This window comes from Priestia endophytica DSM 13796 (assembly GCF_900115845.1).
GTDB lineage: Bacteria > Bacillota > Bacilli > Bacillales > Bacillaceae_H > Bacillus_I > Bacillus_I endophytica.
The window spans coordinates 1-47193 of sequence record NZ_FOXX01000021.1 but is presented as its reverse complement, the minus strand read 5'-3'; the positions used below and the strand labels follow the sequence as shown (position 1 = coordinate 47193).

At 39.4% G+C, this 47193-nt stretch carries 58 protein-coding genes, 2 rRNA genes and 2 other annotated features; all 60 genes read right to left on the bottom strand.

Annotated elements, in window-relative coordinates; genetic code table 11:
- Positions 1–166: 166 nt before the first annotated feature.
- A complete protein-coding gene (gene rpsK / locus BM012_RS23495; RefSeq protein WP_019394046.1) occupies positions 167–556 on the bottom strand; it encodes a 30S ribosomal protein S11 in 390 nt (129 codons plus the stop codon).
- A gap of 22 nt (positions 557–578) precedes the next feature.
- Positions 579–944, bottom strand: coding sequence for a 30S ribosomal protein S13 (rpsM, locus tag BM012_RS23490; protein WP_019394047.1), 366 nt, complete (start codon positions 942–944; stop codon positions 579–581).
- Positions 945–968: 24 nt separating this feature from the next.
- Positions 969–1082: a 50S ribosomal protein L36 gene (gene rpmJ / locus BM012_RS23485; protein WP_003156543.1), complete on the bottom strand. Its 114-nt coding sequence runs from the start codon at positions 1080–1082 to the stop codon at positions 969–971.
- A gap of 36 nt (positions 1083–1118) precedes the next feature.
- Complete coding sequence (gene infA / locus BM012_RS23480) at positions 1119–1337, bottom strand: translation initiation factor IF-1 (protein ID WP_010191517.1); 219 nt, start codon at positions 1335–1337, stop codon at positions 1119–1121.
- A 228-nt stretch (positions 1338–1565) separates the two neighbouring features.
- Positions 1566–2312 (bottom strand): type I methionyl aminopeptidase, encoded by a 747-nt coding sequence (gene map / locus BM012_RS23475; RefSeq protein WP_061802645.1) that lies wholly within the window; start codon positions 2310–2312, stop codon positions 1566–1568.
- Complete coding sequence (locus tag BM012_RS23470; protein ID WP_061802644.1) at positions 2309–2962, bottom strand: adenylate kinase; 654 nt, start codon at positions 2960–2962, stop codon at positions 2309–2311. The genes map and BM012_RS23470 overlap by 4 nt, the downstream gene beginning before the upstream one ends.
- Before the next feature lie 49 nt (positions 2963–3011).
- The gene (gene secY / locus BM012_RS23465; protein ID WP_061802643.1) at positions 3012–4304 is read right to left on the bottom strand and encodes a preprotein translocase subunit SecY; all 1293 of its coding nucleotides are present in this window, start codon (positions 4302–4304) and stop codon (positions 3012–3014) included.
- Positions 4304–4744 (bottom strand): 50S ribosomal protein L15, encoded by a 441-nt coding sequence (gene rplO, locus BM012_RS23460; protein WP_019394051.1) that lies wholly within the window; start codon positions 4742–4744, stop codon positions 4304–4306. Before rplO ends, secY begins: the two co-directional genes overlap by 1 nt.
- A 29-nt stretch (positions 4745–4773) precedes the next feature.
- Positions 4774–4956, bottom strand: coding sequence for a 50S ribosomal protein L30 (gene rpmD, locus BM012_RS23455; protein ID WP_019394052.1), 183 nt, complete (start codon positions 4954–4956; stop codon positions 4774–4776).
- A gap of 13 nt (positions 4957–4969) precedes the next feature.
- Positions 4970–5470 carry a 30S ribosomal protein S5 gene (gene rpsE, locus BM012_RS23450; RefSeq protein ID WP_019394053.1) on the bottom strand — a complete coding sequence of 167 codons (501 nt, stop codon included), beginning with the start codon at positions 5468–5470 and terminating at the stop codon, positions 4970–4972.
- A 20-nt stretch (positions 5471–5490) separates the two neighbouring features.
- A complete protein-coding gene (gene rplR, locus BM012_RS23445; RefSeq protein WP_040056348.1) occupies positions 5491–5853 on the bottom strand; it encodes a 50S ribosomal protein L18 in 363 nt (120 codons plus the stop codon).
- 40 nt (positions 5854–5893) lie between these two features.
- Positions 5894–6430, bottom strand: a complete 537-nt coding sequence (gene rplF / locus BM012_RS23440) for a 50S ribosomal protein L6 (protein WP_061802642.1) — start codon at positions 6428–6430, stop codon at positions 5894–5896.
- Positions 6431–6461: 31 nt separating this feature from the next.
- On the bottom strand, positions 6462–6860 hold the full coding sequence (rpsH, locus tag BM012_RS23435) for a 30S ribosomal protein S8 (protein WP_019394056.1): 399 nt from the start codon (positions 6858–6860) through the stop codon (positions 6462–6464).
- A 29-nt stretch (positions 6861–6889) separates the two neighbouring features.
- On the bottom strand, positions 6890–7075 hold the full coding sequence (locus tag BM012_RS23430; protein ID WP_019394057.1) for a type Z 30S ribosomal protein S14: 186 nt from the start codon (positions 7073–7075) through the stop codon (positions 6890–6892).
- A 33-nt stretch (positions 7076–7108) separates the two neighbouring features.
- Positions 7109–7648 (bottom strand): 50S ribosomal protein L5, encoded by a 540-nt coding sequence (rplE, locus tag BM012_RS23425; RefSeq protein WP_019394058.1) that lies wholly within the window; start codon positions 7646–7648, stop codon positions 7109–7111.
- Between the two features lie 29 nt (positions 7649–7677).
- A complete protein-coding gene (rplX, locus tag BM012_RS23420) occupies positions 7678–7989 on the bottom strand; it encodes a 50S ribosomal protein L24 (RefSeq protein ID WP_019394059.1) in 312 nt (103 codons plus the stop codon).
- A 39-nt stretch (positions 7990–8028) separates the two neighbouring features.
- Positions 8029–8397 carry a 50S ribosomal protein L14 gene (rplN, locus tag BM012_RS23415; RefSeq protein ID WP_019394060.1) on the bottom strand — a complete coding sequence of 123 codons (369 nt, stop codon included), beginning with the start codon at positions 8395–8397 and terminating at the stop codon, positions 8029–8031.
- 42 nt (positions 8398–8439) lie between these two features.
- Positions 8440–8703, bottom strand: a complete 264-nt coding sequence (gene rpsQ, locus BM012_RS23410) for a 30S ribosomal protein S17 (protein WP_061802641.1) — start codon at positions 8701–8703, stop codon at positions 8440–8442.
- Between the two features lie 25 nt (positions 8704–8728).
- Positions 8729–8929 carry a 50S ribosomal protein L29 gene (gene rpmC / locus BM012_RS23405; RefSeq protein WP_019394062.1) on the bottom strand — a complete coding sequence of 67 codons (201 nt, stop codon included), beginning with the start codon at positions 8927–8929 and terminating at the stop codon, positions 8729–8731.
- Complete coding sequence (gene rplP / locus BM012_RS23400) at positions 8919–9353, bottom strand: 50S ribosomal protein L16 (protein WP_040056350.1); 435 nt, start codon at positions 9351–9353, stop codon at positions 8919–8921. The genes rpmC and rplP overlap by 11 nt, the downstream gene beginning before the upstream one ends.
- Before the next feature lie 2 nt (positions 9354–9355).
- Complete coding sequence (rpsC, locus tag BM012_RS23395; protein WP_019394064.1) at positions 9356–10012, bottom strand: 30S ribosomal protein S3; 657 nt, start codon at positions 10010–10012, stop codon at positions 9356–9358.
- Positions 10013–10015: 3 nt separating this feature from the next.
- Complete coding sequence (gene rplV, locus BM012_RS23390) at positions 10016–10357, bottom strand: 50S ribosomal protein L22 (RefSeq protein ID WP_019394065.1); 342 nt, start codon at positions 10355–10357, stop codon at positions 10016–10018.
- Positions 10358–10377: 20 nt separating this feature from the next.
- On the bottom strand, positions 10378–10656 hold the full coding sequence (gene rpsS, locus BM012_RS23385) for a 30S ribosomal protein S19 (RefSeq protein WP_019394066.1): 279 nt from the start codon (positions 10654–10656) through the stop codon (positions 10378–10380).
- Positions 10657–10713: 57 nt separating this feature from the next.
- Positions 10714–11544 (bottom strand): 50S ribosomal protein L2, encoded by an 831-nt coding sequence (rplB, locus tag BM012_RS23380; RefSeq protein ID WP_040056351.1) that lies wholly within the window; start codon positions 11542–11544, stop codon positions 10714–10716.
- Between the two features lie 27 nt (positions 11545–11571).
- Positions 11572–11859 carry a 50S ribosomal protein L23 gene (rplW, locus tag BM012_RS23375; protein WP_019394068.1) on the bottom strand — a complete coding sequence of 96 codons (288 nt, stop codon included), beginning with the start codon at positions 11857–11859 and terminating at the stop codon, positions 11572–11574.
- On the bottom strand, positions 11859–12482 hold the full coding sequence (gene rplD, locus BM012_RS23370; protein WP_061802640.1) for a 50S ribosomal protein L4: 624 nt from the start codon (positions 12480–12482) through the stop codon (positions 11859–11861). Before rplD ends, rplW begins: the two co-directional genes overlap by 1 nt.
- Positions 12483–12512: 30 nt before the next feature.
- Complete coding sequence (rplC, locus tag BM012_RS23365; RefSeq protein WP_019394070.1) at positions 12513–13142, bottom strand: 50S ribosomal protein L3; 630 nt, start codon at positions 13140–13142, stop codon at positions 12513–12515.
- Positions 13143–13177: 35 nt separating this feature from the next.
- On the bottom strand, positions 13178–13486 hold the full coding sequence (gene rpsJ, locus BM012_RS23360) for a 30S ribosomal protein S10 (protein ID WP_019394071.1): 309 nt from the start codon (positions 13484–13486) through the stop codon (positions 13178–13180).
- 356 nt (positions 13487–13842) lie between these two features.
- Positions 13843–15033, bottom strand: a complete 1191-nt coding sequence (tuf, locus tag BM012_RS23355) for an elongation factor Tu (RefSeq protein WP_040056353.1) — start codon at positions 15031–15033, stop codon at positions 13843–13845.
- Positions 15034–15153: 120 nt separating this feature from the next.
- A complete protein-coding gene (gene fusA / locus BM012_RS23350) occupies positions 15154–17232 on the bottom strand; it encodes an elongation factor G (RefSeq protein WP_061802639.1) in 2079 nt (692 codons plus the stop codon).
- A gap of 53 nt (positions 17233–17285) precedes the next feature.
- Positions 17286–17756: a 30S ribosomal protein S7 gene (gene rpsG / locus BM012_RS23345; protein ID WP_019394074.1), complete on the bottom strand. Its 471-nt coding sequence runs from the start codon at positions 17754–17756 to the stop codon at positions 17286–17288.
- A 39-nt stretch (positions 17757–17795) separates the two neighbouring features.
- Positions 17796–18209, bottom strand: coding sequence for a 30S ribosomal protein S12 (gene rpsL, locus BM012_RS23340; RefSeq protein ID WP_019394075.1), 414 nt, complete (start codon positions 18207–18209; stop codon positions 17796–17798).
- A 437-nt stretch (positions 18210–18646) separates the two neighbouring features.
- A complete protein-coding gene (gene rpoC, locus BM012_RS23335) occupies positions 18647–22240 on the bottom strand; it encodes a DNA-directed RNA polymerase subunit beta' (RefSeq protein ID WP_061802638.1) in 3594 nt (1197 codons plus the stop codon).
- A 44-nt stretch (positions 22241–22284) separates the two neighbouring features.
- Positions 22285–25851, bottom strand: a complete 3567-nt coding sequence (rpoB, locus tag BM012_RS23330) for a DNA-directed RNA polymerase subunit beta (RefSeq protein WP_061802637.1) — start codon at positions 25849–25851, stop codon at positions 22285–22287.
- Between the two features lie 249 nt (positions 25852–26100).
- Positions 26101–26703 (bottom strand): class I SAM-dependent methyltransferase, encoded by a 603-nt coding sequence (locus tag BM012_RS23325; RefSeq protein ID WP_061802636.1) that lies wholly within the window; start codon positions 26701–26703, stop codon positions 26101–26103.
- Positions 26704–26919: 216 nt separating this feature from the next.
- Positions 26920–27282, bottom strand: a complete 363-nt coding sequence (gene rplL, locus BM012_RS23320; protein ID WP_040056357.1) for a 50S ribosomal protein L7/L12 — start codon at positions 27280–27282, stop codon at positions 26920–26922.
- Between the two features lie 53 nt (positions 27283–27335).
- A complete protein-coding gene (gene rplJ / locus BM012_RS23315) occupies positions 27336–27836 on the bottom strand; it encodes a 50S ribosomal protein L10 (protein WP_019394080.1) in 501 nt (166 codons plus the stop codon).
- A 50-nt stretch (positions 27837–27886) separates the two neighbouring features.
- Positions 27887–28041: a sequence feature (ribosomal protein L10 leader region), on the bottom strand.
- 47 nt (positions 28042–28088) lie between these two features.
- Positions 28089–28787: a 50S ribosomal protein L1 gene (gene rplA, locus BM012_RS23310; protein ID WP_019394081.1), complete on the bottom strand. Its 699-nt coding sequence runs from the start codon at positions 28785–28787 to the stop codon at positions 28089–28091.
- Between the two features lie 114 nt (positions 28788–28901).
- The gene (rplK, locus tag BM012_RS23305) at positions 28902–29327 is read right to left on the bottom strand and encodes a 50S ribosomal protein L11 (protein ID WP_019394082.1); all 426 of its coding nucleotides are present in this window, start codon (positions 29325–29327) and stop codon (positions 28902–28904) included.
- 219 nt (positions 29328–29546) lie between these two features.
- Entirely contained in the window at positions 29547–30083 is a 537-nt protein-coding gene (gene nusG / locus BM012_RS23300) for a transcription termination/antitermination protein NusG (RefSeq protein ID WP_019394083.1), read from the bottom strand.
- Between the two features lie 133 nt (positions 30084–30216).
- Positions 30217–30396 carry a preprotein translocase subunit SecE gene (gene secE, locus BM012_RS23295; protein ID WP_019394084.1) on the bottom strand — a complete coding sequence of 60 codons (180 nt, stop codon included), beginning with the start codon at positions 30394–30396 and terminating at the stop codon, positions 30217–30219.
- Positions 30397–30434: 38 nt separating this feature from the next.
- The gene (gene rpmG, locus BM012_RS23290; RefSeq protein ID WP_019394085.1) at positions 30435–30584 is read right to left on the bottom strand and encodes a 50S ribosomal protein L33; all 150 of its coding nucleotides are present in this window, start codon (positions 30582–30584) and stop codon (positions 30435–30437) included.
- A 117-nt stretch (positions 30585–30701) separates the two neighbouring features.
- Positions 30702–31352 (bottom strand): RNA polymerase sporulation sigma factor SigH, encoded by a 651-nt coding sequence (gene sigH / locus BM012_RS23285; RefSeq protein WP_019394086.1) that lies wholly within the window; start codon positions 31350–31352, stop codon positions 30702–30704.
- 104 nt (positions 31353–31456) lie between these two features.
- Complete coding sequence (locus BM012_RS23280) at positions 31457–31969, bottom strand: NYN domain-containing protein (protein ID WP_019394087.1); 513 nt, start codon at positions 31967–31969, stop codon at positions 31457–31459.
- 2 nt (positions 31970–31971) lie between these two features.
- On the bottom strand, positions 31972–32721 hold the full coding sequence (rlmB, locus tag BM012_RS23275) for a 23S rRNA (guanosine(2251)-2'-O)-methyltransferase RlmB (protein ID WP_019394088.1): 750 nt from the start codon (positions 32719–32721) through the stop codon (positions 31972–31974).
- Positions 32714–33130: a Mini-ribonuclease 3 gene (locus BM012_RS23270; RefSeq protein WP_061802635.1), complete on the bottom strand. Its 417-nt coding sequence runs from the start codon at positions 33128–33130 to the stop codon at positions 32714–32716. Before BM012_RS23270 ends, rlmB begins: the two co-directional genes overlap by 8 nt.
- 2 nt (positions 33131–33132) lie before the next feature.
- A complete protein-coding gene (gene cysS / locus BM012_RS23265) occupies positions 33133–34536 on the bottom strand; it encodes a cysteine--tRNA ligase (RefSeq protein ID WP_061802634.1) in 1404 nt (467 codons plus the stop codon).
- A complete protein-coding gene (gene cysE, locus BM012_RS23260; RefSeq protein ID WP_061802633.1) occupies positions 34517–35185 on the bottom strand; it encodes a serine O-acetyltransferase in 669 nt (222 codons plus the stop codon). Before cysE ends, cysS begins: the two co-directional genes overlap by 20 nt.
- Before the next feature lie 54 nt (positions 35186–35239).
- Positions 35240–35463: a binding site (T-box leader), on the bottom strand.
- A gap of 66 nt (positions 35464–35529) precedes the next feature.
- Entirely contained in the window at positions 35530–36987 is a 1458-nt protein-coding gene (gene gltX, locus BM012_RS23255; protein ID WP_061802632.1) for a glutamate--tRNA ligase, read from the bottom strand.
- Between the two features lie 124 nt (positions 36988–37111).
- On the bottom strand, positions 37112–37591 hold the full coding sequence (ispF, locus tag BM012_RS23250) for a 2-C-methyl-D-erythritol 2,4-cyclodiphosphate synthase (RefSeq protein WP_061802631.1): 480 nt from the start codon (positions 37589–37591) through the stop codon (positions 37112–37114).
- Positions 37588–38292, bottom strand: coding sequence for a 2-C-methyl-D-erythritol 4-phosphate cytidylyltransferase (gene ispD / locus BM012_RS23245; protein WP_061802630.1), 705 nt, complete (start codon positions 38290–38292; stop codon positions 37588–37590). The genes ispF and ispD overlap by 4 nt, the downstream gene beginning before the upstream one ends.
- Positions 38293–38320: 28 nt before the next feature.
- A complete protein-coding gene (locus BM012_RS23240) occupies positions 38321–39412 on the bottom strand; it encodes a PIN/TRAM domain-containing protein (RefSeq protein WP_019394095.1) in 1092 nt (363 codons plus the stop codon).
- A 123-nt stretch (positions 39413–39535) separates the two neighbouring features.
- A complete protein-coding gene (gene disA / locus BM012_RS23235; protein WP_061802629.1) occupies positions 39536–40609 on the bottom strand; it encodes a DNA integrity scanning diadenylate cyclase DisA in 1074 nt (357 codons plus the stop codon).
- Positions 40610–40617: 8 nt separating this feature from the next.
- On the bottom strand, positions 40618–41997 hold the full coding sequence (gene radA / locus BM012_RS23230) for a DNA repair protein RadA (RefSeq protein WP_040056365.1): 1380 nt from the start codon (positions 41995–41997) through the stop codon (positions 40618–40620).
- Between the two features lie 86 nt (positions 41998–42083).
- Entirely contained in the window at positions 42084–44519 is a 2436-nt protein-coding gene (gene clpC / locus BM012_RS23225) for an ATP-dependent protease ATP-binding subunit ClpC (RefSeq protein WP_061802628.1), read from the bottom strand.
- Positions 44516–45604, bottom strand: coding sequence for a protein-arginine kinase McsB (locus BM012_RS23220; protein ID WP_061802627.1), 1089 nt, complete (start codon positions 45602–45604; stop codon positions 44516–44518). Before BM012_RS23220 ends, clpC begins: the two co-directional genes overlap by 4 nt.
- Positions 45605–45607: 3 nt before the next feature.
- A complete protein-coding gene (locus BM012_RS23215) occupies positions 45608–46147 on the bottom strand; it encodes a protein-arginine kinase activator protein McsA (RefSeq protein ID WP_061802626.1) in 540 nt (179 codons plus the stop codon).
- 76 nt (positions 46148–46223) lie between these two features.
- Positions 46224–46685 carry a CtsR family transcriptional regulator gene (locus tag BM012_RS23210; RefSeq protein WP_061802625.1) on the bottom strand — a complete coding sequence of 154 codons (462 nt, stop codon included), beginning with the start codon at positions 46683–46685 and terminating at the stop codon, positions 46224–46226.
- A gap of 201 nt (positions 46686–46886) precedes the next feature.
- Positions 46887–47002, bottom strand: a 5S ribosomal RNA gene (gene rrf, locus BM012_RS23205).
- A gap of 70 nt (positions 47003–47072) precedes the next feature.
- Positions 47073–47193 (bottom strand): 23S ribosomal RNA (locus BM012_RS23200); the annotation flags it as partial.

Sequence of the window (47193 nt, the reverse complement as noted above, 5' to 3'; positions counted from 1 at the left end):
CCCTCCTTCAAAACGTCGAAACCCCAGTTAGATCATTTAGATCCTAAATGATCTAACCGAAATTCCCTCTTAGACAGTTCCCGAATGTGCACAACATTTGACCGGAAAAAAATCTGTATCATATCCCATTATAGACGATAAAATGAAATATATACAGATGAATTAATTATACACGACGACGTTTTGGCGGACGGCATCCATTATGAGGTACTGGTGTAACATCTTTAATCGCTGTTACTTCAAGTCCTGCTGCTTGAAGAGCACGGATAGCTGCTTCACGACCAGCACCAGGGCCTTTAACTGTAACCTCTAATGTTTTTAAACCATTTTCCATACCTGTTTTAGCAGCTGTTTCAGCAGCCATTTGTGCAGCGAATGGAGTAGATTTACGAGATCCACGGAATCCAAGTGCACCAGCACTAGACCAAGAAATCGCATTACCTTGCATATCAGTGATCGTTACAATCGTATTGTTGAAAGTTGAACGAATGTGAGCGATACCTGACTCAATATTCTTTTTCACACGACGTTTACGAGTGTTTGTTTTACGAGCCATGTTGGATAACCTCCCTTACTTATTATTTCTTTTTGTTAGCTACTGTACGACGTGGACCTTTACGTGTACGAGCATTGTTTTTAGTATGTTGACCACGAACTGGTAAGCTACGACGGTGGCGAAGACCACGGTAAGAACCAATTTCGATTAGACGTTTGATATTTAGAGAAACTTCACGACGAAGATCTCCTTCTACTTTATATCCGTCAACAATTTCACGAATTTTATTTAATTCATCTTCTGTTAGATCGCGAACGCGAGTATCTTCAGAAACGCCAGCTTCAGCTAAGATTTTTTGAGCTGTTACTTTACCGATTCCGAAAACGTAAGTCATTGAGATAACTACGCGCTTATCACGAGGGATATCTACACCTGCAATACGTGCCATAAAAAAAGTGCACCTCCTTGAGAATTAGCCTTGTTTTTGTTTATGCTTTGGATTTTCACAAATAACCATTACTTTTCCTTTTCTGCGGATAACTTTACATTTTTCGCAGATTGGTTTGACTGATGGTCTTACTTTCATGTGTTATTACCTCCTTAGTAATACGGAGTGCATAGTTTATTTGAAACGATACGTGATTCTTCCACGAGTTAGATCATATGGTGATAGCTCAACAGTAACTTTATCACCAGGTAAAATACGAATGAAATGCATGCGAATTTTACCAGAAACATGAGCTAGCACTGTATGACCATTTTCTAATTCTACCTTGAACATTGCATTTGGTAAAGTCTCAATCACGGTACCTTCTACTTCAATTACATCGTCTTTCGCCATACAATTGCTCTCCTTTCTTTGCCCCAGCAACAAGGCAGTTATTCTAATGTAACAAAATTTACTAACCTGTTCTGAACATTCGGAGAAACGTAATCATCCAATACAAGGCAAACTACGTTTTCACGTACAGCTTTGCCATTTTTGTAACGAATCAGACAACATGGACTAACAATCTTGTTGACTATGACTACAACTGTCTAGGGTTAACGATAGAGACCTGTTCTATATTCAAAGCTTGGTCAGTATTTCATATCCATCCTCAACAATTGCGATAGTATGCTCAAAATGTGCACAGTACTTTTTGTCCTGTGTAACTACAGTCCAACCATCAGCCAATGTTTTCACATAACGGCTTCCAGCATTCACCATAGGTTCAATTGCAAGCACCATACCGGGTCTTAATCGAGGACCTTTGTTTGGGGGACCATAATGAGGGATCTGTGGATCTTCATGTAAGTCTTGCCCCACTCCATGCCCAACATATTCTCGAACAACAGATAAACCATGTTCTTCAACATATGTTTGAATAGCATGAGAAATATTTGATAAGCGATCACCAGGCATCGCTTTTTCTAATCCTTTGTAAAGAGACTCTTCAGTCACCTTTAACAACTTTTCTGCTTCCTCAGAAACAGAACCTACTGCATATGTCCAAGCTGAATCACCATGATACCCGTTATAATATGCACCGATATCAATGCTGATGATGTCTCCATCATTTAGCTTGCGGTCACCAGGAATACCGTGAACAAGTTCTTCGTTAACAGAAGCACATATGCTGCCTGTAAAACCATTATAACCTTTAAAAGAAGGTTCTGCATCATGCTGGCGAATAATCTTCTCTGCAATTCTATCCAATTCCTTAGTAGTAATACCAGGTTTGATATGTTTTTGCAGTTCCTGATGCGTTAACGCAACAATCCGTCCAGCTTCACGCATGATTTCAAGTTCACGTGGCGTTTTGCAAATAATCATTTGCTTGCGCCTCCGAGCAATGCACGAATGTCTTCAAAGACTTTAGTAATATCTTGGTCACCTTTAATGTTGCGCAAGTAGCCTTTTTGATTGTAAAAATCAAGAAGTGGCTGAGATTGCTTAACATTGACAGCGAGTCGGTTTGATACTGTTTCAGGATTGTCATCCTCACGTTGATAAAGATCTCCACCACATTTGTCGCAAGTACCCTCTTGACTTGGTGGATTGAACACTAGGTGGTAAGTTGCTCCACAATTTTTGCAAATACGACGACCTGTTAGACGTTCCATTAGAATATCCTGATCCACATCAATGTTAATTACATAGTCAAGTGGACGTTTTAATTCTTCTAGAATGTTTTCAAGAGCTTCAGCTTGCGCTACAGTTCTTGGAAACCCATCAAGTAAGAAGCCTTCTTTGCAATCGTCCTTAGCTAAACGCTCGCGTACAATACCGATTGTAACTTCATCAGGTACTAGCTCACCTTTATCCATGAACTGTTTTGCTTTTACTCCTAAGTCTGTTCCTTCTTTGATCGCTGCTCGGAACATATCTCCTGTTGAGATATGAGGGATGTTATAGTATTCGACCATTTGTTCAGCTTGTGTGCCTTTCCCAGCTCCAGGAAGACCCATTAATACTAAGTTCATTGACTTTCCCCCTCAGTCTCTTCTCTATATAAGAGTTTTACAACTCTTTTTATTTAATAAAGCCTTTGTAATGACGTTTAACGAGCTGACTTTCTAGTTGTTTCATTGTTTCAAGGGCAACCCCGACAATGATCAACAATCCAGTACCACCAATTTGAGCAGAAGAAGGTAAGTCAGCAAACTTAATAAACAGGGTTGGTAAAATCGCAATTATTGAAAGGAAAAGTGCACCAACTATTGTTAAGCGATACAACACCTTTGTAATAAATTCTTGCGTGTTCTTTCCTGGACGAATGCCTGGAATATAACCGCCTTGCTTTTGTAAGTTCTCTGCCACTTGTTCTGGGTTTACTTGAACAAAAGTGTAGAAGTAAGTAAATGCTACAATTAGGGCTACGTAAACGCTCATGCCAATAGGCTGTGTATAATCAAATGTTTTTTGAATCCATTCTGTTACATCATTTGAGCCGAAAAACGATGCAATCGTTGGTGGCGTAATGATAAATGAAACCGCAAAAATAACTGGAATAACACCCGCCGCGTTAACCTTTAACGGTAAATGCGTTGATTGTCCTCCCACTTGATTACGGCCAGCTAGACGTTTTGCATATTGAATCGGAATTTTACGAAGCGCTTGTTGGAAGAAGATAACTCCCACAATGATAGCCAATACGACTACTGCTAGTAATACCATTGTTGCAATACGCAAGAAAAGCTGATCGCCAACATCTTCAAATTGCTGCGCATAAATTTGGTTCAATGTATTTGGAATACCAGCTACCATACCTGCAAAAATGATAATAGAAACTCCATTACCAACGCCTTTTGCTGTGATCTGCTCACCAAGCCACATTAAAAAGGCTGTTCCTGCAGTCAAAATGATCGCAATAACAGCATATGTCATTGCTCCAGGGTTTTGAATGAGTTGGCCTTGAGCCATATTGTTAAAGCCGATGGACATCCCAACAGCTTGAACAAGACCTAAAACAATTGTTAAGTAACGAGTAAATTGAGCTAATTTACGACGTCCAACTTCACCTTGTTTTGACCACTCTGTAAACTTAGGAACAACATCCATCTGCAACAGCTGTACGATGATGGATGCTGTGATGTATGGCATAATACCCATTGCTAAAATAGAGAAATTTTGAAGTGCACCACCGCCAAATGTATTTAGTACTCCAAATACATTTAGCTGATCTTGCACTTTCAAAACATCAGTATTCACGTTCGGAACTGGAATGAAAGTTCCGAGTCGAAAAATTACAAGCATTAGCAAGGTGAAAAGAATTTTATTTCTAATTTCACCTACGCGCATCAAATTGGAGATTGTCTGAAACATTAAATCACCTCAGTTTTACCGCCTGCAGCTTCGATAGCCTCTTTTGCAGAAGCAGAAAATTTGTTAGCTTTAACAGTTAGCTTTTTGCTTACTTCGCCATTGCCAAGAATTTTCACGCCAGCTCTAACTTTGCTGATAACACCAGTTTCAAGAAGAAGTTCCGGAGTTACCTCTGTTCCATCTTCGAAACGATTTAATGTTTCAAGGTTAACAACCGTAAACTCTTTACGGTTAATGTTTGTGAAACCGCGTTTTGGTAAACGACGGTATAGTGGGTTCTGACCACCTTCAAAACCGATACGTACGCCACCGCCTGAACGAGCGCGTTGACCTTTGTGTCCACGTCCTGAAGTTTTTCCGTTACCACTAGCCATACCACGACCTACACGGTTACGTTCTTTACGAGAACCTTCTGCTGGTTTTAGCTCATGAAGTTTCATGGAGACACCTCCTTTTGATTACAATTCTATTATTGTTCTTTAACTGTAACAAGGTGAGCAACTTTGTTGATCATACCACGAATCGCTGCGTTGTCTTCGTGAACCACAGTTTGATGCATTTTACGAAGACCTAACGTTTTGACTGTTACACGTTGGTTTTCTGGGCGACCAATTACGCTGCGAGTGAGGGTAATCGCTAATTTGTTTGCCATTTTGTTTCCCTCCTTATCCTAACAGTTCTTCGACAGATTTGCCACGTAGCTTAGCTACTTCTTCAGCACGTTTTAGTTCACTTAAACCTTGGATTGTAGCACGAACCATGTTGATTGGTGTGTTAGATCCTAGAGATTTAGATAAGATATCACCTACACCTGCTAATTCAAGTACCGCACGGACTGGTCCACCTGCAATAACTCCAGTACCTTCAGATGCTGGTTTTAAGAAGATGCGACCTGCACCAAATTGGCCTAGAATTTCGTGAGGAATAGTTGTTCCTACTGTTGGAACAGTAATAAGGTTTTTCTTAGCATCTTCGATTGCTTTACGGATCGCATCTGGTACCTCTTGAGCTTTACCAGTACCGAAACCAACGTGACCATTTTTGTCACCAACAACTACTAATGCAGCAAAGCGGAAACGACGTCCACCTTTTACAACTTTCGCTACGCGGTTAACCGTAACCACACGCTCTTCAAGTTCTAATTTGCTTGGATCAATACGACGCATCATTTTCCCTCCTTTTACGGTTAAAATTGTAGTCCAGCTTCGCGAGCTGCGTCAGCTAGAGCTTTCACACGACCATGATATAGATATCCGCCACGATCAAAAACAACTTCTTTCACGCCTTTTTCAACTGCGCGTTTTGCAACTAGTTCACCGACTTTTGTAGCAGCGTCTACATTGCTACCAGCTTCAACAGATAAGTCTTTATCTAGAGTAGATGCGCTAGCAAGTGTTACTGCGTTTAAATCATCAATCACTTGTGCATAAATGTGTTGATTTGAACGATACACATTTAAACGTGGGCGAGTAGCTGTACCGAATAATTTTGAACGAACACGAGTATGTCTTTTCTTACGTACTTTATTCTTATCAGCTTTAGTGATCATCTTAGTCACTCCTTTCCTTTAACTAGAACGAACTGCATTATTACTTAGCAGTTTTACCTTCTTTACGACGTACATATTCGCCTTCGTAGCGAATTCCTTTACCTTTGTAAGGCTCAGGTGAACGAACCGCACGAATGTTAGCTGCTAAAGCACCAACGCGTTCTTTGCTAATACCTTTAACAATAACTTTAGTTTGAGATGGAACCTCAACTTCAAGTCCTTGCTCAGGCTCGATTTCAACTGGATGAGAGTAACCAACGTTAAGGATAAGTTTGTTACCAGACTTTTGAGCACGGTAACCTACCCCAACTAGTTCAAGACCTTTTTGGAAGCCGTTAGTAACACCCTCAACCATGTTACCTAAAAGGCTACGAGTTGTACCATGAAGGGCACGGTGTTCTTTGTGGTCACTTGGACGACTTACAGTAAGGATGTTGTCTTCCACGTTGATAGTGATGTCCGGGTTGAATGTATGAGTTAATTCACCTTTAGGACCTTTTACAGTTACAGTATTGTTGTTGTTTGTTACTGTAACACCAGACGGAATTTCTAAGACTTTTTTACCGACACGTGACATACGTTACACCTCCGATCGCTTTATAAATTAATTACCAAACGTATGCTAATACTTCTCCACCAGTTTGTTTTTGGCGAGCTTCTTTGTCGCTTAATACACCTTGTGAAGTAGAAACGATTGCAATACCTAGACCGTTTAGTACACGTGGTACTTCGTCAGCTTTTGCATAAACGCGAAGACCAGGTTTACTAATACGTTTAAGTCCTGTAATTACACGCTCGTTGTTTGAACCGTATTTTAAGAAGATACGGATGATACCTTGTTTGTTGTCCTCGATATATTCTACATCGCGAACGAAACCTTCACGTTTAAGAATTTCTGCAACTTGCTTCTTTAAGTTAGAAGCAGGTACTTCAAGTTTTTCATGACGAACCATGTTCGCGTTACGAATACGAGTTAGAAGATCTGCAATTGGATCAGTCATAACCATATTTTTTACCTCCTTCCCATGCTTGGGTTTTACCAGCTAGCTTTTTTAACACCAGGAATTTGACCTTTATAAGCAAGTTCACGGAAACAAATACGGCAAAGCTTAAATTTGCGGATTACAGAGTGTGGACGTCCGCAGCGCTCACAACGAGTGTACGCTTGAACTTCAAACTTCGGCTGACGCTTTTGTTTCGCAATCATTGATTTTTTAGCCACAATTTCGCCTCCTCTGCTTAACGTTGGCCAGAATTATTTCTGGAATGGCATTCCGAATTGAGTTAATAGCTCACGAGACTCTTCGTCTGTGTTTGCAGTTGTAACAATTACGATATCCATACCACGTACTTTGTTTACTTTATCATAATCAATCTCCGGGAAGATTAATTGTTCTTTAATACCTAGAGTGTAGTTTCCGCGACCATCAAATGATTTTTTAGAAACTCCACGGAAGTCACGTACACGAGGAAGAGATACAGAGATCAATTTATCAAAGAACTCATACATACGCTCTCCACGTAGTGTAACTTTTGCACCAATTGGCATACCTTCACGTAGACGGAAAGTAGCGATTGATTTCTTAGCACGAGTAACTAGTGGTTTTTGACCTGTAAGAGCTGTTAACTCTTCAACAGCGCTGTCTAATGCTTTAGCATTTTGTACAGCTTCACCAATTCCCATGTTTACTACGATCTTTTCAAGTTTAGGAACTTGCATTACAGATGTATAATTGAACTTCTCTACTAGAGAAGGAGTGATTTCTTTCTGAAATTTTTCTTTCAGGCGGTTCATCAATGAGTACCTCCTTTCACTGACTAATATTATTTATCTAAAGTTTCACCAGATTTTTTTGCTACACGTACCTTTTTGCCATCTTCAACTTTGTAACCAACACGTGTTGGTTCGCCAGTTTTAGGATCTAACAGCATTACGTTGGATACATGGATAGGTGCTTCCTGGCTGTTGATTCCACCTTGTGGATTTAATTGAGATGGTTTTGAATGTTTCTTAACGATATTCACACCTTCAACAATCACACGGTCTTTTTTAGGATAAGCAGTAAGAACTACGCCTTGTTTGCCTTTATCCTTACCAGAGATAACCACTACTTTGTCACCTTTTTTGACATGCATCTTTTCGCACCTCCTTAAGGACCATCATTTTATCATTTATTAAAGAACTTCTGGAGCAAGGGACACAATCTTCATGAAGCTGTTGTCACGTAGTTCACGTGCAACTGGTCCGAAGATACGAGTACCACGCGGGCTCTTATCGTCACGGATAATTACGCAAGCATTTTCGTCGAAACGGATGTATGAACCATCTTTACGACGAACACCACGTTTAGTACGAACTACTACAGCTTTAACGACATCACCTTTTTTAACAACGCCACCAGGTGTTGCTTGTTTCACCGTAACAACGATAACATCACCGATGTTAGCTGTTTTGCGACCAGATCCACCTAAAACTTTGATTGTTAAAACTTCACGAGCACCAGAGTTGTCAGCAACTTTTAAACGAGATTCTTGTTGAATCATCTAGTTTTACCTCCCTTCGGATCAATCCTCACTATCCGATCATTAGATAATTACAGCTTCTTCAACGACGTCAACTAGACGGAAACGTTTTGTAGCTGAAAGCGGACGAGTTTCCATAATACGCACGATATCGCCAGCTTTTGCTTGGTTATTTTCATCATGTGCTTTAAGTTTCTTAGAATACTTTACGCGTTTACCGTAAAGTGAATCAGTTTTGTAAGTTTCAACTAGAACTGTGATTGTTTTATCCATTTTGTCAGAAACAACACGTCCAGTGTAAACTTTACGTTGGTTACGTTCACTCATTCTGAAAGCCTCCCTTCAGACTTAATTATTTACTAGCAGCAATCTCTCTTGCACGGATTACAGTCTTCATACGAGCAATTGACTTACGTACTTCAGGAATACGTGCAGTATTTTCTAATTGTCCAGTCGCTAATTGAAAACGAAGGTTGAACAATTCTTCTTTTAAAGACTTAACTTTTTGTTCAATTTCAGCAGTGGTTAGATCACGGATTTCATTAACCTTCATTTGAGTCACCACCAATTTCTTCACGTTTTACAAACTTACATTTGATAGGTAGTTTGTGTGCAGCAAGACGAAGTGCTTCACGAGCAACCTCTTCACTTACACCTGCGATTTCAAACATAATCTTTCCAGGTTTTACAACTGCTACCCAGCCCTCTGGAGCACCTTTACCGGAACCCATGCGGACCTCTAGAGGTTTTGCAGTGTAAGGTTTAGAAGGGAAGATTTTAATCCATACTTTACCGCCACGCTTCATGTAACGAGTCATTGCGATACGAGCAGCTTCGATCTGACGGTTAGTAATCCAAGAATTTTCTAAAGCTTGTAAACCATATTCACCAAATGCAACTTCCGTACCACCTTTTGCACGACCTTTCATGCGACCACGATGTTCACGACGATATTTAACACGTTTTGGCAATAACATAATTATTTTCCTCCTTCCTTAGAGTTCTTCTTAGTAGGAAGGACCTCTCCACGATAAATCCATACTTTTACACCGATTTTACCGTAAGTTGTATCAGCTTCAGCTGTACCATAGTCAATATCAGCGCGAAGAGTATGAAGAGGAACTGTACCTTCACTGTAGTATTCAGCACGAGCAATGTCTGCTCCGCCTAAACGACCAGATGTCATTGTCTTGATCCCTTTAGCACCCGCACGCATAGTACGTTGGATAGCTTGCTTTTGAGCACGACGGAATGACACACGATTTTCAAGTTGACGAGCGATGTTTTCTGCTACAAGTTTAGCATCGATATCTGCTCTTTTCACTTCAAGGATGTTAATGTGTACACGTTTGCCTGTTAGTTGGTTAAGAGCTTTACGAAGTGCTTCAACTTCAGTACCACCCTTACCAATTACCATACCAGGTTTTGCAGTGTGGATCGTGATATTCAAACGGTTAGCAGCACGTTCGATTTCTACTTTAGAAACAGAAGCGTCACTTAAGCGTTTGCTGATGTATTCACGAACTTTTAAATCTTCATGTAATAAATTTGCGTAGTCTTTCTCAGCGTACCATTTTGACTCCCAGTCACGAATGACGCCGATACGCAAACCAATTGGATTCACTTTTTGACCCATCGATTATCCCTCCTTCTTTTCTGATACCACAACTGTGATGTGGCTAGTGCGTTTGTTGATTTGGCTTGCACGTCCCATAGCACGTGGGCGGAAACGTTTAAGTGTTGGACCTTCGTCTACGAACACTTCTGAAACAACTAAGTTGTTTGCATCCATTTCATAATTGTGTTCTGCATTTGCGATAGCAGAGTTTAATACTTTTTCCACAACTGGGGAAGCAGCTTTTGGCGTAAGTTTTAAAATCGCTACAGCTTCTCCTACTTGCTTTCCTCGAATTAAATCTACGACTAAGCGAACTTTACGAGGCGCAATACGAACTGTCTTTGCAACAGCTTTAGCTTGCATTTGAATGCCTCCTCTCTTAATTAGCGTCTTGTTTTCTTATCGTCATTACCATGGCCTTTATAAGTACGTGTTGGTGCAAATTCACCAAGCTTATGTCCTACCATGTCTTCAGTAACGTAAACAGGTACATGCTTACGACCGTCATATACAGCAATCGTATGACCCATGAATTGTGGGAAAATTGTTGAACGACGAGACCAAGTTTTAACAACTTGTTTCTTATCAGCTTCATTCAATTTTTCGATTTTGTTCATTAAATGATCATCCACAAAAGGTCCTTTTTTCAAACTGCGACCCATAAATGAACCTCCCTTCGTGATTGCCCTACGGTTCTTTTGAACCGTAGCTCAATCCCGTTATTTTTTACGACGACGAACGATGAATTTATCAGACTTGTTGTTCTTCTTACGAGTTTTGTAACCAAGAGTTGGTTTACCCCATGGTGACATTGGTGATTTACGTCCGATTGGTGCGCGACCTTCACCACCACCGTGTGGGTGATCGTTAGGGTTCATTACAGAACCACGAACAGTTGGGCGCTTACCTAACCAGCGAGAACGACCAGCTTTACCGATGTTGATAAGTTCATGTTGTTCGTTACCAACTTGACCGATTGTAGCACGGCAAGTAGCAAGAATCATGCGAACTTCACCAGAATTCAAACGAACAAGTACGTATTTACCTTCTTTACCAAGTACTTGAGCAGAAGTACCTGCAGAACGTACAAGCTGACCACCTTTACCAGGTTTAAGCTCGATGTTATGAATTACAGTACCTACTGGGATATTTTGAAGTGGTAATGCGTTACCTACTTTAATATCTGCTTCAGGTCCAGTCATAACTTCTGTACCTACTGTTAAGTTCTTAGGAGCAAGAATGTAACGTTTTTCACCATCTGCATAAACGATAAGTGCGATGTTAGCCGAACGGTTTGGATCATACTCGATAGTAGCAACGCGTCCTGGTATTCCATCTTTGTCACGTTTGAAGTCGATGATGCGGTATTGACGTTTGTGTCCACCACCTTGGTGACGAACTGTCAGTTTACCTTGGTTGTTACGTCCACCTTTTTTATTTAAAGGCGCAAGTAACGATTTCTCTGGCTTGTCAGTAGTGATCTCAGCGAAATCAGAACCTGACATGCCGCGACGACCATTTGTGGTTGGTTTAAACTTTTTAATCGCCATGTGAATTTCCCTCCTTCTTTATAAGACTTATGCTTCGAATAATTCGATTTCTTTGCTATCAGCTGTCAAAGTAACAACTGCTTTACGACGACGGTTAGTAAGACCTGTATAGCGACCTACGCGCTTAGACTTACCTTTATAGTTCATGATGTTCACTTTTTCAACTTTTACGTCGAAAATTTCTTCAACAGCATCTTTAACAGCTGTTTTGTTAGCACGAACATCTACTTCAAAAGTATATTTACGATCAGCCATTACGTCTGTTGAACGTTCAGTAATGACGGGGCGCTTAATAATATCACGAGAAGTTTTCATTATGCAAGCACCTCCTCTACTTTTTGAACCGCACCTTTAGTGAAGACAACTTTTTCTGCGCTAACTAGGTCTAGAACGTTTACGCTTGAAGCAGTAATAACGTTAACACCAGGGATGTTGCGAGCAGAAAGAGTAACGTTCTCGTTCACATCAGCTGTAACGATAAGCGTTTTGCTATCTACAGATAAGTTAGAAAGAACTGTTACCATGTCTTTAGTTTTTGGTGCTTGTAATGCTAAATCTTCTAATACTACAAAATCATTGCTTTGTACTTTAGAAGAAAGAGCAGATTTGATTGCTAGACGACGTACTTTTTTAGGTAACTTGTAGCTGTAGCTACGTGGAGTAGGACCAAATACAACCCCACCGCCTCTCCATTGTGGAGAACGGATTGATCCTTGACGAGCACGACCAGTACCTTTTTGACGCCATGGTTTACGGCCACCGCCTCTTACTTCAGAACGGTTTTTAACTTTATGAGTACCTTGACGAGTTGCAGAACGCTGCATTAAGATCGCGTCAAATAGTACACTTTCGTTTGGTTCGATTCCAAAAACGGCTTCGTTTAAGTCAATGTTACCTAAGTTTTCGCCGCCTTGGTTAAACAATGCTACTGTTGGCATTGGTTATTCCTCCTTTCCTAGAAGAGTGTTTTATTTTACTTTAACTCCGCTTTTCACTACTACTAGTGATTTTTTAGATCCAGGTACATTACCTTTTACTAAAAGAAGATTACGCTCTGTATCAACTTTCACGATTGATAAGTTTTGTACAGTAACGCGTTCGCCACCCATTTGTCCAGGTAATGCTTTACCTTTCATAACGCGGTTCGGATCAACTGGACCCATTGAACCTGGGCTACGGTGATAGTGGGAACCATGAGACATAGGTCCGCGAGATTGGTTATGACGCTTGATAGCACCTTGGAAACCTTTCCCTTTAGACGTACCTGTCACATCAATTACGTCACCTTCTGCAAAAATATCAACTTTGACTTCCTGACCAACTTCGTATTCCTCCACGTTCACGTCGCGAAGTTCACGAGTGTAGCGCTTAGGAGCAGTATTAGCTTTTTCGAAATGGCCTTTTTTAGGTTTGTTAGCTAGCTTTTCGCGTAGATCATCAAAACCTAATTGGATAGCTTCATATCCGTCAGTTTCTACAGTTCTCTTTTGAACTACTACGTTTGGAGCAGCTTCGATTACTGTTACTGGGATAAGCTCACCATTTTCAGCAAATACTTGTGTCATACCGATTTTCTTTCCTAAGATTCCTTTGGTCATTTGTCACACCTCCTGTAATTGTTGGGTTTTATTTATTAAAGTTTAATTTCAATATCCACACCTGATGGTAAGTCTAGACGCATTAGTGAATCAACTGTTTGTGGAGTTGGGTTCACGATATCGATTAGACGCTTGTGTGTACGCATCTCGAATTGCTCACGAGAATCTTTGTATTTGTGCACCGCACGTAAGATTGTGTAAACAGACTTCTCAGTTGGAAGTGGGATTGGACCTGATACATTAGCACCAGAACGCTTTGCAGTTTCAACAATCTTCTCAGCAGATTGATCTAAAATTCTGTGATCATAAGCTTTTAAACGAATACGAATCTTTTCTTTTGCCATTATTTTCCCTCCTTTTTCGCCTATTTTCATAAATAGACATTCTCCGTAGGAATTTCCTCACCACTCGCCGTGGCAAAGCGGCCGGGTGTGTCAGCAACCTCCTACATCATCGCATTGAAAGACCAACATTAGCTATTATATAGAAAAAACACCTGCATTGCAAGACTTTTTTTATATGTTTTCGGTCTCTTACACTTTTTCTATTATACATACGTTAGCCTATCAATTCAAGTAATGAAAGAAGAAATATAAAAGGAATTACCTGTAAAATTAGTTTTCTTCTATTTATATAGTAGAAACAAGGTATAAACATAAAAAAAAGACGAGCTCTAAAGCTCGTCTTTTTATATTATCGATTACTCGATGATTGTTGAAACAACGCCTGATCCAACAGTGCGTCCGCCTTCACGGATAGAGAAGCGAGTACCTTCTTCGATCGCGATTGTTGAGATAAGCTCAACAGTCATTTCAGTGTTGTCTCCAGGCATAACCATTTCTACGCCTTCTGGAAGAACAACGATACCAGTTACGTCAGTTGTACGGAAGTAGAACTGAGGACGGTAGTTAGAGAAGAATGGAGTATGACGTCCACCTTCGTCTTTAGAAAGAACATAAACTTCTGATTTGAACTTTTTGTGTGGAGTGATAGTACCTGGTTTAGCAAGTACTTGACCACGTTGGATATCTTCACGAGCAACCCCACGAAGAAGAGCACCAATGTTATCTCCAGCTTCAGCATAGTCAAGAAGCTTACGGAACATTTCTACACCTGTAACTGTAGTCTTTTTGTTTTCTTCTTGAAGACCGATGATTTCAACTTCGTCACCGACTTTAACTTGTCCACGCTCAACACGTCCAGTAGCAACTGTACCACGACCAGTGATTGAGAATACGTCCTCAACTGGCATCATGAATGGTTTGTCAGTGTCACGCTCTGGAGTTGGGATGTAGCTATCAACAGCATCCATAAGTTCGAAGATTTTAGCTTCGTAGTCAGCGTCTCCTTCAAGAGCTCTAAGAGCTGAACCTTTGATTACTGGTACATCGTCACCAGGGAAGTCGTATTCAGAAAGAAGGTCACGTACTTCCATTTCTACTAATTCAAGAAGCTCTTCGTCGTCTACCATGTCACATTTGTTTAAGAATACAACGATGTATGGTACACCTACGTTACGAGAAAGAAGGATATGCTCACGAGTTTGTGGCATTGGGCCATCAGCAGCAGATACTACTAGGATAGCTCCGTCCATTTGTGCAGCACCAGTGATCATGTTTTTAACATAGTCAGCATGTCCTGGGCAGTCAACGTGTGCATAGTGACGAGAATCAGTTTCATACTCAACGTGTGCAGTTGAGATTGTGATTCCACGTTCGCGCTCTTCTGGAGCACCGTCGATTTGATCGTATGCCATTGCAGTACCAGTACCAGATTTCTTATGAAGTACTGTAGAAATAGCAGCAGTTAGAGTTGTTTTACCATGGTCAACGTGACCAATTGTGCCGATATTAGCATGTGTTTTGGAACGGTCGAATTTTTCTTTACCCATTCTAAAATCCTCCTTAAGTATATAAGATCTATTTTTTCATATGGAATGCCGTGAAAGGGAGGATGCTCCACTTTCACAGCCTACATAAGTAGTTATACTTGAATAAAGCGTGAAAATCAATTATTCACCTTTATTTTTTTTGATGATTTCTTCAGCAAGTGATTTTGGAATCTCTTCGTAGTGATCGAAGTGCATTGTGTAAGTTCCGCGACCTTGAGTGTTTGAACGTAATGCAGTTGCATAACCAAACATCTCAGCAAGAGGTACGAATGCACGTACAACTTGAGCTGGTCCGCGAGCTTCCATACCTTCAACGCGTCCACGACGAGAAGTAACATCACCCATGATGTCTCCCATATATTCTTCAGGGATAACAACTTCAACCTTCATTAAAGGTTCAAGAATTACTGGACTACATTTTGAAGCAGCGTTTTTAAGTGCCATTGAAGCGGCAATTTTGAACGCCATTTCGTTTGAATCCACATCATGGTAAGAACCATCGTAAAGTTTTGCTTTAATGTCGATTAGAGGATATCCAGCAACAACACCGTTATCTAATGCGTCTTCAAGACCTGCTTGAACTGCTGGAATGTACTCACGAGGTACAACCCCACCGACAACTGCATTTTCAAATTCAAATCCAGCGCCTTCTTCGTTTGGTGAGAATTCGATCCAAACGTGACCATATTGACCACGACCACCAGACTGACGTACGAATTTTCCTTCTACTTGAGCAGAACTGCGGAAAGTTTCACGATAAGCTACTTGTGGAGCACCAACGTTAGCTTCTACTTTGAATTCACGTTTCATACGATCAACAAGAATATCAAGGTGAAGCTCACCCATACCAGAGATGATCGTTTGACCAGTCTCATTATCAGTACGAGTACGGAATGTTGGATCTTCCTCAGCAAGCTTAGCAAGAGCTGTACCCATTTTATCTTGGTCAGCTTTTGATTTAGGCTCGATAGCTACGTGGATAACTGGTTCTGGGAATTCCATAGACTCAAGAATAACAAGATTCTTTTCGTCACATAGAGTATCACCAGTTGACGTATCTTTAAGACCTACTGCACCAGCGATATCTCCAGCGTAAACTGTTGAGATTTCTTCACGGTGGTTTGCGTGCATTTGTAGGATACGACCTACACGCTCACGCTTATCTTTTGTTGAGTTCTTAACGTAAGAACCTGAGTTCAATGTTCCAGAGTATACGCGGAAGAAAGTTAGTTTTCCAACGTAAGGGTCTGTCATAACTTTGAACGCAAGCGCTGAGAATGGCGCCTCATCAGAAGATTCACGTGTTACTTCTTCTTCAGTACCAGGCACAGTACCTGTGATTGCTGGTACATCAGTTGGAGCTGGAAGGTAGTCGATTACTGCATCAAGCATTAATTGAACACCTTTGTTTTTGAAGGCAGAACCACAGATAACTGGGTAGAATTCAACGTCACAAGTTCCTTTACGGATTGCAGCTTTTAATTCATCAGTTGTTAGTTCTTCACCTTCTAGATACTTCATCATTAGCTCTTCGTCAAGATCTGCAACTGCTTCAACAAGGCTAGCACGATATTCATCAGCTTGCTCTTTGTATTCTTCAGGGATCTCACGGTCTTCAGTACGAGTACCTAGGTCATCTGCATAGAAATAAGCTTTCATTTCTACTAAGTCGATGATACCTTCGAATGCATCTTCAGCACCGATTGGAAGTTGGATAGGATGCGCATTTGCACCTAAACGATCTTTTAAAGTGCCTACAGAATATAGGAAGTCCGCACCTAGTTTATCCATTTTGTTAACGAATACTACACGTGGAACTCCATAAGTAGTAGCCTGACGCCAAACTGTTTCAGTTTGTGGCTCTACTCCAGATTGTGCATCAAGAACAGCTACCGCACCATCAAGTACACGAAGAGAACGTTCAACTTCAACAGTGAAGTCTACGTGTCCTGGAGTATCGATGATGTTTACACGGTTACCTTTCCATTGAGCTGTTGTCGCAGCAGAAGTGATCGTGATACCACGTTCTTGCTCCTGCTCCATCCAGTCCATTTGTGAAGCTCCTTCATGAGTTTCACCGATTTTGTGGATACGACCAGTGTAAAAAAGGATACGCTCGGTAGTTGTTGTTTTTCCGGCATCAATATGTGCCATGATACCAATATTACGAGTATTTTCTAAGGAGAACTCTCTTGCCATCTTGGTACTTCTCCTTCCTTTTTTTAAGAATGGTTTTTATAGTAGTAAAAATCTTACCAACGATAATGAGCAAATGCTTTGTTAGCTTCTGCCATTTTGTGTACATCTTCACGCTTCTTAACAGCAGCACCAGTGTTGTTAGCTGCATCTAAGATTTCGTTAGCTAAACGCTCTTCCATAGTTTTTTCACCACGAAGACGAGCATAGTTCACTAACCAGCGAAGACCTAAAGTTGTACGACGCTCTGGGCGAACCTCAACTGGTACTTGATAGTTAGAACCACCTACACGACGAGCTCTAACTTCTAGTACAGGCATGATGTTTTTAAGTGCTTCATCGAACACTTCCATAGCATCTTTACCTGAACGTTCTTTGATAAGGTCGAAAGAGTTATAAAGGATAGCTTCAGCTTTTCCTTTTTTACCGTCTAACATAACCTTATTGATTAAACGAGTTACAAGTTTAGAATTATAAATTGGATCTGGTAATACGTCACGTTTTGCAACAGGACCTTTACGAGGCATTATAGTTCCTCCTTTCACTGAGGTTTAGTTATAGTTAAATTATTTTTTAGGACGTTTAGTACCGTATTTAGAACGGCCTTGCATACGACCATCAACACCAGCTGTGTCAAGCGCACCACGAACGATGTGGTAACGTACCCCTGGTAAGTCTTTTACACGACCGCCACGGATTAACACTACGCTATGCTCTTGTAAGTTATGACCGATACCAGGAATGTAAGCAGTAACCTCGATACCGTTTGTTAAACGAACACGTGCATATTTACGAAGAGCCGAGTTCGGTTTCTTCGGTGTCATTGTACCTACACGAGTACAAACACCACGTTTTTGTGGTGAAGAAAGGTTAGTTTGAGCTTTTTTGAAGCTGTTGTAACCTTTGTTTAATGCTGGAGAATCTGATTTTTGAACTTTGTTAGTACGACCTTTACGTACTAATTGGTTAATTGTAGGCATTGTTTTTCCTCCTTTCATCTTTTTTCAAGCCCACTCATCCAGGTGGTTCATTTAAAAGTAAAAACAAAGTTCTTGAAATTTTCATTTCAAAAACGTTTCACTACATTATGGCAACAGATGCTGTTCCATCAATGGGGCCCACAAGTCTTCTTCACTTTTCACTGAGTTAACATAGAAAAGAGCGACATTGTTTCTAATTACTAACTTTAAAGAGATCTTTAAAGTAGCGATTACAATATCGTTGACTATACCATCTTTGGAAAGCAAGAGCTGTTTGCTTCGTTCCTACAATGATATCTGAGCCTAACATACTTCTATAAAATAAAAGTAGTAGGTTACTGATAGGAGCACCTTTTGTATAGTATCATTCTCCCGAGGGGATGTCAACAAAATCTCGTAAGTTTTTTGTGACATCCCTTTAGGAAAGAATGATTACATTAGTCTACAGTAATAAACTCAGCGTCTTGAGCTGGTTTTGGCGTTGTTTGACGATAACGTGTCATCCCTGTACCAGCTGGTACAAGCTTACCGATGATAACATTTTCTTTCAAGCCAAGAAGCTCATCACGTTTACCTTTGATTGCTGCGTCTGTAAGAACACGTGTTGTTTCTTGGAACGATGCAGCAGAAAGGAATGAGTCTGTTTCAAGAGATGCTTTTGTAATACCAAGCAACACAGGATGACCTGTTGCAGGGCGTTTGCCTTCAAGCAATACTTTTTCGTTGGCATCTGTAAATTGGTGAATATCAAGTAATGACCCAGGAAGAACAGATGTATCTCCAGAATCCATTACGCGCACTTTGCGAAGCATTTGGCGAACCATAACTTCAACGTGCTTATCTCCAATTTCTACCCCTTGCATACGGTATACTTTTTGTACTTCTTTTAATAGATATTCTTGAACAGCCATAAGATCTTTCACCTTTAGTAACTCTTTAGGGTCTACAGAACCTTCTGTTAGTTCTTGACCTTGAAGAACATATTGTCCGTCAGTTACTTTTAAGCGAGCATTATATGGTGCTGTATATGTTTTAGATTCAATGCTACCTTGAATTGTAATTTCCTGCTGGCGATCGCGGATTTCACGGATGTTTGTTACTGTACCGTCAATTTCAGAAATCATCGCTTGACCTTTAGGATTACGTGCTTCAAATAGCTCTTGGATACGAGGTAAACCTTGAGTGATATCGTCTCCGGCAACCCCACCTGTATGGAATGTACGCATTGTTAACTGTGTACCAGGCTCCCCGATAGACTGGGCAGCGATAATACCAACAGCTTCACCAACTTCAACTTGTGAACCTGTAGCTAAGTTGCGACCATAACATTTTTTACATACGCCGTGGCGTGTGTTACAAGTGAACGCAGAACGGATCCATACCTCTTCGATACCTGCTTCAACAATTGCTTTAGACATATCTTCTGTAATTAGATCGTTTTCGCGAGCCATTACTTCGCCTGTTTCAGGATGCTTAATTGTTTTTCTAGAATAACGACCAATTAAGCGCTCTTCAAGACTCTCGATTTCTTCTGTTCCTTCCTTAATAGAACGGATAAGAAGTCCACGATCTGTACCACAGTCGTCATCACGAACGATAACATCTTGAGCAACGTCAACAAGACGACGAGTAAGGTAACCTGAATCGGCTGTTTTAAGAGCTGTATCGGCAAGACCTTTACGAGCTCCGTGTGTCGAGATAAAGTATTCTAATACCGTTAATCCTTCACGGAAACTAGATTTGATTGGTAACTCGATGATACGTCCAGATGGGTTGGCCATCAATCCACGCATACCTGCAAGCTGCGTAAAGTTAGATGCGTTACCACGGGCTCCAGAGTCACTCATCATAAAGATTGAGTTACTTCGGTCAAGAGTTGCCATTAGTTTTCCTTGGATTACGTCTTTCGCTTCACTCCAAATAGAGATTACGCGTTCATAACGTTCTTCTTCTGTAATAAGACCGCGTTTGAACTGTTTTAGAACTTTATCTACTTTATGTTGAGCTTCTTCAAGAATCTCTTGTTTTTCACCTAATACTACGATGTCAGCTACACCGACTGTAATACCGGCTTTTGTAGAATATTTAAAGCCTAGATCTTTCATACGGTCTAACATACGAGACGTTTCCGTAATTTTGAAACGTTTAAAGATCTCAGCAATAATATTTCCAAGAATCTTCTTATTGAATGGATCAACAGCATCTAATGATTCAATATATTCACGTACGTTTGCACCTTTATCAACAAAATATTTCTTTGGTGTTTCGTTTTCAAGATTGAATCTTGTTGGTTCGTTGATGTAAGGGAACGAATCAGGCAGAATTTCATTGAATACTAGCTTACCTACTGTCGTAACAAGAAGCTGATTTCTTTGTTCTTCAGTGAACGTTTGGTTGTCTAAAGAACTAGCTTGAACAGCTACGCGTGTATGAAGGTGAACATAACCGTTTTGGTACGCAAGAATGGCTTCATTTGAATCTTTGAAAGTCATTCCTTCTCCAACAGCGCCCACACGCTCCATTGTTAAGTAGTAGTTACCTAATACCATATCCTGAGACGGCGTAACAACTGGTTTTCCGTCTTTCGGGTTTAAGATATTTTGGGCAGCTAGCATTAGAATGCGTGCCTCAGCTTGTGCTTCAGCAGAAAGTGGCACGTGGACCGCCATTTGGTCACCGTCAAAGTCTGCGTTATAAGCTGTACATACTAATGGATGAAGACGAATTGCTCTACCTTCTACTAGAGTTGGTTCAAATGCTTGAATACCAAGTCTATGAAGTGTAGGTGCACGGTTTAGAAGAACTGGATGTTCTTTAATAACTGATTCTAAAACGTCCCATACTTCAGACTGAACGCGTTCAATTTTGCGTTTGGCACTCTTGATGTTATGAGCTAAGCCACGAGCAACAAGCTCTTTCATTACAAACGGCTTGAATAACTCAAGAGCCATTTCTTTTGGTAAACCACATTGGTACATTTTTAAGTTAGGACCTACAACGATAACGGAACGACCAGAGTAGTCAACACGTTTTCCAAGTAAGTTCTGACGGAAACGACCTTGTTTACCTTTTAGCATATGTGAAAGTGATTTTAAAGGACGGTTACCAGGTCCTGTAACAGGACGGCCACGACGACCATTATCAATCAACGCATCAACAGCTTCTTGTAACATACGCTTTTCGTTTTGGACGATGATGCTTGGAGCACCAAGGTCTAAAAGACGCTTCAAGCGATTATTACGGTTAATTACACGACGATATAAATCGTTTAAGTCAGATGTCGCAAAACGACCCCCGTCTAATTGAACCATTGGGCGTAATTCTGGTGGAATAACAGGTAGGACATCAAGGATCATCCAATCTGTATGGTTTCCAGAGTTACGGAATGCTTCCAATACTTCTAGACGTTTGATTGCTCTAGTACGACGTTGACCTTGTGCAGTTTTTAGTTCTTCTTTAAGAAGTTCAACTTCTTTATTTAAGTCAATGTCTTGAAGAATTTTTTTAACAGCTTCTGCACCCATTGCAGCCTGGAAAGTTTGACCATACTTCTCACGATATGCACGGTATTCTTTCTCAGAAAGAAGCTGTTTCTTTTCAAGTGGTGTATCTCCTGTATCTGTTACAACGTAAGAAGCGAAATAAATAATCTCTTCTAATGCACGTGGAGACATGTCTAATACAAGACCCATACGACTTGGAATTCCTTTGAAATACCAAATGTGTGAAACTGGGGCTGCAAGCTCGATATGTCCCATACGCTCGCGTCGAACTTTAGCACGAGTTACTTCTACACCACAACGGTCACATACAACGCCTTTATAACGAACGCGTTTATATTTTCCGCAATGACATTCCCAGTCCTTTTGAGGACCGAAAATGCGCTCGCAGAAGAGACCATCTTTTTCAGGTTTTAATGTACGATAGTTAATTGTTTCAGGTTTTTTAACCTCACCGTAAGACCATGAACGGATTTTATCAGGTGAAGCAAGACCAATTTTCATATACTCAAAGTTATTTACATCTAACAAGGGGCCTACCTCCCTCTTAGTCTACAGGTTTTCCCTTATTGCCTCTACTCTTTTATGACAGGGTCTTTTTGCAGCTGTGCCTGTGCTTCTGGCTGAGCATCATTCATGATAGCTTCATTTGGTTGATCTTGATCATCCTCTGAATCCATGAAATCAATCTCTTTTTCATCGCCAGATAGAATTTTAACGTCCATACCTAAGCTTTGAAGCTCTTTAATTAATACTTTAAATGATTCTGGTACGCCTGGTTCTGGAACGTTTTCGCCTTTAACGATGGCTTCATATGTTTTAACACGACCAACAACGTCGTCTGATTTAACTGTTAAGATTTCTTGAAGTGTATAAGCAGCACCATATGCTTCAAGTGCCCATACTTCCATCTCACCAAAACGCTGTCCACCGAACTGAGCTTTACCTCCAAGTGGCTGTTGCGTAACAAGTGAATATGGTCCAGTTGAACGAGCATGAAGTTTATCATCAACCATGTGCGCAAGTTTGATCATATACATGACACCAACAGATACGCGGTTGTCGAACGGATCTCCTGTACGGCCGTCATAAAGAACTGTCTTCGCATCACGAGCCATACCTGCTTCTTCAATTGTTGCCCAAACATCTTCCTCACGTGCTCCATCAAATACAGGAGTTGCAACATGAATGCCAAGTTGACGAGCAGCCATACCAAGATGAAGCTCTAATACCTGACCGATGTTCATACGAGATGGTACCCCTAATGGATTTAACATGATATCAATTGGTGTTCCATCTGGTAAATATGGCATATCCTCTTCAGGTAGAATGCGTGAGATAACACCTTTGTTACCATGTCGTCCCGCCATTTTATCCCCTTCAGAGATTTTACGTTTTTGAACGATGTACGCGCGAACAAGTTGGTTTACTCCCGGTGGAAGTTCGTCACCATCTTCACGGTTAAACACTTTCACGTCTAACACAATTCCGCCTCCACCATGTGGAACACGAAGTGAAGTATCGCGTACTTCGCGTGCTTTTTCACCGAAGATTGCATGTAATAGACGTTCTTCTGCTGTTAATTCTGTTACACCTTTTGGCGTTACTTTACCAACAAGTAGGTCTCCGTCTTTTACTTCAGCACCAACGCGAATGATTCCACGCTCGTCAAGATTACGAAGTGCATCTTCACCAACGTTTGGAATGTCACGTGTGATTTCTTCAGGTCCAAGCTTTGTATCACGAGACTCTGACTCATATTCTTCAATATGAACAGACGTATAAACATCATCTTTTACAAGACGTTCGCTCATGATGATTGCATCCTCATAGTTGTAACCATCCCATGTCATGAAACCAACAAGAACGTTGCGTCCAAGAGCAAGCTCACCTTTGTCCATTGAAGGACCATCAGCAAGAATCTCACCTTTTTTCACTTCATCCCCAACAGAAACAATAGGGCGTTGGTTATAACATGTTCCTTGGTTAGAACGAATGAATTTCAGCATATTATATTTATCAAGGTCACCTTTTACCATTTGACCGTCTACTTCTTCGTAACGACGTACCCAAACGTGTTTTGCTTCAACGCGCTCTACAACACCTGGGTGTTTACAAATAACGGCTGCACCAGAGTCTTTACCAGATACATACTCCATACCTGTTCCAACGATTGGTGCTTCTGGTTTAAGCAATGGTACTGCTTGACGTTGCATGTTCGCTCCCATTAGAGCACGGTTAGAGTCATCGTTCTCTAAGAATGGGATACAAGCTGTTGCAGCAGATACTACTTGCTTAGGTGATACATCCATATAGTCAATGCGATCACGTTTCATTACGGTGTTTTCTCCGCGGAAACGAGATACGATTTCTTCATCTAAAAATTCACCTTCGTCACCAAGACGAGCATTTGCTTGTGCAACTACATAGTTATCTTCTTCGTCTGCTGTAAGGTAATCAATTCTATCAGTGACTTTTCCTGTTTCAGGATCAACACGACGGTACGGAGTTTCGATAAATCCGAATTTGTTTACTTTTGCATAAGAAGATAATGAGTTGATAAGCCCAATGTTTGGACCCTCTGGCGTCTCAATCGGACACATACGACCATAGTGAGAGTAGTGAACGTCACGTACTTCGAAACCAGCACGCTCACGTGTTAAACCACCAGGTCCTAATGCAGAAAGACGACGTTTGTGAGTTAACTCACCTAATGGGTTTGTTTGGTCCATGAACTGTGAAAGCTGAGAGCTTCCAAAGAACTCTTTAATTGATGCAATAACCGGACGAATGTTAATTAATTGTTGCGGCGTAATTGCATTTGTATCTTGAATTGACATTCTCTCACGCACAACGCGCTCCATACGAGAAAGACCAATGCGGAATTGGTTTTGCAGCAATTCTCCAACTGAACGTAGACGACGGTTTCCTAAGTGGTCAATATCGTCTGTTCCTCCAACTTGGTGAAGAAGGTTGAAGAAATAGCTTATAGAAGCCAAGATATCAGCAGGCGTAATGTTTTTAACACTCTCATCTATGAAAGTATTACCTAAAACATTAATAACTTTCTCACCTTCTGCGTCTCCTGGTGCATAGATTTTGATAGACTGAAGAGATACTTCTTCTTCAAGAACTCCGCCTACTGGCTCATGAGTCTGGAAGTTTACGCCGCCTTCTAGCATTGGTAAAATGCGATCAAGTGTACGACGATCAATGATAGTATCCTTTTCAACAAGAATCTCACCTGTTTCAGGATCAACAAGCGTTTCTGCTAGACGTTGATTGAACAAACGATTCTTGATGTGAAGCTTCTTATTAATCTTGTAACGTCCAACATTTGCTAAATCATAGCGTTTTGGATCGAAGAAACGAGAAACTAATAGAGTTTTAGCATTTTCTACTGTTGGAGGCTCTCCAGGGCGTAGACGCTCATAGATCTCTAATAGAGCTTTCTCTGTGTTTTCTGTATTGTCTTTTTCAAGCGTGTTTCGTAGATATTCATTATCTCCGAGTAAATCAATGATTTCTTGATCAGTTCCAAATCCAAGCGCACGTAAAAGCACAGTAACTGGCAGTTTACGCGTGCGGTCGATACGTACATAAACAACGTCTTTTGCGTCTGTTTCGTACTCTAACCAAGCTCCACGGTTTGGAATAACAGTAGCGGTATAGCCTTTCTTACCGTTTTTGTCTACTTTTCCACTGAAATACACGCTAGGAGAACGAACAAGCTGAGAAACGATAACACGTTCAGCACCATTAATGACAAACGTACCTGTTTCTGTCATAAGAGGAAAATCTCCCATGAACACTTCTTGGTCTTTTACTTCTCCTGTTTCTTTATGAATCAAACGTACTTTTACACGTAAAGGTGCAGAATACGTTACATCACGTTCTTTTGCTTCCTCTACGGAATACTTTGGTTCACCTAAGCTGTAGTCGATAAACTCTAAAGATAGGCTACCTGTAAAGTCCTCAATTGGAGAAATATCTTGGAACATTTCTCTTAAACCCTCATCAAGAAACCATTGATAAGAAGAGGTTTGAATTTCAATGAGGTTTGGTAATTCTAAAACTTCACTGATACGAGCATAACTTCTACGTTGGCGGTGGCGTCCATACTGAACTAGTTGACCTGTCAACTGATTCACCCCTCAAATCAAGCGTTATTATTGAAACTTTTAATGATAAAAAGGTAACAATACCTATCATTAAACAAAAGAAAAAATGGTTTCTTCATTAAAAAACCACAATTTCGTTAAAACGTACTATTGATTTTATTAGCTTTTCCATACAAACTAAAATTATACCTTTTTAGGTATAATTTTTTTATTAAGATGGAATAATTACATATTGGCATTTTATAATGTTAACACATCGAAAAATCAGTGTCAATTTTTTTTTGCACGAATAATATAATAACCTTTTTTCTTCGTTTCTACCAAAACTTCAGAAAATAACTCTTCTAATTTTTCAAGTGCAGAAGGAGCTCCTTGCTTTTTCTGAATAACAACCCAAAGCTCGCCATTTTCTTTTAATCGAGTTGAGGCCCCTTCAAGAATTTCATGAACAACCTTTTTCCCTGCCCGAATAGGCGGGTTTGTCAAAATAGCTGCATATTGATTTGATGAAACATTTTCATATGCTGAACTTTTGAAGATGTTCACATTCTCAACACCGTTACTTTTTGCATTTTCACTTGAAAGCTCCAATGCTCGCTCATTTACATCAACCATATCCACTTTACGACTTGGCCATTGTTTAGCTAAAGATAATCCGATTGGGCCATACCCACATCCAACATCAAGAAAATCCCCTTGTACTTCTGGTTCTTCAAATGTTTCAATAAGCAGGCGAGAACCAAAATCGACTTCCTTCTTCGAAAATACACCATGATCTGTTGTAAATGTAAAATGGTGATTACGAAGCGTGAAGTGAAAGCTTTGTCGATCGCTTTGAGCAGAAGGATTTGATGAAAAATAGTGCTCTGTCATCTTACGTAGCTCCTCCTCACTTCCATAGTATTATAACTTTTTCATTATACAAAAGAATGAGCTCAATGTGAAATGCTCACTTTACAGGAAAGGCAAAAGAGGCCGTTCATAACGAGCCCCTTTATTCTTACCTTAACATAAAGATAAGCGAGGTTTCTAAGAAAACCTCGCTTATCTTTATATTGTAACATTAAAGCATATGCTGTAATGTTTAAATTATTTAACTTCTACAGAAGCGCCAACTTCTTCAAGTTTAGCTTTAAGCTCGTCAGCTTCCTCTTGAGAAATGCCTTCTTTAAGAGCTTTTGGAGTGTTGTCAACAAGTTCTTTAGCTTCTTTTAAGCCAAGACCAGTGATTTCACGTACTACTTTGATAACTTTGATTTTTTGTCCGCCAGCACCAGCAAGTACTACGTCAAATTCAGTTTTCTCAGCAGCAGCGTCTCCGCCAGCACCACCAGCTACAGCTACAGGAGCAGCAGCAGTTACACCGAATTCTTCTTCAATTGCTTTTACTAGGTCGTTAAGTTCAAGAACTGTCATTTCTTTAATAGCATCGATAATTTGTTCTTTAGACATTTGAAAGTCCTCCTCATTGGATTATAATTTAGTTTTAAAACCGTTAGCTATAATTAAGCGCCTTGCTCTTCTTTTTGATCTGCAACAGCTTTAGTTGCAAGAGCGAAGTTACGAGCTGGAGCTTGAAGTACGCTAAGAAGCATAGAAAGTAAGCCATCACGAGATGGAAGAGTTGCGATTGCTTGAATTTCTTCAACTGAAGCAATGTTCCCTTCAAGAACGCCCGCTTTAATTTCAAGAGCTTCATTTTCTTTCGCGAATGCATGTAAAACTTTAGCTGGTGCAATAACATCCTCATTAGAGAAAGCAATTGCGTTTGGTCCAGTTAATGCATCGTTAAGCTCAGTTAACTCAGCTTTTTCTACCGCACGGCGAGTTAAAGTATTTTTGAATACTTTGAATTCTACGCCAGCATCACGTAGGTTTTTACGAAGTTCTGTTACTTGAGATACGTTTAGTCCACGGTAGTCAACAATGATTGTTGATTTACTATTTTTAAACTTATCAGCAATTTCGTCTACGATTACTTTCTTTTGTTCGATAGCACTGCTCATTTTTACACCTCCCGGAAATTTCGATATGCACATTTATGCCTTTTAAAAGGTGCAACATAAGAAGACCCTCTATGTGATAAATAAGACATAGAGGGTTTTCTAAAACGAGCGTACAGACGTGCAACGCTGCTTTATATCATACACCTCGGTAGGAAATTAAGCTTTAGTAAGCACCTACTGTCTTTGGCAATAATGTTTAATTTTAAGACAAGGTAAATTATATTAAATGACTGTTAGAAAGTCAATACCTTATTATTTAATTCCAAAAGATGCCGTATCAACTTTTACACCAGGGCCCATTGTAGAAGCTACAGCTAGGTTCTTGATGTAAGTTCCTTTTGAAGAAGCAGGTTTAACTTTAAGCATTGTTTCATAAAGTGCTGTAAAGTTTTCAACAAGCTTGTTATCTTCAAATGATACTTTACCAATTGGTACATGAATGTTACCAGCTTTATCAACGCGGTATTCAACTTTACCAGCTTTGATTTCGTTGATTGCTTTTTCAACGTCGAATGTTACTGTACCAGTTTTAGGGTTTGGCATTAAACCTTTTGGTCCTAATACGCGACCAAGTTTACCAACTTCACCCATCATGTCTGGAGTAGCTACAACTACGTCAAAATCAAACCAACCTTGTTGGATTTTGTTGATGTAATCAGAATCGCCAACGAAGTCAGCTCCAGCAGCTTCTGCTTCTTTTGCTTTCTCACCTTTAGCGAATACTAATACACGTTGAGTTTTACCAGTACCGTGTGGTAAAACTAAAGCGCCACGGATTTGTTGATCAGCTTTCTTAGGATCTACTCCTAAACGAAATGCTGTTTCAACTGTTGCGTCGAAATTTACTGTGCTTGTTTTTTTGATCAGTTCAATTGCTTCTTTAACATCATAAGCAGCTGTACGATCTACTAACTTAGAAGCTTCTAAGTATTTTTTACCTTTTTTAGCCATTTTAAATTTCCTCCTTATGTGGTTTTAGCGGAATAACCTCCCACGAATAAAGGTTGCGAAATGGCAAAACCATACCCGCAACCTTGTCAACTACCAATACGTTTTACATAGGAATTAGTCTTCGATAACGATTCCCATGCTACGAGCAGTACCTTCAACCATACGCATAGCCGCTTCTACGTCTGCTGCGTTAAGGTCTGGCATTTTCGTTTCAGCAATCTCGCGTACTTTATCTCGTTTCACTGTTGCTACTTTGTTACGATTTGGTTCACCAGAACCTGACTCGATACCAGCTGCTTTTTTAAGTAATACTGCAGCAGGAGGAGTCTTCGTAATGAATGTAAATGAACGGTCCTCAAATACCGAAATTTCAACTGGAATGATCAATCCTGCTTGATCTGCTGTACGAGCGTTAAACTCCTTACAGAATCCCATGATGTTTACACCTGCTTGACCCAATGCTGGACCAACTGGTGGAGCTGGGTTTGCTTTGCCCGCAGGAATTTGTAGTTTTACAACTTTCACTACTTTTTTAGCCACGAGACACACCTCCTTAAGTCCGTGATGTGGTAATAGGGGATTAGCCCCTCCCACTCATTCTTCTTTATCTCGTATTAAAAAATATAAAGAATATTTAATGTATAGTCTCAAAAATTGAGACGTACTGACTTATGAAATGTTACCACTGTTTCAACAGAAATGCAAGTTTTTTATGAGGAAATTTCTAGGTCATCGTCTCAGAGCACATTAAATCTCTTTCTATTCAATCTTATCAATCTGGTGGAAATCAAGTTCGACAGGTGTTTCACGACCAAACATGTTAACAAGTACTTTAATTTTCTTCTTATCAAAATCAATTTCTTCAATTGTTCCTTCAAAGTTTGCAAATGGCCCTTCTTTCACCATAACAACTTCTTTAAGCTCAAAACCAAGATCTACTTTCTCATGCTCCATACCCATTCTTTTCAGAATTACTTCTGATTCTTCCGGTAATAATGGAGTTGGTTTTGATCCTGAACCTGTTGAGCCAACGAAACCAGTAACACCAGGTGTATTTCGTACTACGTACCAAGAATCATCTGTCATGACAATTTCTACTAACACATAACCTGGGAATACTTTCTTCTTCGTTACTTTTGTTTTGTTGTTCTTTGTTTCTGTTTCTTCTTCTTCCGGTACGATTACACGGAAGATTTTATCTTGCATGCCCATTGATTCGACACGCTTTTCTAAATTGGCTTTCACTTTGTTTTCATAACCAGAATAGGTATGAACAACGTACCAGTTTTTCTCCATTGCTGAGGACCTCCGTCCTTTCCCTCCCACTCACTCGAAGTGAAACTATTTTAAGACAAATTAAAAAACCCGTTCCCGGGCTTTTCACATAGCTTATCTATTTTGTATTATACCATGTTTATTCATCACTTATTCAAGGAATCAATCGGATTAATGAAGAAATTCCTAGATCTACTACAGCAAAGAACGCTGTCATGACAATTACAGTCGTAACAACTGTAATGGTATAACGAGTTAATTCTTTTTTTGTTGGCCAGCTGACTTTTTTCATTTCGCGTACTACATCTTTAAAAAAGCTTCCAATTCGTTTCATTAAAACGAAACCTCCAGTTGAAAAGGGGTAGAATCAATCTATTTTGTTTCTAAATGTGCCGTATGGCTGTTACACGTTTTGCAAAACTTCTTAATTTCAAGCCTGTCCCCTGCCGCACTGCTATTTTTCATTGTAGAATAGTTACGACTTCCACAAGCAGAACAAGCCAAAACAGATTTTTTACGCATCTTTATCACCTGTTATCATAATACCCATGGGTATTACATATAATATCCTTAAAAAAGTATCATAATTACACAATAAATGTCAACATGGCATTCTATAAGAATGCCATGTCGACTTTTTTATAATGTTATCTCTCTTAATTCTAAATATCTCTCTAACTTACGTTTGACGCGCTGTAAGGCATTGTCGATCGATTTCACATGACGATTTAGCTCTTCGGAAATTTCTTGATAAGATTGTCCATCAAGATAAAGGACAAGTACTTTTCTTTCCAAATCACTTAGAAGTTCAGCCATCTTAAGTTCAATATCGTCGAACTTCTCTTGGTTAATAATCAGTTCTTCAGGATTCATAATCTTAGCTCCTGAAATAATATCCATAAGCGTACGGTCTGATTCCTCGTCATAAATAGGCTTGTCCAATGATATATAAGAATTAAGCGGAATATGCTTTTGTCGAGTTGCTGTTTTGATAGCCGTAATGATTTGCCTTGTAATACAGAGCTCAGCAAAAGCTTTAAAAGATGATAGCTTATCTTCCCTAAAATCACGGATGGCTTTGTAAAGCCCAATCATGCCTTCTTGTACAATATCTTCTCTGTCTGCACCTATTAAAAAATACGACCTTGCTTTTGCTCTTACAAAATTTCGGTATTTGTGAATCAAGTAATCTAATGCTTCGCTATTACCACTGTGAACCAACTCTACAACCAATTCATCTTCTTGACGTTGTAACTGAACGCTTTCTTTTGAACTAAGTTTTAAGCCCACATCGATCCCCCCGAACGCGCAGTAGATAGCAATATTATACAGTAGATACTCTCACTTGACAAACGAAATTGTGTGAAAAAAGAGATATTTTCTAAATTTTTTTACTACTTTTCCCCTCTTCGCCATTTTTCGAACACTTCGGATACTTGATCTGAAAGGGTAATCCGGCTTATTGGTTTTTTTTCTCGAATAATATCGACATTTTTTTTAATTTCCCCTTCAATTTCAATAACCTCATTGCGAAGTTCACGAGCAGATTTTCTTAGAGCCCCTTGGCCAAAGATCACCCATTGTTCCGTAAAATCAGATGTTGCAACATGAATCTGTGTTTTGATATTGTTAAGCTCGCTTGCTAACTTTTCAATACATTCATCCGCTGTCTCATTCTCTTTCGTGAAAATCACTTTTACTTTATGTGTATCTCGCTTTTTTTCCAATCCAGGTACCATATGTGCATCAAAAACAACTAGAACTTGGTACCCTGTATATGCACGATACTCCGCTAGCTTCTCGATAAGAATATCTCTTGCACTTTCTAAGTCTTTGTCTCGTAAGCTTCTTAGCTCTGGCCATGCTCCAATAATGTTGTAACCATCAACAAGAAGTATATTCTCCATGTTTAGCTACCTAGTGGATGACGTTTGCGATGAACTTCATACATAAGCAGACTCGCTGCAACCGAAGCATTTAAGGATGTTACATGACCAACCATAGGAAGTTTGATAAGGAAATCACATTTATCTTTGACAAGACGACTCATTCCCTTGCCTTCACTACCGATAATTAAACAGAGCGGCATTTTCCCGTCCATTGTGCGGTAATCTTCTGCTCCTTTAGCATCTGTTCCGAAAAACCAAATTCCACGATCCTTCAGTTCATCAATCGTTCGAGCTAAATTTGTTACACGTGAAACGGGGATATGTTCAATAGCTCCTGTAGAAGCTTTAGCAACCGTTGCTGTTAAGCTTACAGAACGGCGTTTTGGAATAATGATTCCATGTGCGCCAACAGCATCAGCTGTTCTCATGATGGACCCTAAATTATGAGGATCTTCAAGCTCGTCTAATAATAGGAAAAACGGTGTTTCGTTCTTTTTCTCTGCTAATGCAAACATGTCATCAATCTCCGCATACTGATATGCAGCAACAAGAGCAACAACTCCTTGATGGTTTGCATCTACTAGCTGATCAATTTTCTTTTTTGGAACAAATTGAACAAGCACCTTCTTTTGTTTAGCTGTATTGATAACTTGTTGCATTTGGCCACGCTGTGAACCTTCTGCAATCCAAATCTTATTAATGTCTCGCTCTGCTTTTAAAGCTTCTAAGACAGGATTCTTACCGGCGATAAATTCTTGATTCTCACTCACCGTTTTCTTCACTCCTTTCAATAATCATAATGGCCTTCTCAACAATTTCAGTTACGCGTTCTTGTTGACTGCCAAGATAAAGATAGCCAAGCACAGCTTCAAATGCTGTGCTATAGCGGTATGTTTGTACATCTGTATGCTTTGGAACGCTTCCTGATTTAGCATTTCGTCCTCTTCTTAAGACGGCTTGTTCTTCCTCAGTTAAGAATCCTTCATCTAGTAGATGATGAACAATCTTAGCCTGTGCTCGTGCGGATACATATTCTTTTGCCTGTCTGTGTAGCATATTTGGTCGCACACTGCCTTTCAACAGGAGATGATGACGTATATACTGATCAAATACTGCATCTCCCATATAAGCCAATGCAAGACTGTTTAATTGTTTAACTTCTATTTGGTTGTCTAACATACTTACCCTCTTTTCCAACGTGTGCCTTGTGACGTATCTTCAAGAATGATATTTCGACTCTTTAATTCATCACGAATTTCATCTGCTCGCTGGAAGTTGCGGTCCTTACGTGCTTGAATGCGTTCCTCAAGAAGTTGCTCAATTTCCTCATCTAAAAGCTCTTCGTCTTTGCCTGCTAGTTCTACTCCTAATACACCAGTGATTGTTTCAAATTCTTTGATAAACGCTTCTAAAACAGCTTCTGATGTATTTTCTTCTGCAAGGTAAAGATTTGCTTGTTTTGATAGCTCAAAGAGAACAGAAATAGCGTTTGCTGTATTAAAATCATCATCCATTTCTGTTACAAAAGATTGATGAAGTTCTGCGATTTTATCTTCCCACTGCTCATCTTGAGTTGCTAAGTTTGTTGAATGTTCTAATCGATGTTGCACATTTTCATATGCTGTTTGTATTCTTTCAAGTCCTCTTTTTGTATCTTCTAGAAGTTCTTGATTATAATTAATTGGATGACGATATTGAACAGTTAACATAAAGAAACGAAGTAAAGAAGGCTCAATTTCTTTTAAAATATCGTGCACAAGAACAAAGTTACCAAGAGATTTAGACATTTTCTCGTTATCAATATTAATATACCCATTATGAAGCCAGTACTTTGCAAATTCTTTTCCTGTTGCTGCTTCAGATTGAGCAATTTCGTTCTCATGATGAGGGAATGATAAATCTTGCCCTCCTGCATGAATATCAATTGTGTCTCCTAAGTATTTACGCGCCATTGCTGAGCACTCAATGTGCCAACCAGGACGACCTTTTCCCCATGGACTATCCCAGCTAATTTCTCCGTCTTTTGCTTCTTTCCAAAGCGTGAAATCTAGTGGATCGTCTTTCTTCTCACCAACTCCAATACGTGCTCCAGAGCGCAGTTCATCAATTGATTGATGAGATAGTTTGCCATATCCATCAAACTTACGTGTTTTATAGTAAACATCTCCATCTGCTTCATAAGCGAACCCTTTATCAATTAGCATTTCAATAAATTCAATAATTGTATCCATGTTCTCTGTTACACGTGGATGAACATCTGCTTTTTTGCATCCTAATGCTTCCGTATCCTCAAAGTAAGCTTTAATAAAACGCTCAGCAATAGTCGGAACTTCTTCTCCAAGCTCATTTGCTGCTTTGATTAATTTATCATCAACATCTGTAAAGTTAGAAACGTATTGAACGTCATACCCTCTATATTCTAAATAACGGCGAACTGTATCAAACACAATGGCAGGTCTTGCATTTCCAATATGAATATAGTTATACACTGTTGGTCCGCACACGTACATTTTTACTTTGTTTTCTTCAAGTGGAGTAAAAATTTCTTTTTGACGTGTTAACGTATTATATAACTTGATTGTCATGTTTTTTCTTCCCTTCTTCTTTTAGCTCTTTCACTTCTTGTTGAAGTCTTTTAATTTCTTCTTCTAATTCTTTAAAACGATCTGCTACTGGGTTTGGTAAATCAGAGTGATTTAAATCTTTATTAACTTTTATGCCATCTTGAATAACCGCTCTTCCTGGAATACCTACAACAGTAGAGTTACTTGGAACATCTTTTAGAACAACAGAACCTGCTCCTACCTTTGAATTTTCTTCAATAACGATAGAACCAAGCACTTTTGCTCCTGTTGCAATTAATACATTATCTTTAATTGTTGGATGACGCTTGCCTTTTTCTTTCCCTGTCCCTCCAAGAGTAACACCTTGGTAAACCGTCACATTATCCCCTATTTCACACGTTTCTCCAATAACAACTCCCATACCATGGTCAATAAAGAAACGATGACCAATCCGCGCGCCAGGATGAATTTCAACTCCTGTGAAGAAACGGCTAATTTGAGCAATTATGCGAGCTAAAAAGAACCATCTGCGTCGATGAAAAGCATGAGCAATGCGGTGTGCCCATATAGCATGTAAACCTGAATACGTTAAAATCACTTCAATATAACTTCTTGCTGCAGGATCTTGCTCAAAAACAACGTCAATATCTTCTTTCAGTAGCTTTAACACATTTCTCCCCCTCTATGTTTTTCTTTACTAAAAAAGCGTCTCTGTGTCATATGACACAGAGACGCTTCGTTCGCGCGGTTCCACTCTGCTTAGGCTAATAAAGCCTCTACTCTACTCTAATAACGGAAGAGAATCCGCCTTTGCCTACTCCATAAAATGTTTGGACAAAGGACTCAAAGGTGCATTTCAAAAACATTAAAACCATAAGTCACTTTCAGCCTTTGGTGACTCTCTCTAATATGGGAATGTTTTTTACTTCTCCTTCTCAACGTTTTAATAATGATATGGTTCACTATATTACAGAATGAATGAGATGTTAACTATTTTGCACAAAAATTAGTAATTTATTTTACTGCTCCTTCTAAACGAGCGAGTACTGTTTCTTTTCCTAAAAGTGCAATTGCCTGTGGAAGTTCTGGACCATGAGTTTGACCAGTTGTTGCAACACGGATTGGCATGAATAGCTTTTTGCCTTTATGTCCTGTTGCTTTTTGAACAGCTTTAATAGAGCTTTTAATACTTGCTGGCTCAAAGTCTTCAAGACTGTTAATTTCCTGGGCAAAGGCCTTCATTACTTCTGGTACTTGTTCTTCATTTAGCACTTCTTGTGCTTCTTCATCATATTCAATAGATGTTCTAAAGAACAAATCTGTAAGCTCAATAATTTCTGCTCCAAAGCTTAGTTGGTCTTTGTAAAGAGCAATTACATCATATACCCATTGCTTCTCTTGGTCACTCATCTCTTCTTTTACTTTACCTGCTTTAACAAGGTGTGGTAAAGCAAGGTCAACAACTTCATCTGTTGAAAGTTCTTTAATGTATTGATTGTTCATCCATTTTAGCTTTTTCATATCGAAAAGAGCCGGTGATTTGGATAAACGACTTGGGTCAAAGATTTCAATGAACTGTTCTTTTGTAAATAGCTCTTCTTCTCCTTCTGGTGACCAACCAAGTAGAGTAATAAAGTTAAATAATGCTTCAGGAAGATAACCAAGGTCTTTGTACTGTTCAATAAATTGGATGATAGACTCATCACGCTTACTCAGTTTACGACGACTTTCATTAACAATAAGCGTCATATGACCAAATTTTGGTGCTTCCCATCCAAATGCATCATAAATCATAAGTTGCTTTGGTGTATTTGAGATATGATCGTCACCGCGAAGAACATGAGACATTTTCATAAGATGATCATCAATAGCAACCGCATAGTTATATGTTGGAATACCATCTTTTTTCACTATAACAAAGTCACCAATACCATCTGATTCAAATGCAACTTCGCCTTTTACCATGTCATCAAATTTGAATACGCGCCCTTCTGGCACTTTGAAACGAATGCTTGGTTTACGGCCTTCTGCCTCTAGTGCTGCCCGATCTTCTGCTGTAAGATGACGGCATTTATTAGAATAACGAGGTGGCTTGCCTTCCGCAATTTGAGCTTCACGTTCTGCTTCTAGCTCTTCTTCCGTACAGTAGCAATAGTAAGCTTGCTCGTTCTCCATAAGCTGTTTTGTATATTTTGCATAAATGTCATTACGCTCTGACTGACGATATGGACCATATTCGCCACCAACATCAATGCTTTCGTCCCACTCAATACCTAACCATTTCAAGTATTGAAGCTGGCTTTCTTCTCCACCTTCGATGTTACGTTTTTGGTCAGTATCTTCAATACGGATAATAAATTTACCGTTGTGTCCTCTTGCAAATAAATAGTTAAAAAGCGCTGTTCTTGCGTTTCCGATATGTAAATGACCTGTTGGACTAGGTGCATAACGTACGCGAACTTCGTTTGACATGAAACTCAACCTCCAGTAATTTACGTATAAATGCAGTATAAATATTTTTGCTATATGCTTTTAGAAATGATATAGTAATATGCCTATTTTATCACCAAATGCTTATCTTTCAAACTCTGTAAAATTATTTCCCTTGTAAAAGAACGGCTGCCTGTGAAGCAATTCCTTCCTCACGTCCTGTAAACCCTAATTTCTCTGTTGTTGTAGCTTTTACATTGATTTGATCTTTTGTTGCTTTTAATAGCTCAGCAATGCGTGCTCTAATCTCTTCAATATATGGAGCCATTTTTGGTTTCTGGGCAATGATTGTACAATCTAAGTTTCCTAATGTATAACCCTTTTCTTCTACAATTCCCCAAACATGCTGAAGTAATTTAGCTGAATCAGCATCCTTAAATGCTTCATCCGTATCAGGAAAATGCTTACCGATATCTCCTTCTCCAACTGCCCCTAAAATGGCATCTGAGATTGCATGAAGCAATACATCTGCATCTGAATGCCCAATAAGGCCTTTATCGTGTGGAATATTTATTCCACCTATAATAAGAGGACGATCTTCTGCAAATTTATGAACGTCAAATCCTTGTCCAATTCTTATATTCATGTTAGTTTTCTCTCCTTTATCTTCTGTGCTTCTAAAATAGCTTCTGCATAAATTAAATCTTCAGGAGTTGTTAACTTAATATTGTTATAACTTCCTTCAACAATTGTCACGTCTTCTCCTACTGCTTCTACAAGACTAGCATCATCCGTACCTAAGTAGTTCTTTTCTTGAGCTTTTTCATGTGCATATTGAATTAATGACAAAACAAAAGCTTGTGGTGTTTGAATAGCCCACAAGCTTGAGCGCTCTACTGTATCAATGACTTTACCATTTCTCACTCGCTTCATTGTATCTTTAACAGGGACTGCTAGGACAGCGGCTTTACTCTCACTTGCCTCTTCTACGAGATGATGGACATGCTCTTGCTCAATGAAAGGACGAGCTCCGTCATGAACAAGAACAATTCCCTCTTCGTCTGTTAAGATTTTTAGTCCATTGTAAACACTATGCTGTCGTTCACTTCCACCCTTAACAATTTCTGATACTTTGCGAATATTGTTCACTTCAATAAGTTCTTTGAAAAGATCTACTTCTTTTTCGTTAACGACGATGATGACTTTTCTACACCATGGGTCTTGTTCAAAAACTTGCAGTGTATGCACAATTACCGGACGGTCTTGTAGGTTAATAAATTGCTTATTTATCCCTTTTTTCATCCTTTTTCCCTGGCCCGCCGCGGGAATAACTACGTCGTACTTCATCTTTTTTCTCCTCTTCCCTTTGATCCCTTCATAAAGCTTTCTCTAATAGCTTGGGTTTCGCAAAAATCATGCGACCTGCAGAAGTTTGAAGAACACTTGTTACAAGAACATCAATACTCTTTCCGATATAGTTGCGCCCTTCTTCTACAACAATCATTGTACCATCATCTAAATATGCAATACCTTGATTCTGTTCTTTCCCGTCCTTAATCACTAGAACATGCATTTCTTCACCAGGAAGAACAACAGGCTTAACGGCATTTGCTAAATCGTTAATATTGAGTACGCTAACTCCTTGAAGTTCACATACTTTATTTAAGTTAAAATCATTTGTGACAACAACCCCAGAAGTTAGCTTTGCTAATTTGACAAGCTTGCTATCTACTTCTTGAATATCTTCAAAATCTCCCTCGTAGATTTCAACCTTAATCGCAAGCTCCTTTTGAATGCGATTTAAAATATCCAATCCACGACGCCCTCTGTTTCTCTTTAATACATCTGATGAATCAGCAATATGCTGGAGCTCTTCTAAAACAAACTGGGGAATAACAACAATTCCCTCTAGAAAACCTGTTTGACAAATGTCAGCAATACGCCCATCTATAATAACACTTGTATCTAAAATCTTGAACGTTTTTTCTTGTGTAGTTGTTTCCTCTTCCACTTGCTTTTTCTTTCCCATGCGAGATGGAATCGAGAACAAATTAACAAGCTCATCTCGTTTCTTAAAGCCAACTTGGAAACCTAGGTAGCCAAGAAGAACAGTGAGGAAAATAGGTAATACAGTACCGACCATTTGCAATTGAATCTTGCCTAAAGGAATGCCCGCTAAATATGCGAGAATAAGTCCAAAAATAAGTCCTAAACTACCAAATAAAACATCTGTTGCAGGAGCTTTGACTACAGATTCCTCAACCCTTTTAATAAAATTAACAACATAATCGACAGCCCAAAAAGTTACAGCATAAAAAATGATAGCTCCCAATACAGCAAGAACGTATGAGTTTTGTAAAAACGTAACTCCTTCAAGTCCTAACAAGCTTGTTATGTTATCTGCAAAAACAAATCCAAGCGTTCCACCTGTGACAAGAAAGAAGATTTGAATTATACGTTTTAGCATACATTCACCTCCCTTTATCATTATAAACAGTTTAGCTCATTCAAAACCTGCTAGTTAACAAATTCAATTATTTGTAAATAAATTGTCATGTTTCACACAGTTTTCGACAAATACTTTCTTCTTTTATAAATGACGATTATATAGATGCTGTTGTTTCAGAGTTTTTAAACCTTCTTTAATTTTTTTTGCTCTAATTTCTCCAATACCTTCCACTTCATCCAGTCTATCTACAGATGCATCACTAATTCGCTTTAAACCACCAAATTCTTGAATTAAATTTTCAATAATAACACTTGGGAGTCTAGGGATTTTATGGAGCATTCGATAGCCTCTTGGTGCAACTTGATCATCAAGGCTTGTATATAGAGGGTATCCCATTAAACGAAGTAATGTTTGGTCATCAAGAAGCATTGTATTAGATAAATCTTGGAGTTTGTTGACAATCTTATAAGAATCTTTTTCCGGGTCATACATATAGTCTTGAACAAGCAGAACTACTTCTTCTTGGAAATGAGAAAGAAGTTCATTCATTTGAAGCCTCACAAGTCTTCCTTCAATCCCTAATTCACTTACATAATTTAAAATTTCATGCTTAATCCGTAATACCATCTCAATACGATGAAGGACTTGAATAACATCTGCATGTGTTACTTGTTCTTCAAATTCTAGAGAACTTAAGCTATCAACAGATTCATCTAGCACTGTTTTATATTTCTCTAATGTCTCCAATGCTTGGTTTGCTTTTGCTAAAATAACACTAATCTCTCTTAATACATATTGAAGTTGTCCTTTATAAAGAGTAATAACATTCCTACGCTCAGAAATAGCAATAACAAGATTTCCTGTCTGTTTTGCGGTTCTTTCTGCTGTACGATGGCGCATTCCTGTTTCAGAGGAAGAGATAGAAGGGTCTGGGATAAGCTGCGTGTTGGCATATAAAATCTTATTTCCTGACTCACTTAAGATAATAGCTCCATCCATTTTAGCAAGTTCATACAGGTGGGCTGGAGAGAAAGAACAGTTGATTGAAAATCCACCATCAACAATTTTTTTTACTTCCTCAGTGTTGCCTAACACAATAAGTCCTCCTGTTTTGGCACGCAGAACGTTTTCAATACCTTCTCTAATCGGTGTCCCAGGAGCAACAAACTGGAGAATTTCAGTCATTTGTTTCTCATTTATTCTTTCCCCGTCCATCTTATGTTCTAACCTCCCAACGTATATTTTAGTGCTTCTGATACGGTTTCAACTCCAATAATTTCTATTCCAGCAGGTGCTTCCCATCCTCCAATATTCTTGGCTGGAATAATGGCACGTTGGAACCCAAGTTTTGCTGCTTCCTGAATACGTTGTTCAATCCGTGATACGCGGCGAATTTCACCCGTTAATCCTACTTCACCAATGACAACATCAACAGGATTAGAAACTTGATCTCTAAAGCTCGAAGCAATACTCACGGCAACAGCTAAATCAATAGCAGGTTCATCTAATTTCACACCACCTGCTACTTTTAAATAAGCATCCTGATTTTGGAGCAGTAAACCAACTCGCTTCTCTAATACAGCCATAATAAGCGAAACTCTATTATGATCTACTCCTGTTGCCATTCTCCGTGGATTACCAAAGCTCGTTGGACTAATAAGGGCTTGAAGTTCTACTAATACAGGGCGCGTTCCTTCCATCGAAGCTACAACAACAGATCCCGCTGCTCCTTTTGAACGTTCTTCAAGGAAGATTTCAGATGGATTCAATACCTCTTGAAGACCAGCTTCTTTCATCTCAAATATTCCCATTTCATTTGTAGAACCAAAACGGTTTTTAACCGCACGTAAGATACGATACGTATGATGACGTTCCCCTTCAAAATAAAGAACGGTATCTACCATATGCTCAAGTAAACGAGGCCCTGCAATCGATCCTTCTTTAGTAACATGACCAACGATAAAAATTGGTATACTATTTGTTTTAGCAACCCTCATTAGTTCACCTGTACATTCACGAACTTGCGAAACGCTTCCAGGAGCAGATGTAATATCTGCATGATAAACCGTCTGAATAGAATCAACTACAACAAAGTCAGGCTTCATTTCATTGATAGCGTCTAAAATCATCTCCAAATTTGTTTCTGCATGAACAAAGAGATGATCTGCTGTAACTCCTAATCGGTCTGCTCTTAGCTTTGTCTGCTTTGTTGATTCCTCTCCTGAGATGTAGAGAACTTTATGCTTTTGATCTGCAAGCTGTGCTGAACATTGCAATAAGAGAGTAGATTTCCCAATTCCAGGATCTCCTCCAATTAAAACAAGGGACCCTTTTACAATTCCTCCACCAAGGACACGGTTTAGCTCAGAGGACTTAGTAAAAATACGCGGTTCCTCAACTGTTTTAATTGTTGTAATAGCTTCTGGTTTTCTTTTTACTGAAGAAGAAACAGCTCCAGAGAACGCTCCTCGTCTTCCTGTTTGAACATGTTCCACTTCTTCCACCATTGTGTTCCACTTTCCACAACCAGGACATTTCCCCATCCATTTGGCAGATTCATATCCACAATCTTGACACATAAATTTTGTCTTTTTCTTTGCCATACTGTGTTCCTTTCTGTCTAAGAAGTAATAATAGCAACTAAGGCATACGTTAACTATCTCCGTATGCCTTAGTGTAAATGTTTCTATTATGAACTTGGCTGTGCTGCTTTAACGGTAAATTCACCATCTTTTACATCAAGCACAACTTTCTGCCCTTTTTGTACATTCCCTTTTAGAAGCTCCTCAGATAAACGATCTTCTACATGACGCTGAATAGCGCGGCGTAGCGGTCTTGCTCCGTATTCTGGATCAAATCCTTCTTCAGCAATTTTGTTTGCAGCTTCTTCTGTTAGTTCAAGCTCAATATCTTGCTCTTTTAGACGCTTGATAAGTTGGTCTGCCATTAGCGTAACAATATAACGTAAATGCTCTTTTTCTAATGAGTGGAAAACAATCATCTCATCAATACGATTTAGGAATTCTGGACGGAAAGCACGTTTTAATTCATCCATTACTTTGCCTTTCATATCCTTGTAGTTCTCACTTTCATCTTGCACATTGAACCCAACGTACTTGTTTCGTTTTAGTGCTTCTGCACCCACATTTGAAGTCATAATAAGAACTGTATTTCTAAAGTCCACTGTACGGCCTTTAGAATCTGTAAGACGTCCATCTTCTAGTACTTGAAGTAAGATATTAAATACATCTGGATGTGCTTTTTCTACTTCATCAAGAAGAACAACTGAATAAGGCTTGCGTCTTACTTTCTCTGTAAGCTGTCCGCCTTCTTCATATCCAACATACCCTGGAGGTGATCCAACTAGACGAGATGTTGAATGTTTCTCCATGTATTCTGACATGTCAATTCGAATCATTGCATCTTCCTCACCGAACATTGCTTCTGCTAATGCACGAGCAAGTTCTGTTTTACCAACACCCGTTGGTCCTAGGAAGATGAAAGAACCAATTGGACGTTTTGGATCTTTTAATCCAGCACGAGCACGACGAACTGCTTTTGAAACAGCTTTAACTGCTTCGTCTTGCCCAATTACTCGAGAATGTAAGATTTCTTCTAGTTTAAGCAAACGTTCTGTTTCTTCCTGTGCTAGTTTAACAACTGGAATTCCAGTCCAGCTAGATACAACCATTGCAATATCATCAACTGTGACTTCAGAGTTTTCTTGTCCTTGCTTTTCTTTCCACTCTTTTTTCGTTTGTTCAAGCTCTTCGCGAAGACGTTGCTCTGTATCACGTAGAGATGCTGCTGTTTCAAACTCTTGGCTTTGTACAGACGCGTCTTTTTCTTTACGTACTGTTTCAAGTTTAACTTCAAGCTCTTTTAAATTCGGCGGCGTTGTGAATGAACGTAAACGTACTTTCGAACCTGCTTCATCAATCAAATCAATCGCTTTATCTGGTAAGAAACGGTCTGAGATATAGCGATCTGAAAGGCTAACAGCAGCTTCAATAGCTTCATCAGTAATAGATACACGATGATGCGCTTCATAACGATCACGAAGCCCTTGTAGAATTTGAACAGATTCATCTGCTGTTGGCTCATCAACTTGAATTGGTTGGAAGCGACGCTCAAGCGCTGCATCTTTTTCGATATATTTGCGATATTCGTCTAGCGTTGTCGCTCCGATACATTGAAGCTCTCCACGTGCTAGAGAAGGTTTTAAAATATTAGAAGCATCAATGGCACCCTCTGCTCCACCTGCCCCAATTAGTGTATGAAGCTCATCAATGAACAAAATAATGTTTCCAGCTTGACGAATTTCATCCATAACCTTTTTCAAGCGATCCTCAAACTCTCCACGATATTTTGTTCCAGCTACAACTGTTCCCATATCTAACGTCATTACACGCTTATCTCTTAAAATCTCAGGAACTTCGTTGTTTACAATTTGTTGTGCTAATCCTTCTGCAATTGCTGTTTTACCAACACCAGGCTCTCCAATTAACACAGGATTATTTTTCGTACGACGACTTAGTACTTCAATGACACGCTGTATTTCTTTGCTACGGCCAATAACAGGATCAAGACTTCCTTCACGAGCAATAGCTGTTAAATCACGTGCTAATCCATCTAACGTTGGTGTGTTAGCATTTGGTGTTCCACTTCCTTGGTGATTTGCATTTGCTTCATTGCTACCAAGAAGCTGAAGTACTTGCTGACGAGCTTTATTTAAGCTCACTCCTAGATTATTTAAAACGCGAGCGGCAACACCTTCACCTTCGCGGATAAGACCTAATAAAATGTGCTCTGTGCCTACATAAGAATGACCAAGTTTACGAGCTTCATCCATGGAGAGCTCAATGACTTTTTTAGCTCGAGGTGTATAATGAACAGTTTGAGCTACTTCTTGGCCACGACCAATTAGGGATTCTACTTCTTTTTGAACTTTATCAGTACCTAAGTTAAGTGCAAGTAGAGCTTTTGCCGCAATCCCTTCACCTTCACGAACGATTCCTAGTAGGATATGTTCTGTACCAATATTGTTATGTCCAAGACGAAGTGCTTCCTCTTGGGCTAATGCTAATACTTTCTGAGCGCGCTCTGTAAATCTTCCAAACATCATCCTTCATCACTCTCCATCCGATTTCGATTGTCTTTTTCTAACTGCAAGCGTTCCCTTATTAAAGATGCCCTTCTAATGTCCCGCTGATTTGGACGAAGAGGTCCACCTGCATATTGCTGTAGGAAACCTGGCTGCGTTACAACCATAAGCTCGTTTAGGATGCTTCTCGTAATGCCTTCAATATAGCCAAGATCAATACCGAGTCTAACATCCGATAAACATTGAGCGGCTTCTTTAGATTCTATTATACGCCCATTGGTTAATACTCCATATGAGCGGTATAAACGATCTTCAAGCTCAATACTTGATGTATGTACAAGGGCTTCCCTTGCTGATCGTTCATGAGCAATAAGCTGTTTTACAACACTTTGTAGATCACTTACAATGTCTTCTTCACTTTTCCCTAAAGTGATCTGATTAGAAACTTGAAATATATTTCCTAAAGCTTGACTTCCTTCACCATAAGTCCCTCGTACAACAAGTCCTAGCTGGTTGATAGCTGGCACAATCTTATTAATCTGTTGAGTTAGAACTAAAGCTGGTAAATGTAGCATAACAGATGCACGAAGTCCTGTGCCAACATTAGTTGGGCAACTTGTTAGATACCCCATTGTCTCATCAAAAGCATAACCAGCTCTTTCTTCGATCCAATCATCTAATTCCATTGCCAAACGAAGAGCATTATCAAGCTGAAACCCTGGGAATAAACATTGTATTCGTAGATGATCTTCTTCATTCAACATAATACTTACTGATTCATTCTGTGATAGAATGCAAGCCCCTTCTTCGGACTGCTCAGCAAGATAAGGACTAATAAGATGTTTTTCTACTAATACTTTCTTTTCAAGAGGCTCTAATTCCTTCATTTCTAACAATTCAAAATCCCATCGTGTAGGACGATTCATAATTTTTTCTTTTACAAAGGTTACAACACTTTCTCCTTCTTCTTGAGCAATTATCGGAAAAACATAGTCTTCAAAGTTACGTGCTAACCGAATTCTTGTGCTTAATACAATGTCAGAATCCGGTCCATCACTGTTCATCCATGGACTGATGGCCTGATTTAAGAAATGGTTTAATGACATTGATTAAGACTCTCCTCTCTTTTGATCTAGCTGACGATTCAGTTCCCTAATTTTATCACGTAATTTTACAGCCTCTTCAAACTCCTCTGCTTCTACGTACTGTTTTAACTTCGCTTTTAAATTTTCTAATTCCTTTTTTAATTGAATATTTTCGCCTGCTCTTTGCGGAATCTTTCCACGGTGAAGAGAATTCCCCCCCTGCAAACGTTTTAGAAAAGGAGTTAATTTCTGTTGAAATGCTTGGTAGCAATGAGCACAACCAAAACGTCCAACCTTAGCAAACTGTTTATATGTCATTTTACAATGAGGACAGTGTAATGGAGCTTGTTGAAATGATTTTTCAGCTTCTTTAAAAGCAGAATCAAAATTTAACAATCCTGCAAGCAAATCATTCATAGAAAAGGTTTCATGATCTGAGAGCATAAACAAGTCTCCTCGCTCTTTTGCACACTTTTCGCAAAGATGAATTTCCTGCTGGTGTCCATTTGATACTTCAGTAAAATGAATAGCAGCTTCTCTCATATGACATTGTTGACAAATCAATCCTTACTCACCTCACACTTCTTGTCACTTTGTAAAAAATACATTAACCTATCTCTAATCTTATTAACATACTTTCTTATCGATGCTGTAAAGCTAGCAGCATAGCTTTTAACATTCTAGCACGAAGCTGATCACGATGATGAGGATCAACATTAAGAACAGAATTATCAATAACACTTAACATGACTCTTGCTTCTCTCTTTGTGATGAACTCCTCTTCAACTAGGCGAATGATTAAACTTTCAGCAGTTGATTGAGATACTCGTTCATTTACCATTGCAAGTACTTGATTAAAAAGATCTAAGTAGTCATTAGATTGTACTTTGATAATCCTAATAAAGCCTCCACCACCACGTTTACTTTCCACTACATACCCGCGTTCAACGGTAAAGCGTGTGTTGATCACGTAGTTAATTTGGGAAGGGACACATTGAAACTTATGAGCAATTTCACTACGTTTAATTTCTACAATATCTTGGTCACTCACATCTAAAACTTCTTTTAGATACTGTTCAATAATGTCAGAAATATTTCGCACCCTTTCCCCTCCTGACTTTGACTATATTTGACTTTTATAATAATAGTAATGCTTTTTATGTAAAATTGCAATAAAATCGAACGCAAGGTACTACTTCTATAGTTTCCACTTTTCATTACTTCAAAACGTTCTTTATAACAATTATATTATATAGAATACAAAAAAGACTGATCTATAAAAGATCAGCCTTTTTTGTATGGTGCCTGGCAACGTCCTACTCTCACAGGGACAAAGTCCCAACTACCATCGGCGTTCAAGAGCTTAACTTCTGTGTTCGGCATGGGAACAGGTGTGACCTCTTGGCTATGGTTACCAGACTATATAAAGTTGTTCACTCAAAACTAAATAACAAGGCAAGGAAAAACATATCCGATTATGATCAATTCTTAGGTTAAGTCCTCGATCGATTAGTATTAGTCAGCTCCACATGTCGCCATGCTTCCACCTCTAACCTATCTACCTGATCGTCTCTCAGGGATCTTACTTCCGAAGAATGGGAAGTCTCATC

Bases quoted from the DNA above. Each gene is read 5' to 3' on its own strand.
- BM012_RS23470 (WP_061802644.1), bottom strand. From the start codon at position 2,962: ATGAACTTAGTATTAATGGGTCTTCCTGGAGCTGGGAAAGGCACACAA.
- rplW (WP_019394068.1), bottom strand. From the start codon at position 11,859: ATGAAAACTTCTCGTGATATTATTAAGCGCCCCGTCATTACTGAACGT.
- rpmD (WP_019394052.1), bottom strand. From the start codon at position 4,956: ATGGCAAACAAATTAGCGATTACCCTCACTCGCAGCGTAATTGGTCGC.
- secY (WP_061802643.1), bottom strand. From the start codon at position 4,304: ATGTTTCAGACAATCTCCAATTTGATGCGCGTAGGTGAAATTAGAAAT.
- rpsJ (WP_019394071.1), bottom strand. From the start codon at position 13,486: ATGGCAAAAGAAAAGATTCGTATTCGTTTAAAAGCTTATGATCACAGA.
- secE (WP_019394084.1), bottom strand. From the start codon at position 30,396: ATGAAACGAATTGGAAGCTTTTTTAAAGATGTAGTACGCGAAATGAAA.
- fusA (WP_061802639.1), bottom strand. From the start codon at position 17,232: ATGGCAAGAGAGTTCTCCTTAGAAAATACTCGTAATATTGGTATCATG.
- rpsC (WP_019394064.1), bottom strand. From the start codon at position 10,012: ATGGGTCAAAAAGTGAATCCAATTGGTTTGCGTATCGGCGTCATTCGT.
- rpsH (WP_019394056.1), bottom strand. From the start codon at position 6,860: ATGGTTATGACTGATCCAATTGCAGATCTTCTAACTCGTATTCGTAAC.
- rpsS (WP_019394066.1), bottom strand. From the start codon at position 10,656: ATGGGTCGCAGTTTGAAAAAAGGACCTTTTGTGGATGATCATTTAATG.
- rpsM (WP_019394047.1), bottom strand. From the start codon at position 944: ATGGCACGTATTGCAGGTGTAGATATCCCTCGTGATAAGCGCGTAGTT.
- rplJ (WP_019394080.1), bottom strand. From the start codon at position 27,836: ATGAGCAGTGCTATCGAACAAAAGAAAGTAATCGTAGACGAAATTGCT.
- BM012_RS23270 (WP_061802635.1), bottom strand. From the start codon at position 33,130: ATGTTAGACAACCAAATAGAAGTTAAACAATTAAACAGTCTTGCATTG.
- clpC (WP_061802628.1), bottom strand. From the start codon at position 44,519: ATGATGTTTGGAAGATTTACAGAGCGCGCTCAGAAAGTATTAGCATTA.
- BM012_RS23280 (WP_019394087.1), bottom strand. From the start codon at position 31,969: ATGGAGAATATACTTCTTGTTGATGGTTACAACATTATTGGAGCATGG.
- rplC (WP_019394070.1), bottom strand. From the start codon at position 13,142: ATGACCAAAGGAATCTTAGGAAAGAAAATCGGTATGACACAAGTATTT.
- rplE (WP_019394058.1), bottom strand. From the start codon at position 7,648: ATGAACCGCCTGAAAGAAAAATTTCAGAAAGAAATCACTCCTTCTCTA.
- rplL (WP_040056357.1), bottom strand. From the start codon at position 27,282: ATGTCTAAAGAACAAATTATCGATGCTATTAAAGAAATGACAGTTCTT.
- radA (WP_040056365.1), bottom strand. From the start codon at position 41,997: ATGGCAAAGAAAAAGACAAAATTTATGTGTCAAGATTGTGGATATGAA.
- cysS (WP_061802634.1), bottom strand. From the start codon at position 34,536: ATGACAATCAAGTTATATAATACGTTAACACGTCAAAAAGAAATTTTT.
- rpsE (WP_019394053.1), bottom strand. From the start codon at position 5,470: ATGCGTCGTATTGATCCAAGCAAATTAGAACTTGAAGAGCGTGTGGTT.
- BM012_RS23220 (WP_061802627.1), bottom strand. From the start codon at position 45,604: ATGTCATTAAACCATTTCTTAAATCAGGCCATCAGTCCATGGATGAAC.
- BM012_RS23325 (WP_061802636.1), bottom strand. From the start codon at position 26,703: ATGACAGAGCACTATTTTTCATCAAATCCTTCTGCTCAAAGCGATCGA.
- rpsL (WP_019394075.1), bottom strand. From the start codon at position 18,209: ATGCCTACAATTAACCAATTAGTACGTAAAGGTCGTACTAACAAAGTT.
- rplO (WP_019394051.1), bottom strand. From the start codon at position 4,744: ATGAAACTTCATGAGCTAAAACCAGCAGAAGGTTCTCGTAAAGAACGT.
- disA (WP_061802629.1), bottom strand. From the start codon at position 40,609: ATGGACGGGGAAAGAATAAATGAGAAACAAATGACTGAAATTCTCCAG.
- map (WP_061802645.1), bottom strand. From the start codon at position 2,312: ATGATTATTTGCAAAACGCCACGTGAACTTGAAATCATGCGTGAAGCT.
- rplR (WP_040056348.1), bottom strand. From the start codon at position 5,853: ATGATCACTAAAGCTGATAAGAATAAAGTACGTAAGAAAAGACATACT.
- rpsQ (WP_061802641.1), bottom strand. From the start codon at position 8,703: ATGAGTGAACGTAACCAACGTAAAGTTTACACTGGACGTGTTGTTTCT.
- rplA (WP_019394081.1), bottom strand. From the start codon at position 28,787: ATGGCTAAAAAAGGTAAAAAATACTTAGAAGCTTCTAAGTTAGTAGAT.
- rplP (WP_040056350.1), bottom strand. From the start codon at position 9,353: ATGTTATTGCCAAAACGTGTTAAATATCGTCGTGAACATCGTGGTCGC.
- rplF (WP_061802642.1), bottom strand. From the start codon at position 6,430: ATGTCACGTGTCGGTAAAAAAGTCTTAGAAATTCCGTCTGGTGTTACA.
- rplB (WP_040056351.1), bottom strand. From the start codon at position 11,544: ATGGCGATTAAAAAGTTTAAACCAACCACAAATGGTCGTCGCGGCATG.
- rplN (WP_019394060.1), bottom strand. From the start codon at position 8,397: ATGATTCAACAAGAATCTCGTTTAAAAGTTGCTGACAACTCTGGTGCT.
- BM012_RS23240 (WP_019394095.1), bottom strand. From the start codon at position 39,412: ATGCTAAAACGTATAATTCAAATCTTCTTTCTTGTCACAGGTGGAACG.
- rpsG (WP_019394074.1), bottom strand. From the start codon at position 17,756: ATGCCTCGTAAAGGTCCTGTTGCAAAACGTGACGTATTACCAGATCCA.
- rpmJ (WP_003156543.1), bottom strand. From the start codon at position 1,082: ATGAAAGTAAGACCATCAGTCAAACCAATCTGCGAAAAATGTAAAGTT.
- ispD (WP_061802630.1), bottom strand. From the start codon at position 38,292: ATGAAGTACGACGTAGTTATTCCCGCGGCGGGCCAGGGAAAAAGGATG.
- rpmG (WP_019394085.1), bottom strand. From the start codon at position 30,584: ATGCGTAAAAAATCTGTTTTGGCTTGTTCTGCTTGTGGAAGTCGTAAC.
- tuf (WP_040056353.1), bottom strand. From the start codon at position 15,033: ATGGGTAAAGAAAAATTCGACCGTTCCAAAACACATGCTAATATCGGC.
- rplD (WP_061802640.1), bottom strand. From the start codon at position 12,482: ATGCCAACAGTAGCATTGTTTAACCAAGGCGGCGAAAACTTAGGTAAC.
- rpmC (WP_019394062.1), bottom strand. From the start codon at position 8,929: ATGAAGGTTAATGAAATCCGTGATCTAACCACTGCTGAAATTGAACAA.
- ispF (WP_061802631.1), bottom strand. From the start codon at position 37,591: ATGAATATAAGAATTGGACAAGGATTTGACGTTCATAAATTTGCAGAA.
- gltX (WP_061802632.1), bottom strand. From the start codon at position 36,987: ATGTCAAACGAAGTTCGCGTACGTTATGCACCTAGTCCAACAGGTCAT.
- rplX (WP_019394059.1), bottom strand. From the start codon at position 7,989: ATGCATGTCAAAAAAGGTGACAAAGTAGTGGTTATCTCTGGTAAGGAT.
- infA (WP_010191517.1), bottom strand. From the start codon at position 1,337: ATGGCGAAAGACGATGTAATTGAAGTAGAAGGTACCGTGATTGAGACT.
- nusG (WP_019394083.1), bottom strand. From the start codon at position 30,083: ATGGAGAAAAACTGGTACGTTGTTCATACCTATTCTGGTTATGAAAAC.
- rpsK (WP_019394046.1), bottom strand. From the start codon at position 556: ATGGCTCGTAAAACAAACACTCGTAAACGTCGTGTGAAAAAGAATATT.
- rplV (WP_019394065.1), bottom strand. From the start codon at position 10,357: ATGCAAGCTAAAGCTGTTGCAAAGACAGTTCGTATTGCGCCTCGTAAA.